Genomic DNA, 57671 nt, shown 5'->3' with positions numbered 1-57671 from the left:
GCTGGGGTTCGCGGTCATCGATCTGGGATGGATTTTTTACGCGCGCCTCACCATGCAGCACGCGGTAAGGGAGGGGGCGCGGCTCGCCGTTACCGGCTGCAGCGATGGGTCGCCATCGCGCAGGGCGGCTCTCAACGCGAAGGTAAGGGAACAGTCCATGGGGCTCTACGACCGCAACCTCCATAACCCGAAGGAGCCGAAGGTGAGCGTGCTTCCCCTTGATGTCCCCGCCTTTGCCAACTACACCGGTGCCCCGGTCGAAGACGGGGGAGACCCCGGCGAGCCGAACCGGCTCATCATGGTAAGCCTCACCTATACCTGTCCGCTGCTGACGCCGGTCCTAAGGCCGGTCTTCGGCCCTACCTACACCTTCACCGCCAGATCAACCATGAGAAACGAGGACTTCCCCGCCAAGGAGGGGAAATGATGAGGCCCTGTGCCGGCCGGAGTCGGGTGCGCGGGCAGGCGTGCGTCGAGTTCGCCCTGCTGCTGCTCGTTTTCGGGCTCGTGCTGCTGGCGATCTACGATTTCTCCTGCGCCATCCGCGCCAACACCGTGATATCGAACGTGAGCCGGGAGGGGGCGAACCTCGCTGCCCGTCCCGCTCCGGGGACGCAACCGGATCTGCAGGGGATCATGGATCTCCTGGCGGCCACCGCCCAGCCGCTGGACATGGCGCAAAGGGGGATGATGTACATCACCGAGGTCCAGGGGGACACCATAAAGGCGCAGGAGGCGTGGAAGAAAGGGGCCTTGAGGGTCGACAGCAGGGTGGGAACCTACACGCCGGGTGGGGCGCACCCAAAGGCGTTGGACCTGGACGCGCTGAACCTGGGGAGCGGGGAGAGGGCTTTCGTGGTGGAGGTCTTCTACGAGTACCGGAGCCTCTTTTCCGGAAGCATGGTGACGCTTGGCAAGCAGTTCTACTCGAGGACCGTCTTCTGACGGTACGGAGGGGGACATGAAAGAGCCTGCAGGCAGGGAGAAGGGGCAGGTGCTCGTCGCGTTCGTCCTCACCGCGACGTTTCTCCTGGCGATGATCGGGCTGGCCATAGACGTCGGCATGGCCTACCTGGTGAAGACCAAGCTGAGCGCGGCGGTCGACGCCGCAGCGCTCGCAGCGGGGAAGGTGGCCCCCCAGGGGGAGGTGACTGCGGGTGCGGAAGCCGCCAGGTTCTTTGCCGCCAACTACCCTGACGGCCTCTTGGGTGCACGGGTTGCCGCTCCGACCACGGTCGTCACGGAAGAGGACCAGTCCTGGAACGTAACGGTGAGCGCCACGGCGCAGCTCCCCTCATACTTTGCCAAGGCGGTGGGGACGAGGCAATTCACCGTCAGCGCGAGTGCTACTGCGACGCTTTCCCCGGTGGATCTCGTGCTCGTGCTGGCAACCCCGGAAAGACCGGGCGATCAGGCGCTGGAGGCGGCAAACGCCGCGGCAGGGAGGTTTCTGGGAAACTTCAACCCGGAGTCGGACCGCATCGGCTTGATCCGTTTTGCAAGCGGCGTCGAGGCGCCGGACGAGTTCAGGATCAGGGAGAAACGAGGATTCGACCTGGGCAGGATGCAGGATTATCTCGCCGCCCCGGAAGCGCGGGAGCCGGGGTACGCCGCGGCGGAGGAGGCGCTCCGGGTTGCCAAGGAGCAACTGGACTCCCTGCCGAAGCCGAGGCAATCGAAGCGGCGCATCATCGTCCTCTTTGCCGCCGGAGCGCCCAACGGCATGGCCGCCCGCTTCGGAACCGGCACAGGGGAGACGGTCGGAGCCCTCTCCTCGCAGGACGCAGGCCTCTACCCGCTGTACCGAAGGGACGAGGTGAGCTCGCCGCTTAGGCGTTCGGCCCTGTCCCTTAACACGCTGCCTGAGACGGACTGGAGCGGGACCGTGCCCGTCAGAAGCTTCAACGCGGCGCGGGAGCTTCTCCCCGTGGCGAACAGCTTCGATGAGCAAAGGTGCAACGTCGACCGCGCGGCGCGCAACATGGCCGAGAACGTGGCCGACGCGGCGCGGGGAGAATCGGGTTCGCAGGGGTACCCGATCATCATCCACGTCATCGGGCGCGGCTCCAAACTAAGCGAGATCGAGGCGGCCTGCTCGTACGGCAACAACGAAAAAGGGGAGAACATCATGAGGCGGCTGGCGAACGTGAACGGGGTCGATACCTACAACGCGAACCAGCCAAGCGGCACATACGTCTCGGCGGAGCCGGAAGAGTTCGACGCGGCCTTTCGCAAGGTCGCCACTTCGGTGCTGCGCCTGTCGCGGTGAGGTCATCACCCATCTGGGGGTGCACGTTGAAGAAATCGGGAACGGAAGGAGAATTGGCCGGCCACGCGAGACTGCTCAGGTCGATCGCGCTCTTCTCGCACCTGGACGAGGAGGCGTTCGCCGAGGTGCAGCGCAGGATCCTCGAGAAGAAGTTCCATAAGAACCAGATCGTCCTTCTCGAGGAGGACACCGCCAACTTCATGTATGTCGTCTTCAGCGGCAAGGTCCGCGTGGTCCACCTCGGGGGAGAGGGGACGGAGCGCATCCTCGCCGTACACAAGCGCGGCGACGTCTTCGGCGAGATGGCGCTGCTCGACGCGAAGACCGCCCCCGCCACGGTGATCGCCATGGAGGACACCGAGATAGGGCTCATCTCCAAGGAAACCTTCGACACCTTCTTCCTCGGCAACGACAAGGTCCTGCTCCAGTTGGTGGCGATGCTCTGCCAGCGCCTGCGCGAGGCGCAACTGGTGCTGAAGGCGATCACCCTGCCGGATGCGGAGCAGAGGCTGCGCTCCATACTGAACCACCTGAGCCTGCTGCACGGCGTGCCGGACGCCCGCGGCGTGGTGATCGCCCTTCGGCTCACCCACAAGGAACTCGCGGGTTACACGTCGGTATCCCGGGAGACCGTGACGAGGCTTTTGCAGCGGCTGACGCAGGAGGGGGACCTGGAGATGTTGCAGAACCGGACCATCCTGCTGAAGCCCGGGTTCAAGCGCAAGATGCAGTTCCTGTAGCCCGCCGCCGGGCGCCTTGACATGGTGAAGCGCCTAACTATACTTGCACGGTTGGAAAAAATTAATGATTTTGCCGGCCGCTGTCATTGAAACGGCACCGGCAGTATCTGGTCCTTTTCGGAGCTGAACATGGACGGTCAATGGGCTAAGAGAACTTACTGGTGGTACATGCTGTGCGGGTGCCGTGCTCGTGGTGCAGAGCGCTTCGGTCACGGGTTTCATCCCCTTGAGAGCTTCCGCCAGAAACTCATCCAGGAAAGAAAACGCGCTGAGAGAGCGGGTAAGCCGCTGCTTGTCATGGTGGTGACCGCGGGAGGCGGCTATGACGAAGACCCCGCCGCTTTCCTTGGCCGGTTGGCCAAGGGGCTTCCCGGCTGCCTGAGGGAGACCGACATCTGCGGGGCACTGGACGGGAGGGCGGTCGGCGCGATCCTGGTCGAGGTGACGGCGGACAAGGTGAAAGAGGCGGAGCGCTGCGTCGGCAACAAGGTGACCGGGATGCTGCGGAGCTGCTTCGGCGAGGAGGCGGCGAGCCGCATGGTGGTCACCTTCAGGCTCTACCCCGAAACGGGGGGAGACGGCGCCGCCTTCGACCTCCTCTTTTTCCCGGAGGTCACCGCCACCACCTTGGTCAAGACGCCGGGGGTGCTCTTAAAGCGGGCCCTCGACCTGGTCGGAAGCCTCACTGCGTTACTGCTGCTAAGCCCTATCTTTCTCCTGGTCCCCATCGCCATAAGGCTTGGCTCGGAGGGACCCGTCTTCTTCGTCCAGGAGCGCTATGGGCTGAACGGCGCCCGCTTCAAGCTGTTGAAGTTCAGAAGCATGCACGTGAACCGGGACGACGCCATCCACCGGGAGTTCGTGAAGGAACTGATCGAGGGGAAGATCGATGCCGGCGAGGACACCGTGTACAAGATCACCAGCGATCCACGGGTAACCGGCGTCGGCAGGTTTCTGAGGGCGTACAGCCTGGACGAACTGCCGCAGCTTTTCAACGTGCTGAAGGGGGAGATGTCTCTCGTAGGGCCGCGGCCGCCGATCCACTACGAGGTCGAGAACTACCGCGGCTGGCAGCGCAACCGCCTGATCGGGAAAAAACCGGGCATCACCGGCGCCTGGCAGGTAAGCGGCAGGAGCTCGACCAATTTCGACGAGATGGTGCGGCTCGACCTTCGGTATCTAAGGAACTGGAGCGTGCTGCTGGACTTGAAGATCCTCCTCATGACCCCCATGGCCGTACTGAGGTGCAGGGGGGCTTACTAGCGCTTCAACATTCAGGGTGGGAGCTATGATCAACGTCGGCATAGTAGGATTCGGCTATTGGGGGCCCAACGTCGCAAGGAACTTCAGCTCGACCCCGGGCGCCAGGGTCGTCGCCATAAGCGATGCGGACGAGAAGTCCCTGCAGCGGGCCGCCGCGAGCTATCCCGGGGTCCGGACCGAGCGCGAATGCGACAGGCTTCTTGGCGCCAAGGATATCGACGTCGTGGCGATCGTCACGCCGGTTTCGTCGCACTTCGAGATCGCCCGCAAGGCGCTCGCGAACGGAAAGCACATCTTCATCGAAAAACCGTTCACGGCCTCGGTGGCCGAGGCGGAAAAGCTCATCGAGCTCGCCGAGCGCAAAAACCTGAAGATCATGGTGGACCACACCTTTCTCTTCACCGGCGCGGTGAAGAAGATCAAGGAGTTGATCGACGACGGCATCCTCGGGGACCTCTACTACTTCGATTCGATCAGGGTGAACCTCGGGCTCTTCCAGAAGGACGTGAACGTGGTGTGGGACCTCGCCCCGCATGACCTTTCCATCATGGACCATCTCCTGCGCATGGACCCCGTCGCGGTGACCGCCACCGGTATCGCCCACTTCAGAAACGAACTCGAGGACGTGGCCTACATCACCATCTACTTCCCAGGAAACGTCATCGCGCACCTGAACGTGAACTGGCTGTCGCCGGTAAAGATCAGGACCACCTTGATCGGCGGGCAGAAGAAGATGCTGGTCTGGAACGACCTGGTGAGCGACGAGAAGATACGCGTCTACGACAAGGGGGTGGACGGCCTCGACAGCCTGAACATGGAGTCCAAGGAGAAGGCCTACGGACTGCGGCTCAGCTACCGCAGCGGCGACATGTGGGCCCCGCGCGTTACCCAGGTCGAGGCCCTGCAGGGCGAGACATCCTATTTCATCGATTGCATAAACAACAACGTCACCCCGAAAAACGACGGACACGCCGGGTTGCGGGTGGTCCGCATCCTCGAGGCGATCAAGAAGTCGTTGGCTGGCGGCGGCGTGCTCGTGCGGCTGAACTGACGGGAGGGGAGTCGTCGACCGCACCCCGGGAAAGGAGAACGCTATGGTGGAAAATTTCGCGGCAGTGGCACCAGATGTAAAGCTCGGGCAGAACGTAAAACTTGGGAAGTTCATCAACCTCTACGGCTGCACCATCGGTGACAACTCGAAGATCGGCGCCTTCGTGGAGATCCAGAAGAACGCCGAGATCGGCAAGAACTGCAAGATATCGAGCCACAGCTTCATCTGTGAAGGGGTTGAGATCGAGGAGAACGTCTTCATCGGTCACAACGTGACCTTCATCAACGACCTCTACCCGAAGGCGACAACCGTCTCGGGGGAACTGCAGATGGAATCGGACTGGAGCGTGGTCAGGACCGTGATCAGGAAAAACGCCTCCATCGGTTCCAGCTCCACGATCCTTTGCGGCGTGACGGTGGGCGAAAATGCCATCGTCGGTGCCGGCAGCGTCGTCACGAAAAACGTGGAGCCTTACAGCATAGTCGCCGGAAATCCGGCCCGGGTGTTGCGGTACATCCCGAAGGAGAAATCAGATGAAAGTGCCCTTTCTCAATCTCAAAGCCCAGTATGACGCCATAGCGGACGAGGTGCAGCAGTCGATAGGCGAGGTCATGGCCAACTGCGCCTTTTCCGGAGGTCCCTACGTCGAGAAGTTCGAGGAGGAATTCGCCGCCTTCTGCGGGAGCAGGTACGCGGCGGGGGTAGGAAGCGGCACCGAGGCTCTTTGGCTCGCGCTGCTCGGCCTCGGCATCGGAGCGGGGGACGAAGTCATCACGGTACCGAACAGCTTCATCGCGACGGCGGAAGCGATCACCCTGTGCGGAGCGACCCCCGTTTTCGTCGACATCGACCCGAAAAGCTACACCATGGATCCGGCCCTTCTGGAAAATGCGATCACACAAAGGACCAGGGCGGTAATCCCTGTGCACCTCTACGGTCAGACCGCGGACATGGACCCGATCCTCGCCATCGCCGACCGGCACGGCCTCGCGGTAATCGAGGATGCCTGCCAGGCCCACGGCGCCGAATACAAGGGGCGGCGCGCGGGCTCCCTGGGACATGCCGCCTGCTTCAGCTTCTACCCCGGCAAGAACCTCGGCGCCTACGGCGAGGCAGGCGGGGTGGTCACCGCCGACGAGCAGCTCGCGCGCCGGATCAGGATGCTGCGCGATCACGGCCAGTCGCGCAAGTACTACCACAACGTGATCGGGATGAACGGCCGCATGGACGGTATTCAGGGGGCGGTGCTGAGCGTCAAGCTGAAGTACCTGGAAGCGTGGAACGCCAGGCGGCGCGACCACGCCCAGTGGTACCGCAAGGACCTTTTCGGGATTACGGCGGTAAAGACGCCGCAGGAGATGGATTACGCCCGTCACGTCTATCACGTCTTTGCGGTGCGGATCCCGAACCGGGAACAGATGAAAGAAGCGCTGCACGCAAGCGGCATTGAGTGCGGCGTGCACTACCCCGTTCCCATCCACCTGCAGGAGGCGTACAGCGCAAGCGGCAAGGCTACGGGGAGCTTCCCGGTTTCCGAGCGCTGTGCCGCCGAGCTGCTTTCGCTCCCCATGTTCCCGGAGCTCACGGAACACCAGATTCAATACATCTGCCAGGAAGTAAGGCGGATCACTGATGCCCCTTAACGATCTCCACGTTATCGATCCCCGCAGTGATGACGCATATGACACCTGGGTCGGCAGCCGTCGGACGAGCACCGTGTTCCACTGTTCCGCGTGGGCGCGGCTGCTCGCCGATTCCTACCGCTTTCGTCCGGCCTACCTGCTTTTGAACCATGAATTCGAGGTCGCTGCGTGTCTTCCCTTGATGGAGGTGGACAGCCTCATCACGGGAAGACGCGGCGTCTCCCTCTGTTTCTCGGATTCCTGCGGGGCGGTGGCCGACGGGGAGGAAGAGTTCCACGCGCTGCTGCAGGCGGCATTGGCCCACGGCAGAAAACGGAAGTGGCGCTATCTCGAGTTCAGGGGGGAGCGCTTTCTTGAAGCTGAGGTGGCAAGCCGCTGCTTCGTGAATCATACCCTTGCCCTTTGCCGGGATCCCGACGAGATGTTCGCGAGGGTGAGAAAGAGCACGGCGAGGGGGATCCGGAAGGCGCTAAAGGAAGGGGTGCGCGTCCGGTTCCATCGGGACCTCGAAGGCGTTCTCACCTACTACAAACTGCACTGCCTGACCAGGAAACGCCAGGGGGTCCCCCCACAGCCCAGGAGCTACTTCGTCAACCTGCATCGGCATCTGATCGGCAGGGGGCTCGGCTTCGCCGTCCTCGCCTATCATGCCGGGACCGCCGTCGCCGGGGCGATCTGCCTGCACTACGGCAGTAACGCCATCTACAAGTACGGCGCCTCGGACGAGAGGTACCAGAGTCTGCGCGCCAACAACCTGCTTTTCTGGGAGATGATCACCAGATGTGCGCAAAGCGGCTTGGAGAACCTGAGCCTTGGCCGGACCGATCCCGACAACCGCGGCCTTATCCAGTTCAAGGACGGCTGGGGCGGGGTCAGGAGCGAACTTAAGTACCACCGCTACGATTTCCGCGAGGGGGGCTTTTGCGGGCCGGGCGCCGAGGAGTGGAAGTACAGCGCACTCCTGAAGAAGCTGCCGGGGGGGATGCTGAGGGCCCTGGGAGAGCTGGGTTACCGGCACATGGGATGATGCTCGACGCGGCGGCCTTGAAACGCTCCCCTTGGCCTGGTAAGAGATCGGTGCAGGGCAAACGGGAAAAGTGAAGGGGCAGTGGTCGTGACCGCTGCCCCTTCCACGTTGCGCCGCATTTCCCCTGCTTCACGCACGAGGCTGCGCCGTCAGGATTCCACCGGCGTCCCGCCCGAGATTCCGTGCCAAAAAACGCATTGCTTCAATAAACTTCATTGGTATAGTTTCATGGTTTTGCGCCGTCCGGAGGAAAATGGGCGGCTCGGGAGGAATCAAGTGTGCGGGATTGCTGGCATCGTTAACCTGAAAGAAGCCGAAGCCCCATCCCTTGAGCAGGTCGTGGCGATGATCTCGCCGCTGCGCCACCGGGGACCGGACGAGTCCGGGGTGTACCTCGACACCCGCGCCGGGCTCGGGCACCTGCGCCTGAGCATCATCGGCATCGACGGCGGAACGCAGCCGATCGGCAACGAGACCGGCACGCTCTGGATCGTCTACAACGGCGAGGCCTACAACTACCTCGAGCTGAAGGAGGACCTCCTAGCCCGGGGGCACCGCTTCACGACCCGCACCGACACCGAGGTGCTTTTGCACCTTTACGAAGAGTACGGCCCCGCCTGCCTCGACAGGATCAACGGCCAGTTCGCCTTCGCCATCTGGGATGCCGCAAAGGGGGAACTCTTCCTCGCCCGGGACCGCGTCGGCGTGCGTCCCCTCTACTACACCTTCACCCCGGACGGCCGGCTCCTGTTCGCCTCCGAGATCAAGGCGATCCTCGCCGTAGCCGGCAGGCACGGGCTCGACGCGCAGGCGCTCAGCCAGCTCTTCGTCTTCTGGAGCACGCTCCCGGGGCGGACCTTCTTCCAGGGGATCGAGGCGCTCCCGCCGGGGCACTACCTGCGCGTCGACGGCAGGCGCTCCGACCCCGTCCCATACTGGCGCATCCCGCACTTTTCGTGGCGCGAGATCCCCCCGGGGGAGTTTGCCGAGGCCGCCGACTCCTTCGCCGCGCTCCTTGACGACGCGGTCCGTCTGAGGCTGCGGGCCGACGTGCCGGTGGGGGCCTACCTCTCCGGCGGGCTCGACTCCTCCATCATCGCCGCCCTCATCGCACGCCACTGCAAGAGCCGTCTTAAGACCTTCTCGCTTGGTTTCGCCGACCCCGCCTTCGATGAGAGCCCCGCCCAGGACGAGATGGTGACCCGTCTGGGGACGGACCACCGGCGCGTCCTCGTCGAAGACGCGCAGATCAGAACGCTCCTGCCTGAGACGGTCTGGCACTGCGAACAGCCGACCCTGCGCACCTCTCCGGTCCCCATGTACCTCCTTTCCCGACTGGTCCGCGAGGAGGGGTACAAGGTGGTCCTCTCCGGAGAGGGGGCGGACGAGATGCTCGGGGGGTACAACATCTTCAAGGAGGCGAAGATCAGGCAGTGGTGGGGGCGCCTTCCCGGCTCCTCGCTGCGCCCGCGCCTTCTCGAGCGGCTCTACCCTTACGTGTTCCGCGACCCTTCCCGCGGGCGCCACTTCCTGCGGGAGTTCTTCGCCGTCGACCCGAGGCAGCTGGACGATCCCTTCTTCTCTCACGCGGTGCGCTGGGGGGGAGGGGCGAGAAACCTCACCTTCCTGTCGAAGGGGGTTCGCGAGCAACTCGCGGGGTACGATCCGCGCGAGGAGCTTGTACGCCTGCTCCCGGAGGGATTCGCCGGGCGCGACTTTTTCTGCCGCGCGCAGGTCCTGGAGATCGAGCTCTTCCTGGCGGGCTTTCTCCTCTCCGCGCAGGGAGACCGCGTCGCCATGGCCCACTCGGTTGAGATGCGCCACCCCTTCCTCGACTACCGGGTGATCGAGTCCGCCTTCCGGCTCCCCCCGCACTGGAAGATGCGAGGGCTCGCCGAGAAGTACTTCCTGAAAAAGGCCTGCCGCGATCTTTTGCCCGAGAGCATCCTGAAAAGGGCGAAGCAGCCCTACCGTGCGCCGGTCCGCTCCCTTTTCACCCTGGTCGCCGCGGATTACGTGGAAGAACTCCTGAGCGCGTCGAGCCTTAAGGCTAGCGGCTACTTCGATCCGGAGCGGGTGGGGCGCCTTTTCCGCAAGGTGCTCTCCGCCCCGGCCGGTGAATTCGACAACATGGCCCTCATGGGGATCGTCACCACGGAAATCCTGCACCGCCAGTTCGTCGCCGCCGCCTCCTGGAAGGGGGTCCCCGTCGTGCGTCCGGACCTGGTATGCGCCCCCCCGGGGCGGAAGAGGGGGGGCGGTCCCGTGGGGAGCCCCGGGCTTTAAAGGAGAAACCATGAACGGTTGCGTGCACCACTTCCTGGAAAACAGCGCCTCGCGCCGCCCGGACAAGGTGGCCCTCGTTCACGACGGCGAGCGGGTCACCTACCGCCGCCTCGATCGTACCGCGTCCCGCATAGCCGCTTTCCTGATCGAGCGCGGCGTGCAGCCTGAAGACCGCATCGTCCTGCTTCTGGGCAACGGCGTCCAGTACGTGGCGAGCTACTACGGCATCCTGAAGGCGGGGGCGGTTGCGGTACCGCTTAACCTTCAGACCGGGCCCGAGGCGCTCACCCGCCTTTGCGAAGAACTGCAGCCCGCAGGGATCATCATGGAGCGGGAGGGGGCCCTGCTGCGCACCCCGCTCCAGTTTCTCCCCTCGGTCCGTTTCGTTCTCTTCGCCGACGCGGCGGCCCCGGCGGGGGAGGGGGGCGCCTGGGGGTGGGATCAGGCCCTGAAGGGGGAGGAACTCCCGCCGGAAGGCCGTCCCGTCGCCGACACCTCCCTGGCCAGCATCATTTACACCTCCGGCTCCACGGGAGCCCCGAAGGGGGTCATGCTCTCGCACGCGAACATCGTGAGCAACACCCGCTCCATCGTCGAATACCTGCACCTGACCGAGGACGACGTCCAGATGGTGGTGCTCCCCTTTTTCTACGTCATGGGGAAATCGCTCCTCAACACGCACGTGGCCGTCGGGGGGACGGTGGTGATCAACAACAACTTCGCCTACAGCGCCTCGGTGCTGCGGCAGATGGCCGAGGAAGGGGTGACCGGCTTTTCCGGCGTCCCCTCCACCTACGCCTATCTGCTGCACCGCTCGCCGCTCGCCTCCTTTAGGGACCGCCTCCCGGCCCTGCGCTACTGCACCCAGGCGGGAGGGCACATGGCGCGCGAGATCAAGGAGCGGCTCATGCAGGTCCTGCCGGCGCACACGAAGCTCTTCGTCATGTACGGGGCGACCGAGGCGGCGGCGCGCCTCACCTACGTCGAGCCGGAGCGGCTCGCCGAGAAGATCGGCTCCATCGGCAAAGCGATCCCCGGGGTGACGGTCCGCGTGCTCGGCCCGGCCGGCGAGGAGCTCGCCGAGGGAGAAAGCGGCGAGCTGGTCGCATCGGGCCCCAACATCATGCTGGGGTACTGGGGGGACCTGGAAGCAACGGCGCGCGTCCTCGACCGAAACGGCTACCACACGGGCGACATGGGTTACCGCGACGGAGACGGCTACCTCTACGTGACCGGCAGGAAGGACCACCTGCTCAAGGTGGGTGGGCACCGCGTCGACCCGCAGGAGATCGAGGATGTGCTCATGTCGAGCGGACTTTTGCTCGAGACTGCGGTGCTCGGTGTGGACGACGCCCTCTTGGGGACCAGGCTCGTGGCCCTCGCCGCGCCGCTTGAAGGGGCCGCCGACCACCTGGCGCTTTTAGCCCATTGCCGCGCGAAACTGCCGAGACACAAGATCCCGGCGGAGATAAGGCTCGTCTCCCTGCTCCCCAAACACCCAAGCGGCAAGGTGGACCGGGCCTCCTGCCTGGTCATCTGCGGTGCGGCTCCAACGACCACCAGCTAGGTCCCTGACGGGACCGGAGAGGAAGGTGCCTATGACGACAGCGACGTTTTCACCCGAGGTGCTCCGCCTCGACCCGCAACGGGAGGCGGAACGGATCTGTGCGAGGATCAGGGAACTGATGCGGAGGGAGGTCAAGCGGGGAGGGGTGGTGGTGGCCCTTTCCGGCGGGATCGACAGCAGCGTGACCGCGGCCCTCGCGGTCCGGGCGATAGGCGCCGCGCGCGTGGTGGGGCTCGAGATGCCCGAGCGCCACTCCGCCCCGGAGACCCTCGCCCTGAGCGGGAAACTCGCGCGGACCTTCGGGATGACGACCTGCGTGGAGGACATCTCGGGGATCCTCCATGCCGTCGGCTGCTATGAGAAGTACGACCAGGCGGTGCGCCAGGTGGTGCCGGAGTACGGGGCGGGGTGGAGCTCCAAGATCGTCATCTCCGCGGTCACCGACAAGCCGCGCTTCACCACCTTCTTCCTCGTCACGCAGGACGACAAGGGAGAGCAGCGCACGGTGCGCCTCCCCCTTGCCCCCTACCTGCAGATCGTCGCCGCCACCAACTTCAAGCAGCGCGTGAGGAAGATGCTCGAGTACTACCACGCCGACCGGCTGAACTTCGCCGTCGCCGGCACCCCGAACCGGCTCGAGTACGACCAGGGGTTCTTCGTGAAACTGGGCGACGGCGCCGCCGACCTGAAACCGATCGCGCACCTTTACAAGTCCCAGGTGTACCAGCTGGCCGAGTACCTGGGCGTCCCCGAGGAGATCCGCCGCAGGGCGCCGACCACGGACACCTATTCGCTGGCCCAGGGGCAGGACGAGTTCTACTTCTCGCTCCCCTACCGACAGATGGACCTCTGCCTCTGGGGAAAAAACCACGGCGTCCCGGCCGAAACCGTCGCACCCGTACTCGGGCTCACCCCGGCAGAGGTGCGCATGGTGTACGAGGATATCGAAACCAAGAGAAGGACCACCCGTTACCTGCACCTGCCGCCGCTTCTGATGGAAGAGGTGGGGTTGCCGTGACCCGAAGGGGTAAAGGAGGCGCAACATGAGCGTTACCGAAGAGATCAGGAACTTCGTCGTGGAGAACTTTTTGTTCGGGGACGAGGCGGGACTTACCGACGACAGCTCCTTCATCAAGGAAGGGATCGTCGATTCCACCGGCATCCTGCAACTGGTCAGCTACCTCCAGGAGCGCTACCGGATCGCGGTGGACGACGAGGAACTCACCCCGGAGAACCTCGACTCGGTGCGCCGGGTGGCGGCCTTCGTGGAGGTGAAACGCGGCCGTGTCGCCGCAGGGGCGTAGGGGGAGGCCATGGGGATGGGGATCCTGCAGAGGGTGCTGGGAAAGCTCGCGATGGTGGCACCGGGGGGATACACGCTGCGCCCGTGGCTGCAGCGCCGGCGCGGGGTGCGCCTGGGGAAAAACGTCTGGCTCAGCCAATTCGTCTACCTGGACGACCAGCACCCCGAACAGATCGTCATCGGCGACAACGTGACCATAGGCCTTCGCTGCACCGTGTTCGCCCACTTTTACCTTGGCGACCGCGCCACCGAGGAGGCGAAGGGAGGGGTGGTCATCGAGGAGGGCGCCTTCATCGGACCCAACTGCACCATCCTGCACGGGGTCACCATCGGCGCGGGGGCGGTGGTCGTGGCGGGGAGCGTCGTCACGCGCAACGTCCCCGCCGGCACCCTCTACGGCCCCCCCGCCGCGCAACCCATAGCGCGCATCACCCACCCGCTGACCGCCGGCGGTGAGGTCCAGTACCGCAAATTCCTCTTCGGGCTGAAAAAGCTCTAGTCGTAGGTCTTCTTCATGGCATGGAACAGGAACGCGAGCAGGAGGGCTGCGGCCACCGCGATCCCACCCACCACGCGCCGGCGCGCATGCTCGTCATCGATCACCTTGAGCGCCTGGTCCAGCTTGTCGAGCTCCTTGTTGATCGCCGCCGACTCGCTCTTCACCCGGTTCACGTCCACGTCGTGGAACAGGGTGTGGAAGCGGTTTCTCACCGCGAAGAGCGCCTTGCCCATCTTCTCGGTATCCACCCCGCTCACCTGGAACTTTTCGATCCTCCCCGAGATCCCCACGATGCGCGCCTCGGTCCCGCTCATGGCGTCACGGATCGCGCGCGCCCTCTCGAAGCTGTGGCAGCGGGTGCAGCTCTTCTCGTTTATGAGGGCGAGCGACGCCTTCATCACCTGGTGGTTTTGGTGACAGGTGACGCAGGTCGGTCCCCCCGCGCCGAGAGCCCGGCCGTGGGCGCTCGCCAGGTAATCCTTGTAGACGCCGGGGTGACAGCGACCGCAAAAGGCGGGGATGTCCTTCTCCTTCGGCGCCCCCAAAAAGCCGCGCTGCGGGCTCATCGCGTTCGCCGCGTCCTTCGGGTCGCCGCCGTGGCAGCCGTTGCAGGAGATGCCGTTTTCCGCGTGCACGCTGCCGCGCCAGAGGTTCACCGGCGCACCTAACCGGTCCGGCATGGAGCCGTGACACTGGATGCAGACCGTTTCCGGCTGTTCCGCGGCTACGGCTGCGGCCGGTTGCAGGAAGAGAAGCGGGGCCAAGAGCAGGATGGCCAGGATGTTTTTCGCAATCATGACAGGTGCCCCCATACGCTCAGTGCGATCCAGAGCAGGATGCCGGCGATCACCAGGGTGAGAAAGAGCGGGCGCTTTAAGGGGTGGCGCTCGGGAGAGCGGTCGATGAAAGGGAGCAGCGCCAAAAAGGTCATCGCCGCCGCCTGCACCGAAAGCCCCAAGAGCTCGCTCGGGAAGATCTTCAGGGTCTGGTAGTTGGCCAGGAAGTACCACTCGGGCTTTATGTGCGCCGGGGTCTTGAAGGGGTCGGCCGGGACGAAGGCGTCCGGCGTGAACGGCATGTTGGGCCAGAAGAAGACCACCGCGAGGAACACCGCGAAGTAGATGGAGATCGAGCTCAAGTCCTGCAGCGCGTAGTTCGGAAAGAAGGGGATCCCACCCGGGTGCCCCTGGTAGTGGTACTCGCGCGCCTCGAACGGGTTCGCCGTCTCGTCCCTGCCGAAAGGGGGCGCCGAGACGCCGGTCCGTTTCAGGAAGAAGAGGTGGGCCCCGATCAGCGCCGCGATCACCACGGGGAGGACCGCCGCGTGCAGGGCGAAGAAGCGCCCGAGCGTCGCCGGCCCCACGAGCTTTCCGCCGCGCAGGAACTCGACCAGGGTGGGGCCTAGCACCGGGATGGCGCTGACGCTGTTCGTGGCGACCGTCGTGGCCCAGAAGGAGAGCTGGCTCCAGGGGGCCAGGTAGCCGGTGAGCGAGATCCCCTGCACCAGGGCAAAAAGCGTGAAGCCGGTCACCCAGTTCAACTCGCGCGGCGCCTTGTAGCTCCCCATCATGAGCGTGGAGAGCATGTGCAAAAGGAGCACCGCCACCATCATGTTCGACCCCACCGCGTGACACAGGCGGATGAACCAGCCGAAGGGGACCTCGTTCATGATGAAGGAGACGCTCTTGAACGCCTTGTCCGCGTCGGGCACGTAGTAGATCATGAGGAGCATGCCGGTTGCGACCTGTATGGCGAAGATCACCAAAAGGACGCTCCCCAGGGAATACCATTCGTTGATGTTGCGCGGCAGAAGGTAGCCGGTGAGCTCCTTTTCCGCGATCTCGCCGATCCCGTAGCGCAGATCGAGCCAGCGGTACAGCCGGTTTAACATGGATGCCTCCGTAAGCGGAAAGGGTTAACCGATGGTGATGTTACCTTCGGTGACGGTGAACGGGATCTTGGCGAGCGGGCGCGGGGGAGGGCCCCCCAGCACGGTGCCGTCGGTGGAGAACTGGCCGCCGTGGCAGGGGCAGAGAAACTGCTGCTTCTCCTTCACCCACTGCACGATGCAGCCGAGATGGGTGCAGACCGCGGAGAGTGCTACCAGTTGGCCGCTGCTGGTCTTGATGAGGACGGCGGAAGAGCCGGCGAACTCGAAGAACTTGGCGTCCCCCTCCTTGAGCTCCCCGGCCGGTATCACCAGTTTGGCCGCCCCTCCCTGTCCGGACCTGGGCGCCAGGTAGCGCAGCACCGGGTAGCCGGCGGCAGCCGCGGCCGCGACCGTGCAGCCGGCCACACAGACCCCGAGAAACTTCCTTCTCCCTTCGTTCTCCATGCCTTCCCCCCGCTAGTGTCGGTTGATTCGGCACAAGTATAATGACCACTTGGACCATTTCAAGCGACTTTTTTCATGAATATCGGGTGCCCCCGCCGTTCATCACCCGGTGTGGGCGGGACTTCAGGGCTTTAACAAGGACGCACGTTCATGAGGGACACCCTCTTTCCCTTTACCCGCGGCGCCGTTTCCGATATGCTTCCCCGGCCGTACCCGCCGTAACGAGAAAAGGAGAACGCATGGAAACCTACTACGACCCGAAGGACCTGGGGAGCTTCGCCGAGATCGGCAAGGACGCACCGGAGCTTGCCGGGAAGTTCTTCGACTACTACAACGAGGTCTTCGCCGAAGGTGAGCTCTCCGAAAGGGAAAAGGCGCTCATCGCCCTGGCCGTCGCCCATACCGTGCAGTGCCCCTACTGCATCGACGCCTACACGAGGGCCTGCCTCGAGAAGGGATCGCACTTAGGCGAGATGACCGAGGCCCTGCACGTGGTGACCGCGATCCGCGGCGGCGCCTCCCTGGTGCACGGGGTGCAGATGCGCAAGATCGCGGAAAAGCTTTCGCTATAGGAGTCGCGATGTCCGCAACGATGGAAAACGCCGCGCCGGAGAGCTTCCGGCAACGGCTAGCGCGTCACGAGCTTTCCCTCGAGCGGGACGAGACCCGCGCGCTGCAGGTGAACGTGGGGCTTGTCTGCAACCTCTCCTGCGGGCACTGTCACCTCGAGGCGGGGCCCGCCCGCAGCGAGATGATGGAGCGCCCGGTTATGGACCAGGTGATCGCCGCCGCCGCGCGCCTCCCCTTCGCCGTCATCGACGTGACCGGCGGCGCCCCGGAACTGGTGCCGGAGCTCCCCTACCTTTTGCGCGGCCTGGCACCTCACACCCAAAGACTGATCGTGCGCACGAACCTGGTCGTCCTGGAGGGGGAGCGGGGCAAGCCCCTCATGGAGCTTTACCGCGACCTGGGCTGCGTGCTCGTCGCCTCGCTTCCCGCCAGCAACCAGGCACAAACCGACGCCCAGCGCGGCGCCGGGGTCTGGGAGCGGAGCATGGCCGCCCTGAAGCAGCTGAACGCGCTCGGCTACGGCATGCCGGAAAGCCCGCTCGAACTCGACCTCGTCAGCAACCCCTCGGGCGCCTTCCTCCCGGCGCCGCAGCTCGAGGCCCGGGAGAAGTTCCGGCGCGATCTCGCACGCAGGCACGGCGTCAGCTTCCACAACCTCTACACCTTCGCCAACGCGCCGCTCGGCCGCTTCCGCCACTTCCTGGAGCGCTCGGGGAACCTCGAAGCCTACCTCGAGCGGCTCGCCTCCGGCTTCAACCCGTGCACCGTCTCCGGCGTCATGTGCCGCAGCCAGCTCTCCGTCGACTGGACCGGGCGCCTCTACGACTGCGACTTTCACCTCTCCCGCGGCATCGATATGGGGGGGGAGGAGCGCTTCCTGCGGGAGCTTACCGAGCTTCCCGCGCCGGGCACCCCCATCCCCGCCGCCGACCACTGTTACGCCTGCACCGTGGGCGCCGGCTTCACCTGAGGGGGGAGCATCGTGGCCTAGTTGGGCCGCCCTGCCGCAAATTTTCATTGGGAAGTCGTCTCTTCTGCGCTATAGTGGCCTCCGGCCTGCGGGCGCGGAGCGCCTTGGAGGCGATGCCGGAAAGGAGGGACACGTGGCGAGAAAACCGCTGGTAAAAAAGGACGAATGCATCAGTTGCGGCATCTGCATCGGGAACCTTCCCGCCGTGTTCCGCTTCGACGATCACGGCAAGTCCGAGTGTTACGACCCGGAAGGGGCCGACGAGGCGGAGATCCAGGCCCGCGCCATCGACCTCTGCCCGGTTTCCTGCATCATGTGGGAGGAGTAGCACTCCCCATGAGACGAACCGACCTCTTAAGGGGCACCGCCCTTTTCACCTGCGTCGTCGCCATAAGCCTTCTGCACTACCTAACGCCGCTCAGGCTCGGGATGTTGCACGACATCTTCCAGCGCCTGTACTACATCCCCATCATCTTGTCCGCCTTCTGGTTCGGTTTCCGCGGCGGCGTCGGCTGCGCCATCCTGGTCACCATCGCCTACGCCCCCCACATCCTCTTCCAGTGGGGCGGCCATATCGCCATGGAGATGGAGAAATACCTCGAGGTCATCCTCTACAACGTGGTAGGCGGCATCACCGGCTTCCTGTCGCAGCAGGACCGTTTCCGCCGCGAGGAGCTGGAGCGTAGCGCAAAGGGGCTCGAGGACTCCTACCGCCAGTTGAAAGAGCAGTCCGAGCTCATCATCAGGATCGAGGAGCAGCTAAGGCGCGCCGAGCGCCTCTCCGCCCTGGGCGAGCTCTCCGCCATCCTGGCCCACGAGATCCGCAACCCCCTGGCCTCGATCCGGGGCACCGCCGAGATCCTCATGGAGGACGGCGGCGCCGCCAACCGCCGCGAATTCCTCGAGATCCTCGTCAAGGAGTCCGACCGCCTGAACCGCGTCGTCGAGGACTTCCTGCGCATGGCCCGCCCGGAGCCCGCCGACAAGAGGGAATGCGACTTGAACGAAGAACTCGCCAACATCGTGACCCTCCTTTCCGCCCAGGCACGCACCGGCGGCGTCACCCTCGAGCTGGCACGCAGTGCGCTCCCGCCGGTGGTCGCCGACCCGGGAAAGCTGCACCAGGCCTTCATGAACATCCTTTTGAACGCGATCCAGGCCTCGTCGCAGGGGGGAAAGGTGCGCGTCGCCACCGCCTTGGGGCGCGACGGACGCATCGAGATCCGCTTCACCGACGAAGGGAGCGGCATCTCCGCCGAGGCGCTCGCCAAGATCTTCGAACCCTTCTTCACCACCAAGGGAAGCGGCACCGGCTTGGGACTCTCCATCACCAAGAAGATCATCGAAGGGCATGGCGGCACCCTGGAGGTGCAGAGCGAGCCGGGGCGCGGGACCACCTTCCTGGTCGCCCTCCCGCGCTCCGCGTAGTGTGGAAAATCCTACGCCGGCTGCCGGATATTCCACAGAAGTGGGACGCGTGCCGCCCGGTGCTCGCCCCGGCAGCGAGTGATCCCGGCGGGTTACCCCTTTCCCGCGGCGTGGCACGCTCCTTGAAAAACGGTTTCCCGACCGAGCCTGCAGGACGCATCCCGCGTCAGCCGCGCCGGTCCGGGAGAGCTTATGAAAAACAGGATATGGAACAGCGTCCTCTTGCTCGTCGTGGTCACGGTGCTTGGTGTCTTCGCCTTTTACGTGAGGGTGGGGGCTACCGCCGACAAGGTCGTCGTGCTGCGCACCTCCGGGATGACCTGCGGCGCCTGCGTCAAGAAGATCAACGAGGCGCTGCAGACCCAAAAAGGGGTGGCGGCGACCGAGGTGGATCTTGAAAGCGGGCTCGTCATCGCCGGTTACGACTCGAAGCAGGTGGCCCCTGAACGGCTGGTCGCCGCGGTAGAGAAGTGCGGCTTCGCCTCGAAGGTCGCCGGCGTTCTCACCCCGGAGCAGTTCCGCACCATGGCCGGGCGCGACCTGGGCGGCAAGGCCGCCGCCGGCGGCTGCTGCGGCAAAGGCGGCTGCGGCGGGAAGAACTAAAACGCGTTCAACGTTCTACGTTCTACGTTAAAAACAAGGCTTTCGCGAGCCGAGAAAAAAGGAGCAACACATGGTTCAGCAGAAAAAAGGATTGCAGACCCTCGTCATCGCCCTCTTCGCCATCGCCGCCATGGCCACCGTCGCCGTCGCCTTCTCCCTCCCCGGCATGGGCAAGTACGAGAAGGTGAAGCCGGTGAACGGCGCCGTCACCATCCCGGTCGCCAAGGTGAACGACGGCAAGGCGCACTACTACAAACTCGCCGACGGCGGCAAGGAGATCAACTTCTTCATCGTGAAGGGAAGCGACGGCCAGCTCCACACCGCCTTCGACGCCTGCGACGTCTGCTACCGCGAGAAAAAGGGATACGAGCAGCAGGGCGATAAGATGAACTGCAACAACTGCAACCAGAAGTTCGCCATCAACAAGATCGGCGCCGCCTCCGGTGGCGGGTGCAACCCGTCGCACCTCTCCGCCAAGGTCGACGCGAGCAACGTCACCATCTCGGTCACCGACCTGAAGGCGGGCGCCCGCTTCTTCTAGAAACCGTTCTAGGTTCTACGTTCTACGTTCTACGTTGAAAACCTTACCGGGCGTACCCGCCCCCGGAGGGGGAGGGACAGGGAGGGGGCATTGACCGACATTTCCCCCCTCCCGACCTCCCCCCTCCAGGGGGAGGAGATCCCCCTCTCTCCTTGCCCCCCCTGGGCGCTTCAAGGTTGACACCCGTCAGCCCCCCGGTGTATTACAGAAAGTGCAGTCAGCATCAGGGGGTATTACGTGAGCAAAGACAAAGACGAGCGCAGCAAGAGGTCGCACCTCAGGCTCGTGGTGAACAACGCGGAGATGCGCAGCGCCAGACCTTCGGCACCGGAGCAGGAGTTCGTCCCGCTCGAGGAGCTGATCGCCAACCGCGACGCGTTCCGTTCCGCCTTCTACCGCGGCATGGGAAGGCTGCAGACCAAGGGATACCAGTCCCTGGAACGCTTCCTGGCCGGCCGCGGCGCCCCTTACGGCATCGACCCCGTGCACGGCAAGGTGATGGTCCTCCCCGCAGGACACCTCTCCCCCGAATCGCTCGAATACGGCTCGCCGCAGGACGAGGTGCTCCTCAGCATCTCCGAGGACGCCGGCGGCACAGGCCTTTGCTTCTCCCTGGAGATGATCCTCCCGTACTTCAGCGAGGACGACCAGGTCATGGAGGAGGCGCTTCTCTTCGCCCCGGTCCTGCAGTACGGCGCCCTGTTCCTCGAGGAGAACCCACACGACGGCATGCTCGATCTCATCTACCGGCTCGCCGTGCCGCTCTATCCCCCCGTGCTTACCGCACGGCTCGCCGAGCGGATGTTCTCCATCTTCTCCTTCGAGCTGAAGGAAACCTTCCTCACCCTCTCCGACTACCCCGAATAAAAGGCAAAGAGGGGGTGCTCCCGCCGCACCCCCGATGTATTGCTTGAAAAAAAAGTGCAAATCTGTTAGACAGACTGGGGATTTTCCCGAAGCCTGCCCGGCTTCCCTGCAGCCGCTTCCCGGGCCGCGTCCTGCCGCTTATGGGGAATACCATTGTTATGGGAGGAACCTCCGCCTCCCCTGGAATTTGCATTGATTGTGTTGGCTGGCCCCATGTCCACCATTCCAATCTTACTTGCTAGGGTGTCATCATGAAGATGCTTGCCTTTGTCCCTTTCGCGCTGGCCGCGCTGCTTCTCACCTCTGCCGGCAACGCCCGTGGCGACTCCTGCGTCACCTCGGCCTGCCACGTCGAAATTTCCAAGATCGCCGTTCCGCACGCCCCCGTCAAGGACGGTGACTGCGCGAGCTGCCACAACGCCGTCTCCAAGGAGCACCCGATCAAGGGGGGGAAGAGCTTCCAGCTTGCCGCCAAGGGGGGAGCGCTCTGTACCGGCTGCCACGACGGCCTCGCCTCCAAGAAACTGGTGCACGCGCCGGTCAAGGGGGGAGAGTGCGTCGCCTGCCACAAGCCGCACGGCAGCTCCGGCCGTTTCCTCCTCGATAAGGGTGACGACCAGAACCCGCTCTGCACCGGCTGCCACGACCAGGCGACCTTCCAGCAGCGCTTCATGCACGGCCCCGCCGCGGTCGGCTCCTGCACCGAGTGCCATGATCCGCACCAGTCCCAGGAGAAGGCGCTTTTAAAGCAGAACGTGCGCGACACCTGCCTCAGGTGCCATTCCGACTTCGCCAACCAGTTGAAGGCCGCCGCCTTCCAGCACCCGCCGGTGAAGAAGGACCCCTGCACCATCTGTCACGATCCCCACGGCTCCGGCGTTCCCATGTTCCTCGTCAAGAAGATGCCCGATCTCTGCATCTCCTGTCACGCCCCCATCGGCAAGAAGATCGCCGAGGCGAAGGTGCTGCACAAGCCGATCAAGTCCGAGGCCGGCTGCAGCAGCTGCCACTCGAGCCACTTCTCGAAGGCGAAGGGGCTTTTGGCCTTCACCGAGATGGAGACCTGCCTCTCCTGCCACGGCACGGACAAGCCTCCCCTGAAGAACATCAAGAAGGAGATCGCCAACAAGAAGTACCTGCACGGCCCGCTCAAAAACGGCGAGTGCAAGGGGTGCCACGACCCGCACGGTTCCAACTATTTCCGCATGCTGGGCGGCAGCTATCCCGAGACCCTCTACGCCCCCTACAAGGACGGGCTGTACGACGCGTGTCTTAAGTGCCATGAGAAGAACCTGTTGCGCTTCGCCGACACCACCATCTACACGAAGTTCAGAAACGGCAACCGCAACCTGCACTACGTCCACGTGGTGAACAGCCGCAAGGGGCGCACCTGCCGCGTCTGCCACGCACCGCACGCAAGCAGCGGCGAGAAGCTCATCAACGTGGAAGGGGTGCAGTTCGGCGAGTGGAAGGTGCCCCTCAACTTCAAGACGACCGCAACCGGCGGTTCCTGCGCCCCCGGATGCCACCGCCCCCTCGCCTACAACCGCGACAAGGCCGAGGATTACAGCATCAAGTAACGGAGAACCCGTGCCCGGCACGGCAAGCAACACCCATAGGTCAAGGAGAAAAAGGAGATGTCAGCAATGCTTCGTGGTAGCAGGTCGTTTCATGCGGGGAGAGGTATCATGGTGCTGGCGCTCGCGCTGGTTGCCTTCGGGCTCACCGGCTGCGGCGCGAGAAAGCTCGGCTCCGGCGAGCCGGTGTTCTGGCCGCCCGACCCCAACCCCCCCAGGGTCCAGTTCCTGAAAGGGATCTCCGCCTCAAAGGACGTCACCGGAGACAAGGCCAGCGTGAAGATCCTCTCCCTCTCGAACGAGGAGGAGGACACCAACAAGATCATCGCCAAGCCGTACGGCATCGCCTCGAACAAGGGGCGCATCTACGTCGTCGACACCATCCAGAACAACGTCGCCATCTTCGACCTGGTCAAGCAGACCTACGAGATCCTCCCCGGGAGCAAGGGGCAGGGCAAGCTCAAAAAGCCGATCAACATCGCCGTCGCCTCCGACGGCAACGTCTTCGTCGCCGACACCTTCCGCAAGGAGGTGATGATGTACGACGAAATGGGCAACTTCGTCAGGGCCTACGGCAAGGACATCCAGATGAAACCGGTCGACGTCGCCGTCGACGACAAGAACATCTACGCCCTGGACATCTCGAACAACGAGATCAAGGTCATCGACCGCCAAAGCGGCGACCTTGCCGGCTCCATCGGCAAGGGGAGCGAGACCCAGCAGGGGCTGTCGCTTCCCACGAACCTCACCATGGACAAGGACGGTTACCTCTACGTCACCAACGCTGGCACCGGCAAAGTGGTGAAGCTCGACCGCGACGGGCACATCGTGCACACCTTCGGCGGGCTCGGTGACTCCTTCGGCGAGTTCGGCCGTCCCCGCGGCATCTCCGTCGACGACAAGGGACGCATCTACGTCGCCGACGCCTCGCACCAGAACGTGCAGATCTTCAACGAGACCGGGCGCATCCTGATGTTCTTCGGAGACCCGGGCTACGTCTACGAATCGCTGAACCTCCCCGCCGGGGTGATGGTGATCAGGGACAACCTCGACTACTTCCAGAAGCTCGCCGCGCCGAACTTCATCCTCGAGGAGGTCATCGTGGTGACCAACCAGTTCGGGCCCGTGAAGGTCTCCTTCTACGGCCTCGGGCAGATGAAGGACTTCAAGGGGTACGACAATATCCCGAAGCCGGCGCCCAAAGGGAAGGGCGACGCGGAAGGGAAGAAGTAACAAAGTTCACTGAAATGCCTGGGGAGAGGTCGCGCCTGCCGTAGCGGCGGGCGCGACAACCCTTGCACGGGATTCCCACGGCGACCCAAGGGGCACATGGCACGACTCACGCTACATATCGCGGCTTTCCTGATGGTTTTCGCCATCCTCGCCGGGTGCGATCCCATCACCAGGCACAAGGTCCTCTCCACGGTGTTCGACGGGGTGCCGACGCTCCCGCCGCCCGAGGAGATCTGTACCCAGTACGCGGATGCGAAGCTCACCGAGTACAAGGAGGAACTGGCCGGGGCCAAGAAGGCCGCCGAGGCCGGGGACGTTTCCAACGGTTCGGTGCACCAGCCCTACGACGAGAAGAAGTGCGACAACTGCCACGACAAGTCCAAGGACGACGGTCTGGTGCGCCCCGCGAAGCAGCTCTGTCTCATGTGCCACAAGGACTTCTTCAAGGACAAGGGGCATTACCAGCACGGCCCCGCCGCGGTCGGCGACTGCCTTGCCTGCCATGTACCCCACAACTCCGCCTACACTTCGCTTCTGAAGGTGGACAGAAAGAACATCTGCGATCTCTGTCACAAGGAACAGCGCGCCGCGCTCGGGCTGCACAACAAGGTCGCCGAGCGTAAGATGGTCTGCGCCGACTGCCATAACCCCCATTACGGGACCACTTCGTTTTTCTTGAAATGACCGGGATGGGATGATGCGGCGCAAACTTCTTTTCATACCGCTTGGCCTGCTCCTCGTACCGGAGTGGGCGGCGGCGCAGGTGACCAACATCCTTGCGCTGAGAAACCTCAGGCAGAGCGTGGAGACCACGTACCACCTGAAGGCGGCGCAGGCGGATCTCGTCTCCACGACGCAGCAGTCGCTGCAGGAGGACTATCACCTGGGGCTCGACTACGCCGTTTACCGCGCGCGTCTGCTGCACGGCGAGATCGGGCTCGATTTGCGGGCGGACCAGAACCTCTACATGGGGAGCGAGCGCTCGACCAACGACACCTACGGTTTCGGCCTCTTGTACAACATATCGGGTATCTTCCTGGACCGCTTCCCTTATCCGCTTTCCTTCAGCTTCACCTCGGACATCGCGGACGTGCCGCGTGAGTTCGCCTCGAGTTATCAGCAAAAGAGCAACTCCCTTGCGCTCCACCTCCCGATCTCGTCGACGTTCCTGCCGATCACCTTCGGCTACAACAGGACCTCCAACCAGACGAGCGGACTCGAGCTCGACAGCCGCTCCCAAAGCAACTCCTACACCTTCGGAGCGAGTCACAATTACAAGAACAGCGAGACCTACTTCACCCTCGTCGGGAGCACCCTGAGCCTCACCACCGACAACGACGAAGCAAGCCAGCAGAGCAGCAACATCGACGCGAACCTCCGCAACAGTCTCAACTTCTCCACCCCGTACCTGAACAGGATTTTGAACACCCGCGCGCACGTTGTGACCCAGCGCGGCGTGAACGAATCGCGCACCACCGATCTCGGCGCGTCTTTGAGCTGGGACCTGGGGCGCGCGCTCGAGAGCGGCACCGACTACAGCTTCACCATGCGTGAAGAGCCGACCCAGATCCAGCGCACCCACAACGCCCGCGCCTGGCTGCAGCACAGGCTCTTCAAAAGCCTCACCACGAGGATCGAAGCGGAAGGCAACGACCGCAGCCTCTCGGCGGGTAGCGAGCAAAGCGGCGGCGGCGGCCTCGTGCTTGACTACCACAAGCTGCTCCCCAACGACAGCAGGATGCAACTGACCGCCGGCAGGCACTACCTGGTCACCGCCAACAAGCTGAGCGACAGCGGCATCGACGTCTTCGCCGAGGCGCACGCCGTGGACCAGCTTCTCGTGATCCCCCTGAGCCAGCAGAACGTGGTGGAAGGGTCGGTCAAGGTCTGGAACCAGGCGAGGACCCGCGAGTACGACCCCAACCTCGACTACGAGGTGCGCCAAAACGGCCTGACCACCGAGGTGGTCATCAGGACGGGCACCTCGCGCATCGTCGTGGGGGACCTTCTCTCGATCGACTACAAGGTGCTGGTCAACTCGGACATCACCTACTCCACCACCAACGATGCGCTCGGTGCGGACTTCACCTTCCTGGAGAACAAGTACCGCGTCTTCGCCAACTGGAACCGTACCAGCCAGGCTCTCATCTCCGGCAGCGCCGACCAGATCAACCTCGCCGGTTCCACCTCCTATCGCCTCGGGGGGGACACGAGGTTCGACGACGACGCCGGGACCCTCTCCGTCGAGTACACCCGACTCGTTTCGAGCGCGGAGAAGAGCCAGACCTACAAAGGGGCCTTCATGCGCAGCGGCTCCTGGATGCAGGGGCGCTACACCATGAACCTGACCGACCGCTACCTGATCCGCGAGAGCGACCTCGTGAGCAAGGGGAACACGGGGGGGAACTCCTCCAACGTGTTCTCCGCGAGCGGCAGCTATTCGAAGATGCTGGAGAACACGGCCCTCGTAACAGCCACCGGCAACGTGCTCAACAACACGGGGTACATCGACAACACGAACCTCTCCCTTTCTCTCGACGTGCGCTGGAACGTGCGCAAGCTCACCTTCAACGTGAACTCCCAGGCGAACTTCCGTTACTCCGGCTCCGGATGGACCAGCGACCAAACCCTCATGCTGCGCATGGCGCGGCAATTCTGACGGCAAAGGATGAAAACATGAGCATAAAGAATTCGATCATCTTTTTCCCGTTGCTCGTTTTGCTGCTTCTCTCCGGCTGCGCCGGGAGCGCCCCGCAGCGCCGGGGAGGCGACTACCGCGAGCTGCAGTGGCCGGCACTCCCCACCCCTCCCCGCATCACCTGGGTGAAGGAGATCCGCGACTTCGAGGACGCCGGGATCTCCAAAGGGTTCTGGCAGCGCGCCATCGAACTGCTCACCGGCGAGCCGGACCAGCGCATCGGCAAGCCTTACGGGGTCTACGTCGACCAGAAGGAGAGGATCTTCGTCGCCGACGTGGGCCTCGCCGTGGTCCACATCATGGACACCGACAAGAAGAGCTACACCGTCATCGGCGGTGGGAACCCGGCCCTCCGTACGCCGATTGCGGTGACCGGTGACGATCAGGACAACATATACGTGTCCGACGCGGGGACCGGTATCGTCTACCGCTACGCGCTCTCCGGCGGGAAACTGCAGCGCTTCAACCTGACCGCGCTCGACCGCCCCACCGGCCTTGCCTTCAACGCCAACAACCGCTTCATCTACGTCTCCGATACCGCGAGCCACCAGATCGTGGTCTACGACCTCTCCGGAGCCGAGCGCTACAGGATCGGCGGGCGCGGCACCGGGGCGGGTCAGTTCAACTACCCCACCGACCTCTTCGTCGACGCCTCTGGGCGCCTGTACGTGACCGACGCGCTCAACTCCCGCATCCAGATCTTCACCGCCAACGGCCATTTCCTGAAGCAGTTCGGCCGGGCCGGCGACACCTCGGGGAGCTTCGCCCGCCCGAAGGGGGTTGCGGTCGACAGCGACGGTCACGTCTACGTCTGCGACGCGCTTTTCGACGCAGTGCAGATCTTCAACGACAACGGACGCGTGCTGCTCGACTTCGGCTCGCACGGGAGCAACCCGGGGCAGTTCTGGATGCCGGCCGGTATCTTCATCGGCAAGGGCGATCTCATCTATGTCGCGGATTCCTACAACAGGAGACTGCAGGTCTTCAGGTACCTGAGGGTTGACGACCCGCAGGCGGGCGCCCCGCTGCCGGTGCCGGGTGAATCCAAATGAGAGGGATCACGATCAAGGCAATCCACGCGCTCTGCGCGGCGGCCCTGCTCCTTCCCGGTGCGGCGACCGCCTCATCCCAGGGCGCCCGCATCGTCAACACGCCGCACAACCTCTCCGTCAGCGGGGGGGGCGGTGCGCACAACGTAAAGGCGACCGAAGAGGTGCGCATCTGCGTCTTCTGTCACACGCCGCATCACGCCGCGAGCGAAGGGCCGCTTTGGAGCCGCAAGTCCAACTTGAGCATCTACGTCCCGTACGCGTCGACCACCATCAAGGCGAATCCGCAACAGCCCAAGGGGCCCTCGCGCCTCTGCCTTTCCTGCCATGACGGCGCGGTCGCCATAGGGGTGCTAAACGGCGACTTCACCGTCTCCAGCCTCGGCAAGATACCTGGCGACACGAACCCGGCGCTCAACGCGAACCTCGGGACCGACCTCTCCACGAGCCACCCGGTCTCCATGACCTACGGTCTCTCCGGCGAGCTGAACGACAAGGGGACGCTCGCCAACAAGGGGATCAGCCTCTCCGAGGACACCTACGTCGAGTGCACCTCGTGCCACGACCCGCACAACAACCAGTACGGCAACTTCCTCGTGCGCGACAACTCAACGGAACACGACCTCTTGTGCCGTGACTGCCACAACAAGACCGACTGGGCCAACGCCGACAACACGCACCGCACCGGCGGGGCGCGCTACAGCAGCACGGTATCCGCCCAGGTCGGTGCCGACGGTTGCCGCAACTGCCATCGTCCCCACTCCGCCGAGCGGGGTGTGCACCTTCTCAAGCAGCCGACCTCGCTTTCCGGCGAGGAGAGCAACTGCCTCGGGAGCTGCCACTCCGGTGCGTCCTACAACACGACGACCGGCATAGACATCGCCACCCAGATCTCGCGCACATACAGCCACAAGATCCAGATCTACTCCGGTATCCACAAGGAAGACGAGACGCTGCCGGTGACGTCCGACAAAAAACACGTGCAGTGCGTCGACTGCCACAACCCGCACCGCTCAGGCTACCAGGGCTCCCCCTTGGGCGACCCGAACCCCGCGGTCACCCCCGCCTCCACCGCGCCGTACGTGAACGGTCCCCTGCGCGGGGTACGCGGCGTCGACGTGAACGGCAACGCCCTCGGCGGGGACGGTTCCGCCCGTTACGAGTACGAAGTCTGCTTCCGCTGCCATCAGGGCACCTCCGCCTCCTCCTTCAAGACTGCGAGTCTTAGCCGTCCCGTGCGCGCCTTCTCCACCTACGACGAGGGACAACGCTTCGCCACCGGGAACCCCTCCTACCATCCGGTCGCCTATGACACGGTGGGGAGGACCGGCAGGAGCCTTCTCTCCTCCTTGCAGAACAGCCAGTTCCGGATCTATTGTTCCGACTGCCATGCCCCGCACGGCTCCGAGGAGCGTTACATCCTGCAGGCGCAGAACGTCGATACCTTCCCCTCGGCGGCGACGTCCTACCCGCTCTGCTTCAAGTGCCACGACCAGCTGTACCTGCTCGACCCGATGAACGTGCCGCACTCCAATTCCGCGGCCATGCACCAGTCGCACGTGCGTGACCATAGCGCACCCTGCTCGGCGTGTCACGATCCGCACGGCGTGCCGAGCTCGCTAAGTGCCAACACCACGAACGGAGCCCACCTCGTCAACTTCGACACGAGGTACACGGGAGACGCCCCGGTCTACAACGCCCCGGCCCGAAGCTGCACCCTGGCCGGCACCTGTCACACAAGCGGTGGCACCAGGACCTACTAGAGAAACAACCGTATAGCAGACAACATTTCGCCCGCTCCGGCTTTTGCCGGGGCGGGCGTTTTGCTTTGCGAAGTCCCCTTTGCGAATTCCCCAGCGAAAGCGCCCCTTAGAGAGAGTGGCCATTACGTAACCCCTTCGCCCAGGGGGGGCAGTGAAAGGACGGCCCCCCTTCCGTGTTATCCCGTGAAAACCCCGCGCACCCTCCGCGACAAGACGGCATGCTCCTCCCGAAAACGCCCTTCGCCCATTTTTTTGCTTCACTCCCAATTAAAAAAAATCATAGCAAATCGCCTCCTTGCATCGTCTTGTCTTTCTCCCTCCGAAAAAAAATCGGTCCCCAAATCCTCGTGGCACCGCAGTTGCACAATAGGTAATCGTAGTGCTTTTCGTGGCCATTTTCGGGCAAATGACGGATGGCCCAGCCAGCCGACCAGGCCCAGACAAAGAAAACGAACATGAAAGGAGGAGGTGTCCAAGTCCAAAGTTCATTCCAGTGTAACCGTGTAGCACCAGGCAGTAGATGGAATATCATTCAATCGAAAAAAGGAGAGTACAAATGAACAAGAAGATCGTATTATCTGCACTCGGCATCGTTGCTCTGTCCACGAGCATGGCATTCGGCCTCACGGCGCCCAAAGGTGGGGTTGTCGGCTCCATCCACGACATGAACATCTACACCGGCACCACCCCGGACAGCCAGGGCCGCGTATGTGCGTTCTGCCACACCCCGCACCACGCTGCAACCGAAGGCAACGACTACCTCCCGCTGTGGTCGCACGCCCTGCCGAACACCTCCTACGTTCCTTACTACAGCGCAACCATCGACTCCACCGTCGACCCCTCCACCATGATGGAAGGCCCGAGCAAGCTCTGCATGAGCTGCCACGACGGCGCTATCGCGGTTGACACCCACTACGCAACCACCGGCACCAAGAAGCTCGACTCCGACACCTTCGGCACCGCAGCTATCGCTCAGACCGCTTCGCTTTCCAACGACCACCCGATCGGGTTCGTATTCGACCAGGCTGACGGCGGCGTGGCCAACGGCCCGGTAACCGGCAACCCGGCTGACAACACCCCGAACGCAGTAGGCAAAGACAACTGGATCCGTCAGAAAGGCGCTACCTACATCGACAACACCAGCCTGAAAATCCAGGATCGTCTCTATGCCGGCAGCCAGGGCCCGATCATGACCTGCGCTACCTGCCACGACGTTCACAACAAGAAAAACGTCGACGACCCGACTAAGACCAACTATCTGCTGCTTTCTCCGAACACCGATTCGAAACTCTGCCTGACCTGCCATATCAAGTAACTTGAACGGTGGTCGAGGCAGACCGCAGGAAGCATTGAACCAGAAATAAGGGCCGGGCCCTGTGGCACTTCGACCCACAGTTACTTATGAACACTAAATCGAAAAGGAGAACATATATGTTGAGAAAAGTTGGGATAGTCTCCGCCCTTCTGCTCGCACTCCCGGCATTCGCCAATGCGTGGACCGTCACGGCGAAGATCGGCAGCGGCAAGGGCACCGTCTCCGATGGCGTGAAGACCATCGCACTTGGCCAGACCGGCGTTCCCTCCATCGGGTACTACAAGCAGGACAACGTGACCGGTCTTACCAGCCAGGTATTCACCGTTGACCCGGATGCAGGTTACTCGATCTCCTCCGTCATCATGAACGGCGCAGACGTGACCGGCACCGTGGCTCAGGACGCAAACGGGACCTACACCGTCAACGCCGGTTCCCCGATCAGGAACAGCCAGTCCCTGGTGGTTTACTTCAAGCAGAACCTTCTGACCGTGACGGCTACCCAGCCGTTAGCAGGCGGCAGGATCGTCCTGCAGCGCTGCAACGCTTCCGGCGTTGTCTTCGGCTCCAGCAGCATGTACAGCCTCGCCAACCTGAAGCCGGGCGCATACGTGAAAGTCGTTGCCCTGCCGAACGCAGACTACGCTGTTGCCAGCGTGGCCGGCGACACAACCGTGACCGGCGCAGCCGGCGACGTGGTTTCCAAGGTTGTGCAGGTGAACGCAGCCGGCTCCCTCACCGCTACCTTCGGCCAGGTTCCGGTGGTTAAGCCGAACTTCTCCGTCAGCACCAACATCGCAAGCCCGGGCGACAGCGTTACCGTCACTGCTTCTTCCGTGTCCAACATGACCGGCGTGACCTATGCTGCCACCACCACCGCGGCTGACGCAACCGTGACCGGCACCAACCCGTTCACCGTTAAGTTCCCGACCTCCGGTACCTACGCCGTGACCGTGACCGCCACCGTCGGCGGCCAGAGCTTCCCGATCACCAAGACCGGCATCATCACCGTTCAGCCGAACAACGCCTGCACCACCTGCCACAGCAACCGCAACGCGGTCATCACCACCGCATGGCAGACCGGCGCACACGGCAACGCTTCCGGCCACACCACCGGTACCTGCCAGCGCTGCCACGCAACCGAAGGCGCTATCGCAGGCTTCGCAGCCGGCTACACCGGCGGCTACGCCGACGTGCTTAACAACGCCGACGCCAAACTGGCTTGGGGCTCCGTCCAGCCGCTGGCTTCCAGCAACGGCATCAGCTGCACCGTTTGCCACGCTCAGGATCCGCACAACGGTGGCAACAACCTCCGCGCAGTAAACACCTACGACACCGCAGCCAAAGCTGCTGTGACCTGGGACCCGAACGGGAACGGCAAGCTTGACCAGTACGACGTCTGCACCGGCTGCCACACCCTGACCAACAACGCAGGTACCGTGGTCGGCAACTACCACGACGGCAGCTCCCCGAGCGTTGAGCGCACCATCACCGACTCCCACTACGACAACCCGGCAACCACCTCCGTCGTGGAAGGCTACAACCTGCGCAAAACCGGCGATACCCCCTGCGCCGACTGCCACAACCTGCACAAAGCTGACGTAGCAATCCAGGAAGAGTGGGCTGAGTCCGGCCACGCTGGTAAGATCCTTGCCAACAAGACCGCCGCTCTCGAGAGCAACTCCATCCTGTACTACGGCGCAGCTGCCGGTACCGATCCGTACTCCCTCCGTCCGGGCAGCACCAGGACCTACATCGAAGACTACAAGCGCACCATCGTTGACGCTACCAACGGCACCCTGAGCGCAAACGCTCTCCTCAAGACCGTAGGTGCAACCGAGACCACCGGTGCTGCCTGGGTTCACTACAACTGGGATCAGACCCAGGGTACCAACAACCGCGCAACCTGCGAGAAGTGCCACACCGCAACCGGCGCTGCCAATTACATGAGCGCTCCGGCTACCTACAACGCAGCTAACAACAACTTCTCGCACCTCCCGGGCTGGACTGCAACCACCGGCTCCGGCTCCAACGAACTGCTCTACTGCTGGGGCTGCCACTCTGACTCCGCAACCGGCGCGCTTCGCAACCCGGGTGCAGTCAAGGCTGACTACAACTACAAGGGCGCCGTTGCAACCTACCCGGATGTACAGGCTTCCAACACCTGCCTCTCCTGCCACATCGGCCAGGCTTCCGGCGACAGCATCACCGCTCTTACTGCAGCAGGCAACACCTTCACCAACGTAAGCTTCGTAAACTCCCACTACATGGCAGCAGGTTCGCTCATGTACGTGAAAGGTGGTTACACCAACTTCGTCCCGGCTAACACCGCAGCAGGCACCGTTTCCTACGGCCAGTCCCTCACCTCCGACGCTGACATGACCGTTGATGTCACCGGCGCAGCAGTAGCAGGTGCCCTGACCTCTACCCACCGCAAACTGGGTACCGCTGCAATCCACGGCGACTCCCACAACCCGAGCTTCTTCGTAGCCGGCAACCTTGACAGCGACGGTCCTTGCGTCACTTGCCACTACGCCAAGGGTGATGTAACCAAGGGCGACAACGGCGTTGCCGACCACACCCTTGAGTTCGGCACCAAGACCGTCAACGGTGTCTGCGTCAAGTGCCACAGCAGCGAAGCTTTCGATGCTCCGAGCCTCGAGACCTTCGTAGAAGAGCAGTCCGAGCCGTTCCAGGCGACCCTGACCCTGGCACTCAACCTGCTTTCCACCAAGTACAACATCACCTACAACCAGTCGGCTTACCCCTACTTCTACGACCAGAGCGCAAGCGCTGGCGCAGTGAAGAACTGGACCCGTTCCAACTTCCTCGCCACCCCGCTTTCCGCTGCTGACGCCGAGAAGCTCATGGGCGCATGCTTCAACATCAACCTGCTGAAGCGCGATCCGGCTGCATACGCACACGCTCGTACCTACGCACGCAGGCTGCTGTTTGACACCATCGACTTCCTTGACGATGGCGTCATGAACCAGTCCGCAGCAGCTACCGCAGCTGCTTCCGGCCAGAAAGATGCACTGGGCAACGACGTGTTCGTGAAAGGCGCGACCGCAACTGATACGCTCACCACCGAAGGTTACAAGTACCTCGCTGGTTACAACCGTACCTCCGGTGCCTGGAACGCTTGGGTCCGTCCGTAGTAAGATCTGAATCTTGATTTGATGCAGTCTCTGCCCCGCCTCGAAAGAGGCGGGGCTTTTTTCCAAACGGGTGAGGGGGACAAGGTCATGAAGAAAACAATCCTAGCATTGACTATCGCAGCAGTTATTCCTTTCTCCGCTCATGCCGCAGAATTCAAGATCCACGAAACCGAAACCGAAATCATCGTCGAGTACAACGGCGATGCTCAAGGCAAGTCATCTTCCGATAAGGTGGTGGTAACGCCAGTCGAAGTAAAGCCCGCGCCGGTGCAGGTTGCCAAAGCCCCGTCCAAAGCGAATAAAGAAGATGATGAAGAAGAAACCAAATCAGTTGGGAAGTTGGCGAGAAAACAGCAAGAATTGGCCAGGGCCAAAGCGCGTGTCGCTCGCGCCGCCTTGAATGCCAAGAAAAATCGCGATCTCTCCACCACCGACCCCAACGACTATTATCAGCCCCAAAGTACTCCCGAATAGCGCCTGTCGTTTGCGTAGTCGCCGATTCTGTCCGCTTCCACCGTAGTCATGCCGTGTAACGCCGACCCTCTCCCTGCTCCTTCATTTGCACCGCCATCTTAACATTCCACTTATTGAAACAGATGTGATCACCAGGATGTCACCGGCCGTATAGCCGTCTTTTTGACGGTATCGAATTACTACGCCTTATGCCTGACGTCGTGGCCTGGACAACGCGAGAAGGCTTACTTGCGACTTGGCTATTAGAGGGACGCTCGATTGGTAAGAAGAGGGGGGGGGATGGCTGGATAAAAATCCAAATTAAAAAAAGACAAGTTTTTAGGGCATTGCAAGCGGGGTGCCGTGAGGCACCGGTGAAACCTAAGTAGATATAACCCTTGTGGTATACGCATTGCAGAGAAAACTTATGTGCCGTTTTTAACTGTATTCACTGCGGCAAATCGCGTAGCGGCATTGCCGTCTCCTGGCAGAACACGGGGGAGTGATTTTGAAGGACGGGCCGAACCTTATCGTTCCTCAACGCAGTAGCTGCAGACTAAATCCACAAGGAGTATACATGTTGAGAAAAATCGGGTTCCTCTGTTTCCTCGTGCTTGCGCTTCCGGCGTTCGCCAATGCGTGGACCGTCACAGCAAAGATCGGCAGCGGCAAGGGCACCGTCTCCGATGGGACCAAGACAATTGCGCTGGGCCGGGTTGGTGTACCCTCCATCGGGTATTACAAACAGGATAACTTAACCGGCCTTTCCAGCCAGACCTTTACTGTAGATCCTGAGACAGGCTACTCAGTTTCCTCTGTCATCCTGAATGGGGTAGACGTGACCGGCACAGTGGCTAAGGACGCAAACGGCACCTACACCGTTCAAGCGGTCCCAGCTGGTTATGTGTCTATCAGGAACAGCCAGTCCCTGGTGGCTTACTTCAAGCAGAACCTTTTCACTGTGACGGCCACCCAACCCGCGGCAGGCGGCAGAGTCGTCTTGCAACGCTGCGACGCCTCTGGTGCCGTCTACGGTTCCAGCAGCATGTCCAGCCTCAATTTGAAACCGGGCGCATACGTGAAAGTCACCGCGCTGCCGAACGCTGATTATCTAGTCACCAGTGTAGCTGATATTGTCGTGAACGGACAATTAGGCGATGTTATTTCCAAAGTGGTGCAGGTCAATGCAAGCGACGCCTTCACCGCGGATTTTCGCCAAAGAGTGGCTGTCAAGCCGGACTGCCGCATTAGTTCTTACCTGCTTAGTCCAGGAGATACACTTACAGTAACTTGTACGGACATACCTGGTACTACTTATGCTGTTTCCACTAGTGCTACAGATGGAATTGTGACAGGGACGAACCCTTTTTTCATAAAGTTCCAGACCTCCGGTACTTTTAGTCTGACCTTCACTGCCACCCTCTTAGGCCAAAGCTTCCCGGTCACCAAGGCCGGCATCATCACCATTCAGCCGCACAACGCCTGCACCACCTGCCACAGCTACAGGAACGCGGTCATCACCACCGCATGGCAGACCGGCGCACACGGCAACGCTTCCGGCCACACCACCGGTACCTGCCAGCGCTGCCACGCAACCGAAGGTGCCATCGTAGGGTTCGCAGCCGGTTACACCGGCGGCTACGCCGACGTGCTTAACAACGCCGACGCTAAAGCTGCCTGGACCACCGCTTCCACCGGGCTCACCTCCAGCAACGGTATCAGCTGCGCCGCCTGCCACGCTCAGGATCCGCACAACGGCGGCAACATCCTCCGAGCAGTAAACACCTACGACACCGTTGCCAAAGCGCCGGTAGTCTGGGACCCGAACGGGAACGGCCAGCTTGACCAGTACGACGTGTGCACCGGCTGCCACACCCTGATAAACAACTCCGGAGCCCTGGTCGGCAACTACCACGACGGCAGCTCCGCCAGCGTCGAACGCACCATCTCCGACTCGCACTACGACAACGCTGCAACCACCGCCGTCATCGAAGGCTACAACCTGCGTAAAGCAGGTGCGACCCCCTGCGCTGACTGCCACAACCTGCACAAGGCTGATGTAGCAATCCAGGAAGAGTGGGCCGAGTCCGGCCACGCTGGTAAGATCCTTGCCAACAAAGAAGCAGCCCTCGTGACCAACGCGGCCCTTTACTACAACGTGCCCAGTGGTTTGGTTCCATTTTTCCGTCCGGGCAGCACCAGGACCTACCTTGAAGACTACAAGCGCACGACCACAGACGCTGCCAACGGCACCCCGAGCGCAAACGCATTACTCAAGACCGTCGGTGCAACCGAGACCACCGGAGCAGCATGGGTTCACTACAACTGGGATCAGACCCAGGGTACCGGCAACCGCGCTTCCTGCGAGAAGTGCCACACCGCAACTGGCGCTGCCAACTACATGGGCGCTCCGGCTACCTACAACGCAGCTAACAACAATTTCTCGCACCTCCCGGGCTGGACGGCAACCACCGGCTCCGGCTCCAACGAACTGCTCTACTGCTGGGGCTGCCACACTGACTCCGCAACCGGCGCACTGCGTAACCCGGGTGCAGTCAAGGCTGACTACAACTTCAATGGCTCCCCTGCAATTTACCCGGATGTGCAGGCTTCCAACACCTGCCTTGTCTGCCACATCGGACAAGCTTCCGGCGAGAACGTCACGGCACTCACCGCGACAGGCAACGATTTCACAAACGTAGGTTTTGTGAACTCCCACTACATGGCAGCCGGTGCTCTGATGTACGTGAAAGGCGGCTACGTCAACTTCGTGGCACCGCAGACCCAAGTTGCCGGCACCACCGGCACCGGGATCGTGTCCTACGGTCAGACCATGACCTCCGACGCCGACCAGACCGTTGACGTAACCGGCTCAGCAGTGGCTGGTAAGCTGACCTCTACCCATCGTAAACTCGGTATGACTAGCATTGACCATAATCCACGCCCGATTGAGTTCATGTCGGGCTTTCCCGACACCGGTGGCCCGTGCGTGACCTGCCATTATGCCAAAGGCGATGTCGCCATGGGTGACAACGGTATTGCTGAGCACACCCTTGAGGTCGGCACCAAGGCCCTCAACGGAATTTGTATCAACTGCCACGCCTCTGAGGTGTCTGACACTGTTGCTCTCAAGACCTTCATTGAGGAGCAGTCCGAACCGTTCCAGGCAACCCTTACCCTGGCTCTCAAGGTCCTCGAGGACAACTACAACATCACCTACAACCAAGCCGCATATCCCTACTTCTACGACAAGAACGCCACCAACGGCGCTGTCAAGGACTGGACCCGCGGTGGTGCACTTAACGCTGCACAGGCTGAGAAACTGATGGGCGCGTGTTTCAACATCAACCTGCTGAAGCGCGATCCGGCTGCCTACGTCCACGCCCGTACCTACGCTCGCAGGTTGCTGTACGACACCATCGACTTCCTTGACAACAAGGCGATCGACCAGTCGGTCGGTGCTACCGCACTTGCTTCCGGCATGGTTGACGCGAACAACCAGCCGCTGTTCGTTAAGGACACCGCAGCATATAACACCGCAGTAGGGGCTGACGGTAAGACCTCCATCACCACTCCGTATGGCACCACCACCAGTGGGATGCTTTACATCCTCGCCTGGAGCCGCACCACTGGTGCATGGGCTGCTTACGAGCGTCCATAAAGCTGGGATCCAATTTTCAACTCAATACGTATGTGCCCCGCCTCGAAAGAGGCGGGTTTTTTTGCGCTATGGTCAGGGGGAAGCAAATTGGCCATTAAACGTTATAAGTCTACTCGCGTTCCCACTTTGCGAGGTTGGTCCTGAAATTCCGGGACATCAAGTTGGTCGCCTCCACAAAGCGAAGCAGTAGGCATAACGTCCCCCACCCCACACACTTTGCGAAGGGGGACGGGGCGGATTTGCCTTGGTCTCCGCCGCGGCACAAAAAAAGAGGGGACGATTGCTCGTCCCCTCTTTCATGCAACGGTGTTGCCTGTAACTATTTGCCGATCGGCGGGTGCCCCGGGGGCATGGTCTGGCCGCCCGCAGGCTGGCCGCCCTTGATGCCGGAGGCGAAATAGATGACGTCGAAGGTGCGGTTCAGGCTCTTGCTGCTGAAGGAGTTCATCGGCATCGCGTTCTCGATCTCGATCTCCTGCCCGACCTTCAACTGCATGATCGGCAGCGCAACCCAGACGCTCTTGCCGTCCTTCTCGAGGCGCGCGTAGCTGTACCCGCCGGCATCCATGGTTTCGGCCACCTTGCCGCCGATCGCCTGCATGGAGATCGGAGGAGCCTGGTCATGCGCCACGAGCCCATCCGAGAAGATGATCTCGTCGAACTTGCGGTTCAGCGACTTGCTGGTGAAGTTCTTCAGCACCATCCCCTTCTTGACTTCAACTTCCTTGCCCACCTCCACCTTCGGATCACCGCTTACCGCGGCCCAGGTGGCCTTGCCGTCCTTCTCCACCTTGAGGTAGGTGTACCCGGCCACGTACATGCTCTCCGCGACCTTGCCGGAGAGCGCGCGCACTTCGTAATCGGCGGGCTGCGGCGCATTTTGGGCCGCGGCGGGGTCTGCCGCCGGTTTAGCCGCAGGCTTGGATACCGTGGTGCATCCCGCCTGGAAAAGTGCCATGACGCCAACTGACATGCTCGCTGCTGCTACCATCCGTTTTTTCATACCTTGTCTCCTTACTCATTTCATATTGCCGGTGTTACATGGGCGGCTGTCCATACAGCCGCTCCGAAACTGTCAGCGGTTCCGGGTCATCGCCTGTTTTCGCTCCAGCATGGAGCGTGCCCCGTCCAGGGCCCTGCGGTAATCCGGGCGCCCCGGGGCGATGCTCGCCGCGCACTGAAAGAAGATGACCGCCTTGTCCAGGTCGTTTATCCCCGCTTGGACCACGCCGATCTTGTAGTAGATGTCCGGATTCGCCGGGTCCAGCCTGAGAGCGATCTGGTACTGCTCCAGGGCCTGGTCGGTCAGTCCGGACATCCGGTACATGTCCCCCAGGTTGATGTGAGGGGCGACGACCTGCGGCGCGAGCCTGATCGCCTCGGTCAGGGCCGCCGCCGCCTGCTCGACCCTGCCGGTTCTTCCCATGATGCTCCCGATGAGGTTGTAAGCGTATGGCTCGCCTGGAGCCAGCCGTGCCGCCTCGATGGCGTGTACGAGCGCCTCGTCGGTGCGGTTCATCTTGTCGAAGGCGAGGGCCAGGTTGTACTGCGGGCGCCCCTTGCCGGGGGCCTTGCTGACCGCATCGGACCAGAAAGACAGCTCGCTCCCCCAGACCGCGTTGCGTGCGTAGGTGGTGGCGGCAAGGGCGAGCACCACCATGCCGAGCACGGCACATGTCGCCTTCGCCGGGAGCCGTCGCGACAGAAGCGAGAAAAGCGCTGCGAGTGCGATGAAGGCGCCGACCGAGGGGAGGTAGACGCGGTGCTCGAAAATCACGTCGGCGATAGGGATGATGCTCGACTCGACCGAGAGGGTGATGAAGAACCAGAGGATCCCGAAGGATATAAGCCTAAGCAGGGGCTCGCCGTGCGAGCTGCGCCGCAAAAGGTAAAGGGAGAGGAGCAGCAGCGCCAGAAGGAGCAGGAGGGAGAGCGCGACCGGGACGTTGCCGAGGGAGTGGTAGACCGGAAAGTCGTAGTCGATGCTCTGGCGCACCGGGACAAAGAGAAGCCTCAGGTACGTGGTGATCACGGCGAACTGGGTATAGAGGTAGTCCAGCCGGGAGATGTTGCTTTCGACCCTGGTGAGGGTGTTCACGTCGGCGATGAGGGTCCCGATGGGGCGCCCGGAGCCGATGAGGCTTATCGGAACCACCAGCACCATCAAGGTCATCGGGGCTATGAAGAGGAGCCTCTTCACGGCGCTCATCCTGAAGAAGAGGAACTCGTAGAGCACGACGACGAAGGGGAGGGTGAAGGCGATCTCCTTCGTCTTCATGGCACACCCGGCGGCGGCCAGGGCGCAAAGCTGAAGCAGCACCGGCTTCCAGCGCAGGGTTCCCCCCCCCGCCTGCTGCAGCAGGCGCGCCTTCGCGTAGCAAAAAAGGGAGAGGACGAAGAAGAGGGTGGCAAGTGAAGCGAGCCTCTGGATGATGTAGGTCACCGCCTGCGTCTGCAGCGGATGTGCTACGAAGAGCAGGGCGGCGAAAAGCGGCAGGAGGGACCGGGGTGAAACAGTCTTCTCCGCATCGGGATCACGCTCGGCGAAGAAGGGGGTGCGCAGCGTCAGGGCGGTGAGCCCGTAGACCAGGCAGGCCGTCACGAGGTGAACCGCCAGGTTGAAGATGTGGTAGCCGGTGACGTCCAGCCCTCCCAACCGGTAGTTAAGCGCCACGCTCAGGTAGCCTATGAACCGGCGGGGATTGTAGGCGTATCCCTCGCCGCCCAGGAAGCGGTGCAGATCCTTGATGACGCCGTTACTGATAATGGACGTCTCGTCATCCAGAAAGAAGGGGACGTGGAAGGTGTTGGAGTAGGCGAATACTCCGACCAGCACGATGATGAGGAGTTGGAGCACCGGTCTGGATGACGGTTTGGTGATCATGGCGGACCTTCCGAGAGATTTCCGCGTAATCTAGCATAAATGGCGGTGGGAGAACAGTTTAAACAGCGTATACCAAAGAAGTTTCGGGCCTCGAAGACCCGTCACGCGCACCCTTTTCGCGAGTCGGGCGGCTATGGGCGGGGCTAAAAAAAAATCCGGCCATTTGGCGGCGTGTCCGGACGGCGGGCGGCCGGTCTTTTAGTTGATGCGGTGGCGGCTCCATCGGGCTTTTCTGCCGCCGCCGCGCCCAGAGGGGGGCGCGTAAGGAGAGGGCGTTCGTTCAGTCAAAACACCGGGGCGCGCGTGTAACGTGCTGTTTTATCACGAAAAAAATTCAAATCTTACTAAATGTTTTCCATTAGCCTCCGATTAGTAACCAAAACACGGGAAGGCGACCACGGTCCGGGCCTTTGCAGGCTTTGGTTTCGTCCCTGAACGAAAAGGAGGAAGAGCAGGCTGTAGGCGTGTGATGGTGGCAGTAGTAGCAACCGCATCAAATGTTCATCATTCCAATGAAAAAGGAGAGCAAACCATGAACAAGAAGATGATGTTGTCCGCACTGGGTATCGTTGCAGTTTCCTCGAGCATAGCAATCGCCGGCACCACGCCCGGGTCAGGGGTGCTGGGCTCCATCCACGACATGAATAAATACGCAGGGGTCACCGTTGATACGCAGGGGCGGGTATGCGCGTTCTGTCATACGCCGCACCATGCCCTCACCTCGACAACGGCCGGCGATTACTTGCCGCTCTGGTCTCACACCCTTGCGACTACCACCTATCAGCCTTACGCCTCCGCCACCATCGACTCCACCATTTCGGCTGCAACCATGATGGAAGGGCCCAGCAAGCTTTGTATGAGTTGCCATGACGGTTCCGTGGCCGTCGATACCCACTATGCCACAACCGGCGCGGTGACCCTGAACGCGAAAGACGGTTGGGGACAGGCAGGCATCGCCCAGACCTCCTCCCTCAGCAACGACCATCCGATCGGCTTCGTCTTCGATGCGAGTGAAGGCGGCGTCGCCGCGGGCCCCGTGACAGGCGACCCGTCGACCGTTGCCCCATCGGATGCGGGCCAGGACAAGTGGATTCGAAACAAAGAGGCGACATACCTCAGCAATACCGCCCTCAAGATCAAGGATCGTCTTTACACCGGCAGCCTGGGCAAGCAGATCATGACTTGTGCCACCTGCCATGACGTGCACAACAAGAAAAACGTCGATGCGGCAAACGCGACGAACTACCTGCTGCTCTCGCCGAACCTCGACTCGCAGATCTGCCTGACCTGCCACATCAAGTAGCCGGACGAAAGTAAAGGCCCCCGCTTCCCGACGGGGGCCTTTACCATGTCTTAAGGAATTTACCCGTTCCAGCTTGTGGTTGTGTCTTTCTTCGCGCCTCGGCGTCTTTGCGTGAGAGCCTTTTCGGTTTTGCCTTTGAACGGTTTTAAGCCCTTATCCCTTTTATCCCCTTCATCCCTGTTAATCGCCTTTAGCTCTGCCTTTCTTTGCCCCTTCGCGTCGTGGCGCGAGCGCATGCCTTCGATTGGGCCTTAAATTTTTTTCATTTTTCCATTGACACGCCTGTCCATTCTGCTAGTATTCACGCAGATAGATTGGTTGTCATTAATTTGGAGGTGATCATGGTCAATGCGTTGAAGCTGGACTTTTTGCGGGCGCCGATACCCGCGCGGATCGTGAAGGGGAGGGTCATCATCGCCGCGATGACGAACAACCCCTTCTTTCCCGAGCCTTGGTCTGAGCACACCAGCACGCTTACTCGTTTAAACGAGGTGACCCACAACCTGGAGGTCAGTCATCTCGAAAGCCTGGGAGGGGAGAAAGCGAAGATCGCACGGCGCCAGATATGCGAGAAGGAGTATGCGGAGGAATTCAGGTCGCTGGCGACTTACGTCATGCTTGTCGCAAAGGGTGACGTGCAGAAACTGGCCTCCTCCGGTTTCGATGTCGCGAAAGCCATCCCGGCCCAGAACAAGAAGCACGCCCATGAAACCGTGCCTGTCTTTGATATGAAGCAGGGGGCGCAAAGAGGCACCGTCCTTTTAAGGGCGAAGCGCGTTGCGGGAGCGGCGAGTTTCGAAGTTCACTTCGCGGTGGGGGACCCGTCCGTTGAGAGCAACTGGAGGCACGGTGCGGTGTTCGCAACCTGCACCGGGATGGAGCTTGGAGGGCTGGCCGCCGGGGTGGACCACTTCTTCAGGATGAGGGTGATCACAAAAGCGGGGCCGGGGCCCTGGTCACATCCCTTCCCCTTCATGCCCACCTGAGAAAGAGCAAAAAGGGCCCGTGCCGAAGCGCGGGCCCTTTCATTTTCCCCACCATCAGTTTCTCACGCCCGTTCACTGCGCTCTATCTCCTTCATCCCCTTCATCCCCGATCGCTTTTTTCCATGTCTCTCCTTTGTGTCTCCGCGAGAACAAGCTTGCAAGAGCGCTCTCAAGTTTGATTTTGGCAAAATCAAGCATGATGGAGCGATTTCTTGCATGATTTTGACAAGATCAAGCATGAAATCGGGAACACCGAGAGAAAATCGGACTCTTTCTCTGTTTTATCGCTCTCTCAAGCGTGATTTCGAGGGAGTTGGCACGATTCTGGTCTGAAAAGCCGGGAAATTGCCGGAAAACGGGCTGGTCGGAGCGTTTTCGAGCTTGCAGGCGCGATTTCAAGCTTGATTTTGTCAAAAACAAGCGTGAAGTCGCGTCATCAAGCTCGATTTCGGGAAGAACAAGCTCGGGATGGTAAGAAAACGTCAAAAGCACGGACCATTTAACAGGGATGAAGGGGATGCAGGGGATGCACCTTAAAACAAATGCAGGTGTCAACGCAAAGACGCAAAGGAGGCTCTTAAAACCAGAAGGCTTTTGGGGTTAAACCCAAATCTTTTGTTGTTTAGCCTTTCTTTGCGTCTTGGCGTCTTTGCGTGAGAAGCGCCTTTATCCCTTTCATCCTCTTCATCCCTGTTAATAGCCTTTGCGCCTTCGCGTCTCGGCGTGAACAGATCTCTCCTTGTTGCGCACCAAATTTAGGCCTATAATTGGTACCAAATTGTATGGAAGGAGAGAAAATGCAGCGCATCCACGCCCGCACATCAGTCAGTATCAGCGACCTGAAGAAGAACCCGAGCGGCATCATCAGCCAATCGCAAGGGGAGCCGGTCGTCATCCTTAACCACAATCGCCCGACGGCCTATCTTGTCCCGGCCGCTGCTTTCGAGGCGCTCATGGAACAGCTCGATGATCTGGACCTCGTTCGGCTCGTGAAGGAGCGGGAGAGCGAACCGTCAGTGAAGGTCAAGCTTGATGAGCTATGATCTAGAGTTCAAGGCATCTGCCTTGAAGGAGTGGCGCAAGCTGGACAGTACAGTCCGTGAGCAGTTCAAAAAGCGCCTGGCCGAGCGGCTGGAGTCTCCGCATGTCGTGTCAGCGCAACTTGTGTGCATGGAAAGCTGTTATAAGGTCAAACTGCGCGGCCTGGGGTATCGGTTGGTGTATCAGGTATTGGAGGGCAAGATTGTGGTTATGGTCGTAGCTGTAGGCAAGCGCGAGCACGATCTGGTGTACCGATCGGCCCGCGAGAGATTGTAGCCGCGAAGGGGCAAAGAAAGCCAAGAACGATTAACAGGGATGAAGGGGATGACCTCAACCCGAAAAAGCTTAGTGCCTTTCTTTGCGCCTTCGCGTCTTGGCGTGAGAAGAGTCTTCCAGGATTTACCCCTTTCTATAGGTTTAAGGCTTTTATCCCTTTCATCCCCCTGTTAATCGCCTTTGAATATGCCTTTCATCGCGTGATCCGATTCTTCATATCGCGTCCCCCAAGTTCCAAACCTGCTGCAGCGCGAGGTTGAGAGCCTGGCGTCAAGACATATTTGTTGCTAATTAGCCAGCGTTTTGATACTAACATTCAGATGTAATTTCATTGGTAGGACCGTGCTGGGTGCTTGAAATGCAAAACGAAGACAAGGTATACGGCAACATAGCTTATGCATGCACCACCCTTCAGTGTGAGAGGGGCCTGGGAAACAAAACTGCTATGCGCTGGATCGACGCGCACGGTGGGAAGACAGATTTCACTTTCAATGATCTCGACCGTGAGAGCAACCGTTTTGCCAATGCCCTCGATTCTCTTGGTGTAACCAAAGGGGATATCTTCTTCACATTCCTGCCCAAGACGCCGGAACAGTTCTTCGCCTTTCTCGGGATTCTCAAAGCACAAGTCATTTGCGGAACCCTATTTTCCAATTTCGGTGAGGAGGCCCTGCTCGATCGTTTGGGAGACTCAGGCGCAGCCGGGATTGTAACCCGCAAAGGCCTTTTTAAAAAGATCATGCGGATCAGGGGCAAGCTGCCCAAGCTGAAGTACATCATACTTATAGACGGCGATGGCGAACCTGAGCGGGGAGTTTTCGGTTACAAGGATCTTACGGCGGCGGCTCGTGATGAGTACGAGGTGCAACCGACTACTGCCGATACTCCGTCCGTTTTACAGTACACGTCAGGGTCAACCGGCAAGCCGAAGGGAGTATTGCACTGTCACGGGAGCTTACAAGGTCAAATGGGTACAGCTCGGGATGTCCTTGGCCTTCGGCATGATGACATCTATTGGTGCACTGCCGACCAGGGATGGATTACGGGGACGTCATACGGCATCATAGGTCCCTGGAGTCTTGGAATTACACAAATTCATTACGGTGGTGGATTTGACGCACAGGCCTGGGTGGACCTCTTAGCGCGGGAGCACGTCACCGTTTGGTATTCAGCTCCCACGGCGTTACGCATGCTTATGCGAAGCGATGAAACGATATTTACTTCGGCCGATCTCTCAGAGCTTCGATCGATTCACAGTGTCGGTGAACCTCTTAATCCGGAAGTCATCGCATGGTCTCGACGCGTTATGAACCGGGACATTTACGATACCTGGTTTCAGACGGAAACTGGCGCGATCATGATATGCAACCGGCCCGGGATGGAGATATTCCCGGGTTCAATGGGGAAGCCCGCCACGGGGATAGAGCCTGCGATTGTAGCCGACGACGGCACCATCCTGAAAGATGGAGAACAGGGAAATCTTTGTATCAAGATTGGATGGCCCTCGATGTTCAGCACCTACCTGAACAACGAGTCGGCCTATGCTTCAAAATTCAAGAACGGGTACTATTACACAGGTGACACTGCGCGCCGCGACGCCAATGGGTACTATTGGTTCATGGGGCGAAGCGATGATGTAATCAACACGGCAGGACACCTCATAAGCCCATTCGAGATTGAAAGCGCTCTGTTGGAGATAGATGAAATCGCCGAATCTGGCGTCATCGGCGCTCCCGACGAACTGCTATACGAAAAGGTTGTCGCTTTCGTTCATCTTCATGAAGGGGTCGTACCCACTAAGGACCTAGAACTGAAAATACGTCTTCATGTTTCGAACAAGGCTTCAAGCATAGCAACTCCGCAGGAGATTATATTCTGCGACGGGATTCCGAAAAACAAGAGCGGTAAGATAATGCGCCGGGTCCTCAGAGCACGCTATTCTGGTGCTGATATTGGCGACACCTCAACCTTGGAGATTTGAACATGTCAACGATGGAAACTTTGAATCAGGTGTTTTGCGTGGTGTTCGACGATGATGACATCCAGATAACCCCGGAGACCACGGCCAATGATATAGACGGATGGGATTCGCTCTCGCACATCAATCTTATTGTGGCAGTGGAAGGTAAATTCGGGATCAGGTTTCAACACGGTGAAATTCTGACGTTTCGAAACGTAGGTGATTTGATTCGATCTATAGAGGCAAAGCTGTAATCCATGGACTTTACCGGCCCGGTATTTCTTTTCCTCTTCCTGCCTGCTCTCCTGTGTGTTTACTGGATGTGTCATCCCGCAGTACGGACGACAGTTCTGCTCGGAGCCAGTCTTTTCTTTTATGCATGGAATGAGGGGCGGTATGTCTTGCTGCTGTGTCTTGCCATCGCTCTAAATTATTTGCTCATTTTGTCGATGGACCGTTGTCAGATGGCATCTCGCCGTCTAGCCGCTTTATTTGCCACGATCACGGCGAATCTTCTTTTTCTCTTTTCCTTCAAGTATCCGGTCCTGCTTCAGTGGTTCACATCGAATCTGGGGATAAATCCGTCAGTTCTCGCCCCGGTACATCTTCCATTAGGCATTTCGTTTTTTATCTTCCAAGCGATTGCATACGCTGTTGATGTCTATAGACGAAAGCACGCCGCATTAGCGAACCCACTCAAATTTTCTCTGTTCCTTTCTCTTTTTCCCAAAATAAGCGCGGGGCCCATCATCCGGTACGAAGAGGTGGAGAGCTCCCTAGCGTGTCCTAAAATTGACATGGATGAGTGTGCTTACGGCGCCAAACGTTTCATCATAGGCATGGGGAAAAAGCTGTTAATAGCCGACACATTGGCTAAAACATCCGACCAAATCTTCGCTATTAATGCTGGGGAACTGACCGCACCGCTCGCGTGGCTTGGGATCATCTGCTACACGCTGCAACTCTATTTCGATTTCGCCGGTTACAGCGATATGGCTATCGGGCTTGGAAGGATGCTTGGATTCAGCTTCCGGGAGAATTTTGATTATCCTTATACAGCTAAATCCATCACCGAGTTCTGGCGCCGCTGGCACTTGTCTCTTTCTACGTGGTTTCGTGACTACCTCTACACGCCATTGCTTTACTCGCTCATGACGGAAAAGGTGAGGCAGAAAATCGCGCTCGGTCGATATCGCACCAATTACCGTAGCATGTTCTGCATCATCGTGGTCTTCACCCTTTGCGGGTGGTGGCATGGGGCAACTTGGAACTACGTTGTCTGGGGGCTCTTGCATGGGATCATACTCGCCCTGGAAAGTTGGAAGCTGAACAAAGTTCTTAAAAAAGCCCCGTTTTTTCTGTCACATGCCTATGCGCTTTGCCTGATCATGTTTTGCTGGGTGTTTTTCCGCTGCCAGTCCCTGAGTGATGCCTTGAGTTTCATCAAAGCGATGTCTGGTTTCGCTTCTGGACATGGTCAAGTTTACAGCGTCCCGCTCTACCTCAATAGTGAACTGTTGCTGGTGTTAGGGATTGCAATACTTTCTGCCGTACCGAGCACGCGGTTACTGCGTGAGCGGTTCTTGCGATTGCTGCCAGCGCTATCGCGTGGATGGTCTGTTGCGGCTTTTGAGGCCGGTGCGTTGACTGTGGTCTTCCTGCTTTGTTTACTCTCTGTGGCCTCTTCCACTTACAAGCCGTTCATATATTTCAGGTTTTAGGTGCCATGACGAAAACCCCTCGCATCATTCTGGTCATATTCTACTTGCTGCTGCTTGCACCGCTCATTGGGCAAGTGGTAAGGCTTGATCCATTCAATGATTCGGAAAACCGGAAACTGTCGAAGCGTCCAAGCTTGGAATGGTCATTTCCTGTGCTTCAAAAATTTCCTCGAATGTATCAGGCCTATTACAATGATAATTTCGGATTTCGTAACGCATTGGTGCGAGGCAATCACCTTTTACGTTACGGCTTGCTGGGAGTTTCCCCTTCTGACCAAGTTATCATCGGCAAAAAGGGGTGGCTTTACTACACTGGCGGGGGAGAGGTCGACGATTTCCGCGGCATTACACGTTACAACGAGGATCAACTTCGGAGGTGGACCCGCGCTCTTGCGTTGAAGAGGGATTGGCTGAAGAGTCAAGGGATTCGCTATCTGCTCGTGATTGCACCAAACAAAAGTACCATCTATCCGGAGTACCTCCCGGAGGAGTATCATCGGTTGAGGGAACAGTCCGGCCTGGATGACTTCATGGCTTATGTCAGAAAACATAGTGACGTTGAAGTGGTCGACCTGCGCCAGCGACTGCTCGCAGAAAAGGTAAAGCACGTGCTTTATCTCCGCACGGACACTCACTGGAACAACTATGGAGCCTTTGTCGCTTATAGCGAAATGATTCGCCCTATAATGGGGTGGTTTCCGGCAGTGAAACCTTTAGCTTTTACCGATTTTGACATTAGTTTGAAGAAAACCGGGGGCGGCGACTTGGCCGGTATGATAGGAGGTAGAGAGTTTCTATCGGATGAGGACTATAAGTTTCTTTCTAAACATCCATTGTCAGCATTAAGGGTAGGTGAAACAACAGGTCCGCGTGATCCTTTCACAATGAAAAAGGGTGAGGACACTCTGCCTCGTGCACTTATATTCCGTGACTCCTTCTTTACTGCCATGGTGCCATTTGTGGCAGAAAGCTTCAGCGCCAGTCATTTTATTTGGGAACGCTGGAACAGTGGCACACCTATGGAAGAACTCATCGCACAGCATAAGCCAGGTATCGTCATAGAAGAAGCAGTCGAGCGTCTGACAAAACATGATGCGGAAGTTTTCAGCGCAGGAATTCCGGCATACCTCATCTCAAGTTCTGTCCGTAAGTCTGTCACTTTAGGGAAAGGGCGAGAGCTCAATCTGTCAGATATAAAACCACTATATCAGGTTGTTTTACACCATAGCGGGAAAGTGGTGACACTCGAGGCAACAGGCCCAGACCCTCAACTTCTTTTACCTGAAATAATCAAAGATCACAGCTTCAGTGGTGGGATGGTTCTGCGCGTAAGTATCTCAAGCCCGGTGGACAGCTTCTTACAATTGTTCTATAAAACCAGCCAAGACAGGACTTACACGGAAGCTAAGTCAGTTAGCGTACCTGTCCGCAAAGGATCGAATCAAGTGGACATATCGTTGATAGGGGTGGATGTCGCGGGGCAGTTGCGTCTTGATCCGGCAGGAGCGCCCGGGATTTATAATATCGAAAAAATTATTGCAATACCCTGTGGTGGCTAGCCTCTATTCGAAATATTTTCGCAAGCCTTTGAAATGATATCGGCTGCGGCACGCCATGTGTAGCGTTCAGCGACTAGTTGTTGTGCGTTAACAGCAAGTTGTTCTGATAAAATTGGATCATTTAAAATCTTCACCACCGATGCAGCAAAATTCGCAGGTGCAACTGCCTCCAGCACCTCAAAGCCATCTCTCGCTGCTATCCCCTCATACCCTTTTGGCGTGGCCACAACTGGAAGACCAGCAGCCATCGCCTCTAATACCTTGATTCTGGTTCCAGCCCCAATGCGCAGCGGAACGGCCAGCACCTTCGCCTCATAGAACCAGGGAAGCACGTCTGGTACGCTTTCATGGCATTCAACACCCGGCAGAGTGGAGAGCGTGCCGAGCCTGTGCAGCTCCCTGCCCACAAGCAGCACTTTTACATCCGGTTCTCTTTCTTGGATGAGAGGCAAGATCTCACCCAGAAAATAACGCGCCGCATCCAAGTTAGGGGCGTAGTCCATGCCACCGAGGAAAAGGATTTTCTTGTCCTCCCTGTGGGGCTGGAAAGAGAACCGGTCCAGATCCACTCCATTTGCGGCCGTTATCACCTTATCATTCCCGCCAAGGAACGCAGATATCTCTCCCTGCTCCTTGTTTGAGACGGTAAAGCACAGGCTACACTCGCGCCAAGCACGCTCCTCAATAGCCCGTAGTCGCTTCTTTTCAATGTGATACATCGCCTTCCAAAACAAGCCAGAAGTGGACATGCCAATCTGCTCCACGTTTTTGTATTCGATGTTGTGGGCATCAAGTACGACAGGGCATGAGGTGAAGATATCGGCATACTGCCACATCAAACTGAACTCAACCAGGACTACGTCATAGCGTCGCTGCCGGTGGAGCTCTTTTAAGGCCTTCCGCATTTCTTCGCAGCGAAAGCGGATAACGTTGTAGGGAGAGGACTGAGTGAAAAAAGCAAAGCGATCCGGCCAAAGTTTAGCGGGCCTTTCGAATAGGAGAACTTCGTCACAAAGTTCCCGGAGTGGTCCTGCCTCAGCAGCAACAGCTTTGTCATCTAAAGTCGCTGCAAGGGTTACGGAGTGACTTTGGGCAAGATGCTGCAAGATGTTGAAGATGCGGATCTTCCCTCCCTGGTCAAGCGGAAAGGGGAGGAAGGGGGCTAGGACCAGTATCTTCATGCCAGTTCCTCTCTGCAAACTTCGAGATACGCCGTACCGAACTGCTGGTCCGGCTCTAAAAAGTTTCCCTCCGCCCACTCGTTCCATGACTTCAAGAAAACTATCCTCTTGTCCGGCTCCCGCCCAGCAACCTGCTCCACTGCGCGGTGCAATTGGGTGCGGAAAAGCTGCGGGGTCGAGTTGGTGAGCACCTTGCCATTGACGCCGGCGCGGGGTGAATTGTCCCAGTTGGGCAAAACGGTGGGGAACAGGTCGTAGCCATCCGGGTTCGAAACATGACAGGTGTCGACATATTCGCGGTAATCGAAGACGTATGGGCGGGGCACGAGCTTGCGCAGGGCAAGGGAAAGCATCCGTCTTGCCGTGGGTTTTTGGGCCAAACGGATCAGTCCGACCCCAGGAGCGTTTGGAGCCATGGCATCGAAACCCGATTCACGCGGGTCCCATGGATCATCGTCCAAGTAAACGTCTTCGCCTATGAAGTAGATTCCTTTGAGCCCTGCCTTGAGCGCCAGGGTCTGCCAGTGTTCCACGAAGCGCTTCGGTTCGGGAAGTTGGCGCGGCTTGTAGACGTAGAAGATCGGTTTCCCTTCCACGGTTAGGTAACGGTGGTCAAAAAAGGCTTCGACAAGGGTGTTGAAATGCCTCTCTTCGTCGTCCACACCCGGATACGTCTGCTCCTGGAGAATCCGCCCCGGTGCGCCATGCCAGACACCGGTCCAGGATTCGTTTGCCCATCCCAGGCAGAACGGAAAGTTCGGTTTTCCGGATTTTAAGACCTCCTGAAATGGGCGCTCTAGCAGGCGCTTACCAGCGAACCAGTAGTGCCAATAGCAAAAGCCGGCCAAGCCGTGGGCGCGGGCAAGTTCCGCCTGTGCCGCGCGAGTCCCCTCGTCGAGCAGACTGTAGTATCCCAACTCCCCGGGGACGCGTGGCTGCAGATGTCCGGGGAATAGGGCGCGGGCCTTTCGTACGTTGGTCCATTCGGTGAACCCCTCGCCCCACCAAGCATCGTTTTCAGGGATGCGGTGGAACTGTGGGAGGTAAAAGGCGATGCCGCGTGCTTTCATAGAGGGTCCGGGCGTGTTCGGGATGGTGCGTATGGTCATTTAGCTACGGAAAACAGAAGGGCATAATAGCATGTCCTCCCATGTTAGTCCCACCTTTGCGTTTTTGTCAGAATAGGCCCGCGGGTTTGGGAGCGGTAGTCGCCACTGTTCCAGGAGGCAGGTCTTACTTGCCGGTTATAGAAACTGGAGTGATACTTTTTCTTCCCGGACGATGACTATCCCCAATTTGGGGGCCTCCTCTGCGACCTCGCAATCGAGGAAAAAACCGCTGTTGTCGCAATCGACAGTGCCGCCGAAATGGCTCGTAACATCGAGGCGTTTTACGCTCTTCATGGGGATTAACCGCCGCTTCTCGCGCCCCTGCACCAGCAAAAAGCTGGACGCGCCTTTTGATCCTTTACCATCATCGATGATTCCCCACCCGCTTATGCGTACTCGCTTGCCGTTGAACTCCCTTACATCGAAGTTCATTTTGAGATCACCGGTTGGGGAGATATTGCGCATGTCAGCCGAGTTCAGGATTCCTCTGATACCTTTTTGGTGGACCAGCGAAACAAGGGCATGTTCTATATTGTTGGTGCCGAAGTCATGGTGCCAGTTTTGCTCTACGTACTGGCGTGCGTTGATCCCCATCTTTTTTGTGACTGCTGGGTCGTCAATTATCTTGGTTATTAGCGCGGCGAGTGAGTCCGTATCCCCGTCAAGTGCTAGATAGCCGTTTACTCCGTCTTTCACTGTCTCCTTCACGCCCCCCTCAGCGATCCCAATTACCGGGGTACAGCAGGCGTTGGCTTCGAGGGGTGCCAGACCGAACGGTTCGAGCCGTGAGGTGTAAATCATGGCACGGGCCCTGCTTAGTAAGCTGACTACCTCCTCATCGGGTATGTGGAGTTTCGTGAAGAACTTTACGCGAAGTTGTCTCGCGAGTTCATGGTAACTCTCAAGATCCGTCTCAGATGCGCCGTTTCCAACCCAAACAAGCGTCGGACGCTTGTCGGCTTCCACTGCACCGACGGCACGAATGGCACGGTCCACTCCCTTGCCGCGATAGAGTGTCCCGAGTCCGATCAGAAAGTCCTCCTTCTCTTCGCCTGTCGGCCGGTAGTCTTCCGTGTTCACGCCCAAATAGCAGACCTTGGAATCGATGTCGTAGGCTCGCAGAATACTTTCCCTGCTGTAGATGGAATTACAAAGCACCACATCGAAGGCCTTGGCATTGTCTACCTCGGCACGAGCCTGTAATCTGATAGTCCTTAGGACCAGCCAACTGCGCACTTGCTCCTTAAAAGATTCGAGGGTGAACCCGGTCTCTAAATGTGGCTCTATCCACGGCAATTCCGGAGATGCCTCGTAAAACCAGCGGTACGGTTCCCCTAGGTAGAGGGCGCTTGGAAGTCCCACGTACTTGGCGATGGCCGTGGTTCTGAAATAGAGGCAGGCATTCGCATACAGAACATCAAAATTTCCGTTGTTGATCTGTGAGGCGCACTCCCGGCAGTGCTCTTCGAAGGACTCGATCAACAGCCGAGTGGCCTTCTGGGAACGGGTAGGGGAACTGAAGCTTTCATCCCGATAGGGTAGCGGTACCACATGTTCTTTGATTAGTTCGCTTAACGGCAAGAATTTCTGATCTGCCGTGTCAGGGCACCATGATTCCAGGTAGTGGCCGCGCTCAAGCAGACCTTTAACGTGGTTGTACAGTTGTCTCTTCCCGCCACCGCTAGGCAGGTTGTGCCATATCGCTATGCGTAATCTATCCATTTGCGTTGCTCTTCCTGTCAGTAGATGCTAGTGCCACTTCCAGAAGTGGCTGCAGCTTTTGCCTTAATTCGGCATACACATTATCAGGGTGGAAGCTGCTCTTGGCGTAATCCAATGCTGCGTCCTGGAGGCGGATACGCTCAGCGGGAGTAAGTAGGAGCCGACTCACGGAATCGGCGAAACTGGTCCAATCAGGGCAGACTACATAGGGGGGCTTGTCGGCGTAGTCAATTCCTTCCACGCTGTTGACCGTCGCGACTAATGCCTTTCCTTGGCACAGTGCTTCCACGCTTTTTATCTTCAGTCCAGTGCCCGCCACCGTCGGGTTGATTACCACCGCTGCCCTGCGATACTCCTGGTTCAGGTCCTCTACCCATCCGGCCAACTCAACACGTGGGTCGTCCGTCTTAAGGTGCCTGGCGAGCTTTCCTACCACCCGAAGAGTTGCTTCCGGCACGCGTTCCCGGATCTGCGGCCACGCGTGCTCGTAGAACTGCCGCAGACCGTGCTGGTTGAGTGGGTTGTCGGACCCCACAGCCAGTATCGTCCCGGGGGTAATGGCGCCGTTGTCCACCTTCTGGACGACATCGAAGTCGATGCCAACTGTGATGACATCCCGCTCCATCACCAGCTCGCGGAAAAGCCGCGCTTCGTTACTCTGTATGGCAAGGACAAGATCTGCCTTCAAAAGGTAGGCGCGCTCTTCACGGCGGGAGCAGGGGAGGGGGTCGTCGATTCCGTAGGCGATTACCTGCTCCTTTTTGCGGGAGAACATGTCGTGCGTGTCGATGATCTTCAAGACCCCATAGGGGACAACGTCAAGGCACGGGGCAGTGAAGATGTATTCCCCTAGCACCGCACATGGCTTGTACTTCTCGCACATAAAGCGGGTTATCTGTATCAGCCGGTCCGCGGCAAGGTACTTCTTGACTCCGTCAGACTTGATCTTCTGTGCCCGGTTCTGCCCGAAAAGGCGCTCATGAAGGCTCGAATTCCCGAGAACGCGCGATATGACAGAGCTCATGGCGCTGCCGACGCCGGCATGGGGAGGAGGGGCGAGTTCGCCGTATTCGTCCCCAATGAAGTGAACCTTGTGGAACATTCGCTCCAGTTCTCTACGCTGGCTGTCCGGCACTTGGGAATGGTTCAAAAGAAGTACAATGCTGAAGCCTGCCGCCTTGAGCCAGTTGAGCATCTTTAGGATGCGTATTTCGTTCCCCGCAGACGGTGGGTGGGGCAGCACATGGCTGATGACGAGGATGTTGCGGGGCTGGTGCACCTGTGCCATTTGTGCTTACTCCAAAACCGCGTTGCGGCAGGCCTCAAGGTAGGCCTTGCCGTACTTCATGTCGGGCTCGAGGTAGTTTCCTTCGGCCCACTCATTCCACGATTTCACGAATATCAAACGCTTGTCGGGCGTGCGGTGGGACACCTGTTGGATGGCCTCCTCCAAGTGTTCCCGGAAGAGTTCCGGGGTCGAGTTGAGGAATACCTGCCCCCGCATTCCACAGCGGGCGGTGTTGTCCCAGTTGGGCAGCACGCATGGGAACTCGTCGAAGTCCTTTCTGAGCTCGGGGAGGGCGATCTTGATGTAGTCCTCGTAGAGGATGATGTCCGGCCCGGGGAAGTATTTGATATAGGGACTTGTGAAGGTTTTTTCTGGAAACCTGATGTCCCACATCTGCCGTTTCAACCCTTCATGTGGAATAAAGACATGGTAGGTAGTGAAGCCAGGGTTGTGCGGCGTCATGGCATCAAAGCCGTCGGCTTCATAACGCCAGTCGCTGTTGCGGGCATTGCCTACGAAATAGATCCCGTCAAGCCCCTCTTTCACTGCCAGGTTACGCCAGTGGTCAAGGAAGCGCTTTGGCTCTTTCAGCATGTAGGGCTTGTAGATGAGAAACAGAGGCTTGTTGTCGACTCTCACGTATCTTTTATCGTTGAAAGCTTCAAGGAGCGCATAGAAGTGTGCCTCCTCGTCGCGCGGCCCCGGGTAGGTCTGCTCGATCAGGAGACGATCTTCGCAGCCGTGCCAGATCCCGGTCCAACTGTCGTTGGCCCAGCCAAGACAGAAGGGGAAATCCGGCTCACCCGATTTCAGCACTTCGTTGAAGGGACGCTCGAGGATTCTTTTGCCGTCGAACCAGTAATGCCAGTAACAGAAAGCCTCTATGCCGTGTTCCCTCGCCAATTCCGCCTGGGCCTGCCGCACCTCCGGTACGCGCAGGTCGTAAAAGCCCAAATCGGCGGGAAGTATCGGCTGCTGATGCCCCTCAAAAAGCGGCTTCGCCTTCGTCACGTTGGTCCACTCGGTGAAACCTTTACCCCACCATTCATCGTTTTCCGGGATCGGGTGAAACTGGGGTAGATAGTGTGCAATCAGTCGGGCGCGGCATTTGGTTGGTTGAGCCTTTTGCGCATGTTCTTCCGAGAGATCCGGCGCGGTTTTTGCCTTTGATTTGAAAAGGTTGAACATTTTGTGACTAAACCTCCGGATCTAGTTTCGATTCTTCTGTCGTTTCGCCGCAAGCGGTGCGGAGATCGTGCGTAGCGGCGCTGTAAGTTTCCAACTAAGTGAGTTTTTAAGTGCGGAAACCATCCCTTCCATTTGTGTTGACACTTCGACAGCTCTGGAAAGCTTACAGTTGCTCTGCGCCAACTGCTCGCGCAGCCACGCGATTTCCCCCAGCAGTGCGATTGCCGTAGGAATTGCATCTGAAGATGTCTCGGGTGCTGCTTGAGGGCCACCTGTTGCTGTCGCAAGGAATGAGTTGATTTCCTGAGCCGACACCAATGCAATAAGTCTGGCCAGTACCGAGGCTAGATTCTTTGCCGGCTCTTTCTTCAACGAGGCAGTTTCCTCTATTACGGCCGTAACACCATTCACGTAGCTTCCAGGTGAGAAAAATTGCTTACCGCGTTCCCTGCCGCGCATACCCATATCCCGCGCCAACTGGGGATCCTGGATTAGTTTGGCTATGGCATCGGCCATGCGTTCCGGGGCGCCCAATGGCACCAAGATGCCTGTCACCATGTCCTCAATGATCTCTGGAGAGGCTCCAGCGTTCGTGGCAATTACCGGTTTGCCGGCGGCCATTGCCTCAATCGTGGTCCTCCCAAAAGGTTCGCCCAAGGATGCCACTACTAGCAGATCGAGGGCGTGGTGTACCTGTGGCATGTCGTCCCTGAAATCTAGAAAGTGCACCCTCTGAGAGATATTCAAGGAATCTATAATCGTTTCCAGGTAATCCGAATATTCCTTGTCCTTGATTCCGATCACCAGCAAATGTCCAGGCACGTTGTGCTCTTGCATTATCCCCAACGCGCGAATCAGTTCCTCGTGGTTCTTGTGGCGGTGCACCGTCCCGATGATGCCTATCAGAGGCATCTCTGCTGGGAGGGACAGTTCACGTTTCAATCGGTTCTCTTCTGGCGGCACAGTCTCAAAGCATGAGGTGTCGACGGCGTTGTATACGGTTGTGATCTTGTCTGGGGAGCAGATCCCTTGGAACTGTCGGGCTACGTACCGAGAGTTCGTGATGATGTGATCGGACAGAGCAGCTATAAGAGTGAAAGTGGTGCGGTCGCTAAACGGCGACTTGAGCGGGTGGTCTTTTAGCACCTCTCGTACGTGATAGACGTGTGGGACACCTGCTACTTCCGCGGCAATAGCTCCGGCTATTTTGGTGATGGTATTGGTGTAGACGACATCGATTTGCTCTTCAGTGATAAGCCTCAGATATTGGCCTATGACAGACAGTTCTGTAAAGAGTAGAGGTGGCAAAACTTCCGGGGCCACAAAGTCAAGCCATAAGCGTGAGTCAACGATGTAAATTTTGATTCCTAGTTTTGAGATCCGTTGGAACAGGGTGTCACTGAAACCTGAAGGGCAAGGAGGAAGCACGACGACCGGTTCGATTTTGGTCCGGTCGATGTTTTCCAGCAAAAAGCAGAGGCTCTGTTCGGCTCCGTAGAAATGTGGTGAATGGGAGATGAAGAGCACTCGGGTCTTATTGCTGCACGCACAGGCGTTGCTGGACATATCTAGCTCCTCCTAAACTGA

Annotated in this window: 51 protein-coding genes (2 of these 51 running past the window's edge); 39 read left to right on the top strand and 12 right to left on the bottom strand. The window is 59.9% G+C overall.

Annotated features, from left to right (window positions below; all coding sequences use genetic code 11):
* From D6Z24_RS18115 to D6Z24_RS18050, 14 genes are all read left to right on the top strand, one after another.
* Positions 1 to 427, top strand: the 3' portion of a protein-coding gene (locus D6Z24_RS18115; RefSeq protein WP_129128021.1) for a TadE/TadG family type IV pilus assembly protein. The gene continues 65 nt to the left of window position 1, outside the view; the window shows 427 of its 492 coding nt (coding positions 66–492); its start codon lies off the left edge, out of view; it ends in the stop codon at positions 425 to 427.
* Positions 424 to 945, top strand: a complete 522-nt coding sequence (locus tag D6Z24_RS18110; protein ID WP_129128020.1) for a TadE/TadG family type IV pilus assembly protein — start codon at positions 424 to 426, stop codon at positions 943 to 945. The genes D6Z24_RS18115 and D6Z24_RS18110 overlap by 4 nt, the downstream gene beginning before the upstream one ends.
* A gap of 16 nt (positions 946 to 961) precedes the next feature.
* Positions 962 to 2269, top strand: coding sequence for a pilus assembly protein TadG-related protein (locus D6Z24_RS18105; RefSeq protein ID WP_129128019.1), 1308 nt, complete (start codon positions 962 to 964; stop codon positions 2267 to 2269).
* A 26-nt stretch (positions 2270 to 2295) separates the two neighbouring features.
* Positions 2296 to 3009: a Crp/Fnr family transcriptional regulator gene (locus D6Z24_RS18100; RefSeq protein ID WP_129128018.1), complete on the top strand. Its 714-nt coding sequence runs from the start codon at positions 2296 to 2298 to the stop codon at positions 3007 to 3009.
* A gap of 129 nt (positions 3010 to 3138) precedes the next feature.
* Positions 3139 to 4272: a sugar transferase gene (locus D6Z24_RS18095; protein WP_129128017.1), complete on the top strand. Its 1134-nt coding sequence runs from the start codon at positions 3139 to 3141 to the stop codon at positions 4270 to 4272.
* A gap of 25 nt (positions 4273 to 4297) precedes the next feature.
* Positions 4298 to 5323 (top strand): Gfo/Idh/MocA family protein, encoded by a 1026-nt coding sequence (locus tag D6Z24_RS18090; RefSeq protein WP_129128016.1) that lies wholly within the window; start codon positions 4298 to 4300, stop codon positions 5321 to 5323.
* A 43-nt stretch (positions 5324 to 5366) separates the two neighbouring features.
* The gene (locus D6Z24_RS18085) at positions 5367 to 5894 is read left to right on the top strand and encodes an acyltransferase (protein ID WP_129128015.1); all 528 of its coding nucleotides are present in this window, start codon (positions 5367 to 5369) and stop codon (positions 5892 to 5894) included.
* Entirely contained in the window at positions 5857 to 6966 is a 1110-nt protein-coding gene (locus D6Z24_RS18080; protein WP_129128014.1) for a DegT/DnrJ/EryC1/StrS family aminotransferase, read from the top strand. The genes D6Z24_RS18085 and D6Z24_RS18080 overlap by 38 nt, the downstream gene beginning before the upstream one ends.
* On the top strand, positions 6956 to 7993 hold the full coding sequence (locus D6Z24_RS18075; RefSeq protein WP_129128013.1) for a lipid II:glycine glycyltransferase FemX: 1038 nt from the start codon (positions 6956 to 6958) through the stop codon (positions 7991 to 7993). Before D6Z24_RS18080 ends, D6Z24_RS18075 begins: the two co-directional genes overlap by 11 nt.
* Before the next feature lie 276 nt (positions 7994 to 8269).
* On the top strand, positions 8270 to 10279 hold the full coding sequence (asnB, locus tag D6Z24_RS18070) for an asparagine synthase (glutamine-hydrolyzing) (RefSeq protein WP_129128012.1): 2010 nt from the start codon (positions 8270 to 8272) through the stop codon (positions 10277 to 10279).
* A gap of 10 nt (positions 10280 to 10289) precedes the next feature.
* On the top strand, positions 10290 to 11846 hold the full coding sequence (locus D6Z24_RS18065) for a class I adenylate-forming enzyme family protein (protein WP_129128011.1): 1557 nt from the start codon (positions 10290 to 10292) through the stop codon (positions 11844 to 11846).
* A 31-nt stretch (positions 11847 to 11877) separates the two neighbouring features.
* The gene (nadE, locus tag D6Z24_RS18060) at positions 11878 to 12864 is read left to right on the top strand and encodes an NAD(+) synthase (protein WP_129128010.1); all 987 of its coding nucleotides are present in this window, start codon (positions 11878 to 11880) and stop codon (positions 12862 to 12864) included.
* 25 nt (positions 12865 to 12889) lie between these two features.
* Positions 12890 to 13150, top strand: coding sequence for an acyl carrier protein (locus D6Z24_RS18055; protein ID WP_129128009.1), 261 nt, complete (start codon positions 12890 to 12892; stop codon positions 13148 to 13150).
* Between the two features lie 9 nt (positions 13151 to 13159).
* Positions 13160 to 13648 (top strand): acyltransferase, encoded by a 489-nt coding sequence (locus D6Z24_RS18050; protein ID WP_129128008.1) that lies wholly within the window; start codon positions 13160 to 13162, stop codon positions 13646 to 13648.
* Here the strand turns inward: D6Z24_RS18050 and D6Z24_RS18045 are convergent.
* Genes D6Z24_RS18045 through D6Z24_RS18035 form a run of 3 tightly spaced genes read right to left on the bottom strand, consistent with a single transcriptional unit; the run spans position 13645 to position 15983 of the window.
* The gene (locus tag D6Z24_RS18045) at positions 13645 to 14445 is read right to left on the bottom strand and encodes a cytochrome c3 family protein (RefSeq protein WP_129128007.1); all 801 of its coding nucleotides are present in this window, start codon (positions 14443 to 14445) and stop codon (positions 13645 to 13647) included. The two genes, D6Z24_RS18050 and D6Z24_RS18045, sit on opposite strands and share 4 nt — an antisense overlap.
* Complete coding sequence (locus D6Z24_RS18040; protein ID WP_129128006.1) at positions 14442 to 15539, bottom strand: cytochrome b; 1098 nt, start codon at positions 15537 to 15539, stop codon at positions 14442 to 14444. Before D6Z24_RS18040 ends, D6Z24_RS18045 begins: the two co-directional genes overlap by 4 nt.
* Before the next feature lie 24 nt (positions 15540 to 15563).
* Positions 15564 to 15983 carry a QcrA and Rieske domain-containing protein gene (locus D6Z24_RS18035; protein ID WP_129128005.1) on the bottom strand — a complete coding sequence of 140 codons (420 nt, stop codon included), beginning with the start codon at positions 15981 to 15983 and terminating at the stop codon, positions 15564 to 15566.
* Between the two features lie 239 nt (positions 15984 to 16222).
* Between D6Z24_RS18035 and D6Z24_RS18030 the strand changes: the two genes are divergently transcribed.
* The 17 genes from D6Z24_RS18030 (at position 16223) to D6Z24_RS17950 (ending at position 37866) form a co-directional block, all read left to right on the top strand.
* Entirely contained in the window at positions 16223 to 16555 is a 333-nt protein-coding gene (locus D6Z24_RS18030; protein WP_129128004.1) for an arsenosugar biosynthesis-associated peroxidase-like protein, read from the top strand.
* Positions 16556 to 16563: 8 nt separating this feature from the next.
* On the top strand, positions 16564 to 17523 hold the full coding sequence (arsS, locus tag D6Z24_RS18025) for an arsenosugar biosynthesis radical SAM (seleno)protein ArsS (RefSeq protein WP_129128003.1): 960 nt from the start codon (positions 16564 to 16566) through the stop codon (positions 17521 to 17523).
* A 133-nt stretch (positions 17524 to 17656) separates the two neighbouring features.
* Positions 17657 to 17851, top strand: a complete 195-nt coding sequence (locus D6Z24_RS18020; RefSeq protein WP_129128002.1) for a ferredoxin — start codon at positions 17657 to 17659, stop codon at positions 17849 to 17851.
* 8 nt (positions 17852 to 17859) lie between these two features.
* On the top strand, positions 17860 to 18951 hold the full coding sequence (locus D6Z24_RS18015; RefSeq protein WP_129128001.1) for a two-component system sensor histidine kinase NtrB: 1092 nt from the start codon (positions 17860 to 17862) through the stop codon (positions 18949 to 18951).
* A gap of 192 nt (positions 18952 to 19143) precedes the next feature.
* On the top strand, positions 19144 to 19554 hold the full coding sequence (locus D6Z24_RS18010) for a heavy-metal-associated domain-containing protein (protein ID WP_129128000.1): 411 nt from the start codon (positions 19144 to 19146) through the stop codon (positions 19552 to 19554).
* 70 nt (positions 19555 to 19624) lie between these two features.
* Positions 19625 to 20095: a DUF2318 domain-containing protein gene (locus D6Z24_RS18005; protein ID WP_129127999.1), complete on the top strand. Its 471-nt coding sequence runs from the start codon at positions 19625 to 19627 to the stop codon at positions 20093 to 20095.
* Between the two features lie 237 nt (positions 20096 to 20332).
* A complete protein-coding gene (locus tag D6Z24_RS18000; protein WP_129127998.1) occupies positions 20333 to 20962 on the top strand; it encodes a hypothetical protein in 630 nt (209 codons plus the stop codon).
* 251 nt (positions 20963 to 21213) lie between these two features.
* On the top strand, positions 21214 to 22542 hold the full coding sequence (locus D6Z24_RS17995; RefSeq protein WP_129127997.1) for a cytochrome c3 family protein: 1329 nt from the start codon (positions 21214 to 21216) through the stop codon (positions 22540 to 22542).
* A 108-nt stretch (positions 22543 to 22650) separates the two neighbouring features.
* Positions 22651 to 23772 (top strand): NHL repeat-containing protein, encoded by a 1122-nt coding sequence (locus D6Z24_RS17990; protein ID WP_162605181.1) that lies wholly within the window; start codon positions 22651 to 22653, stop codon positions 23770 to 23772.
* Positions 23773 to 23868: 96 nt separating this feature from the next.
* Complete coding sequence (locus tag D6Z24_RS17985; protein ID WP_129127995.1) at positions 23869 to 24456, top strand: cytochrome c3 family protein; 588 nt, start codon at positions 23869 to 23871, stop codon at positions 24454 to 24456.
* 13 nt (positions 24457 to 24469) lie between these two features.
* Complete coding sequence (locus D6Z24_RS17980; RefSeq protein ID WP_129127994.1) at positions 24470 to 26431, top strand: hypothetical protein; 1962 nt, start codon at positions 24470 to 24472, stop codon at positions 26429 to 26431.
* Between the two features lie 17 nt (positions 26432 to 26448).
* Positions 26449 to 27522 carry a 6-bladed beta-propeller gene (locus tag D6Z24_RS17975; protein WP_129127993.1) on the top strand — a complete coding sequence of 358 codons (1074 nt, stop codon included), beginning with the start codon at positions 26449 to 26451 and terminating at the stop codon, positions 27520 to 27522.
* A complete protein-coding gene (locus D6Z24_RS17970) occupies positions 27519 to 29282 on the top strand; it encodes a cytochrome c3 family protein (RefSeq protein ID WP_129127992.1) in 1764 nt (587 codons plus the stop codon). Before D6Z24_RS17975 ends, D6Z24_RS17970 begins: the two co-directional genes overlap by 4 nt.
* 556 nt (positions 29283 to 29838) lie before the next feature.
* Positions 29839 to 30597, top strand: coding sequence for a cytochrome C (locus tag D6Z24_RS17965; RefSeq protein WP_129127991.1), 759 nt, complete (start codon positions 29839 to 29841; stop codon positions 30595 to 30597).
* Between the two features lie 116 nt (positions 30598 to 30713).
* Positions 30714 to 33752 carry a hypothetical protein gene (locus D6Z24_RS17960; RefSeq protein WP_129127990.1) on the top strand — a complete coding sequence of 1013 codons (3039 nt, stop codon included), beginning with the start codon at positions 30714 to 30716 and terminating at the stop codon, positions 33750 to 33752.
* 87 nt (positions 33753 to 33839) lie between these two features.
* Positions 33840 to 34226 carry a hypothetical protein gene (locus D6Z24_RS17955; RefSeq protein WP_129127989.1) on the top strand — a complete coding sequence of 129 codons (387 nt, stop codon included), beginning with the start codon at positions 33840 to 33842 and terminating at the stop codon, positions 34224 to 34226.
* Between the two features lie 556 nt (positions 34227 to 34782).
* Positions 34783 to 37866 (top strand): hypothetical protein, encoded by a 3084-nt coding sequence (locus D6Z24_RS17950; protein WP_129127988.1) that lies wholly within the window; start codon positions 34783 to 34785, stop codon positions 37864 to 37866.
* 319 nt (positions 37867 to 38185) lie between these two features.
* Here D6Z24_RS17950 and D6Z24_RS17945 read toward each other — a convergent pair whose 3' ends face one another.
* The gene (locus tag D6Z24_RS17945; protein WP_129127987.1) at positions 38186 to 38869 is read right to left on the bottom strand and encodes a hypothetical protein; all 684 of its coding nucleotides are present in this window, start codon (positions 38867 to 38869) and stop codon (positions 38186 to 38188) included.
* A 72-nt stretch (positions 38870 to 38941) separates the two neighbouring features.
* On the bottom strand, positions 38942 to 40750 hold the full coding sequence (locus D6Z24_RS17940; protein ID WP_129127986.1) for a tetratricopeptide repeat protein: 1809 nt from the start codon (positions 40748 to 40750) through the stop codon (positions 38942 to 38944).
* Between the two features lie 550 nt (positions 40751 to 41300).
* Here D6Z24_RS17940 and D6Z24_RS17935 point away from each other — a divergent pair.
* From D6Z24_RS17935 to D6Z24_RS17900, 8 genes are all read left to right on the top strand, one after another.
* A complete protein-coding gene (locus tag D6Z24_RS17935) occupies positions 41301 to 42053 on the top strand; it encodes a hypothetical protein (protein WP_129127985.1) in 753 nt (250 codons plus the stop codon).
* 341 nt (positions 42054 to 42394) lie between these two features.
* A complete protein-coding gene (locus D6Z24_RS17930) occupies positions 42395 to 43039 on the top strand; it encodes a hypothetical protein (protein WP_129127984.1) in 645 nt (214 codons plus the stop codon).
* A 797-nt stretch (positions 43040 to 43836) separates the two neighbouring features.
* Positions 43837 to 44082, top strand: coding sequence for a type II toxin-antitoxin system Phd/YefM family antitoxin (locus tag D6Z24_RS17925; protein WP_129127983.1), 246 nt, complete (start codon positions 43837 to 43839; stop codon positions 44080 to 44082).
* Complete coding sequence (locus tag D6Z24_RS17920; RefSeq protein ID WP_129128063.1) at positions 44072 to 44356, top strand: type II toxin-antitoxin system RelE family toxin; 285 nt, start codon at positions 44072 to 44074, stop codon at positions 44354 to 44356. Before D6Z24_RS17925 ends, D6Z24_RS17920 begins: the two co-directional genes overlap by 11 nt.
* Positions 44357 to 44714: 358 nt before the next feature.
* Entirely contained in the window at positions 44715 to 46337 is a 1623-nt protein-coding gene (locus D6Z24_RS17915; RefSeq protein ID WP_129127982.1) for an AMP-binding protein, read from the top strand.
* Between the two features lie 2 nt (positions 46338 to 46339).
* A complete protein-coding gene (locus tag D6Z24_RS17910) occupies positions 46340 to 46570 on the top strand; it encodes an acyl carrier protein (protein ID WP_129127981.1) in 231 nt (76 codons plus the stop codon).
* A gap of 3 nt (positions 46571 to 46573) precedes the next feature.
* Complete coding sequence (locus D6Z24_RS17905) at positions 46574 to 48037, top strand: MBOAT family O-acyltransferase (protein WP_129127980.1); 1464 nt, start codon at positions 46574 to 46576, stop codon at positions 48035 to 48037.
* Positions 48038 to 48042: 5 nt separating this feature from the next.
* Complete coding sequence (locus tag D6Z24_RS17900) at positions 48043 to 49596, top strand: alginate O-acetyltransferase AlgX-related protein (protein ID WP_129127979.1); 1554 nt, start codon at positions 48043 to 48045, stop codon at positions 49594 to 49596.
* On the opposite strand, the gene D6Z24_RS17895 is transcribed toward D6Z24_RS17900, so the two are convergent.
* From D6Z24_RS17895 to D6Z24_RS17865, 7 genes are all read right to left on the bottom strand, one after another.
* Positions 49593 to 50777: a glycosyltransferase family 4 protein gene (locus tag D6Z24_RS17895; protein ID WP_162605180.1), complete on the bottom strand. Its 1185-nt coding sequence runs from the start codon at positions 50775 to 50777 to the stop codon at positions 49593 to 49595. The genes D6Z24_RS17900 and D6Z24_RS17895 overlap by 4 nt on opposite strands.
* Positions 50774 to 51847, bottom strand: a complete 1074-nt coding sequence (locus tag D6Z24_RS17890) for a glycosyltransferase WbsX family protein (protein ID WP_129127977.1) — start codon at positions 51845 to 51847, stop codon at positions 50774 to 50776. Before D6Z24_RS17890 ends, D6Z24_RS17895 begins: the two co-directional genes overlap by 4 nt.
* A 174-nt stretch (positions 51848 to 52021) precedes the next feature.
* Positions 52022 to 53608, bottom strand: coding sequence for a glycosyltransferase family 4 protein (locus D6Z24_RS17885; RefSeq protein WP_129127976.1), 1587 nt, complete (start codon positions 53606 to 53608; stop codon positions 52022 to 52024).
* Positions 53601 to 54896 (bottom strand): glycosyltransferase family 4 protein, encoded by a 1296-nt coding sequence (locus D6Z24_RS17880; RefSeq protein WP_129127975.1) that lies wholly within the window; start codon positions 54894 to 54896, stop codon positions 53601 to 53603. Before D6Z24_RS17880 ends, D6Z24_RS17885 begins: the two co-directional genes overlap by 8 nt.
* 6 nt (positions 54897 to 54902) lie before the next feature.
* Entirely contained in the window at positions 54903 to 56084 is a 1182-nt protein-coding gene (locus D6Z24_RS17875; protein ID WP_129127974.1) for a glycosyltransferase WbsX family protein, read from the bottom strand.
* Positions 56085 to 56105: 21 nt separating this feature from the next.
* Positions 56106 to 57650 (bottom strand): glycosyltransferase family 4 protein, encoded by a 1545-nt coding sequence (locus D6Z24_RS17870; RefSeq protein ID WP_129127973.1) that lies wholly within the window; start codon positions 57648 to 57650, stop codon positions 56106 to 56108.
* Positions 57651 to 57652: 2 nt separating this feature from the next.
* On the bottom strand, positions 57653 to 57671 hold the 3' portion of the coding sequence (locus D6Z24_RS17865) for a glycosyltransferase (RefSeq protein WP_129127972.1). It continues 1085 nt past the right edge of the window; only the last 19 of its 1104 coding nucleotides appear in the window; the start codon falls outside the window, past its right edge — the gene reads right to left on this strand; the stop codon is at positions 57653 to 57655.

Origin of the sequence: Geomonas oryzae (assembly GCF_004117875.1) — a bacterium.
Taxonomy (GTDB): Bacteria; Desulfobacterota; Desulfuromonadia; order Geobacterales; family Geobacteraceae; genus Geomonas; species Geomonas oryzae.
The sequence above is the reverse complement of the archived record's forward strand: the minus strand, read 5'-3'. Positions and strand labels throughout refer to the sequence as shown.

Coding starts and splice junctions, on each gene's coding strand:
- D6Z24_RS17940 (WP_129127986.1), bottom strand. CDS start 40,750: ATGATCACCAAACCGTCATCCAGACCGGTGCTCCAACTCCTCATCATC.
- D6Z24_RS18095 (WP_129128017.1), top strand. CDS start 3,139: ATGGACGGTCAATGGGCTAAGAGAACTTACTGGTGGTACATGCTGTGC.
- D6Z24_RS17885 (WP_129127976.1), bottom strand. CDS start 53,608: ATGGATAGATTACGCATAGCGATATGGCACAACCTGCCTAGCGGTGGC.
- D6Z24_RS18035 (WP_129128005.1), bottom strand. CDS start 15,983: ATGGAGAACGAAGGGAGAAGGAAGTTTCTCGGGGTCTGTGTGGCCGGC.
- D6Z24_RS18055 (WP_129128009.1), top strand. CDS start 12,890: ATGAGCGTTACCGAAGAGATCAGGAACTTCGTCGTGGAGAACTTTTTG.
- D6Z24_RS18015 (WP_129128001.1), top strand. CDS start 17,860: ATGAGACGAACCGACCTCTTAAGGGGCACCGCCCTTTTCACCTGCGTC.
- D6Z24_RS17915 (WP_129127982.1), top strand. CDS start 44,715: ATGCAAAACGAAGACAAGGTATACGGCAACATAGCTTATGCATGCACC.
- D6Z24_RS18080 (WP_129128014.1), top strand. CDS start 5,857: ATGAAAGTGCCCTTTCTCAATCTCAAAGCCCAGTATGACGCCATAGCG.
- D6Z24_RS17980 (WP_129127994.1), top strand. CDS start 24,470: ATGCGGCGCAAACTTCTTTTCATACCGCTTGGCCTGCTCCTCGTACCG.
- D6Z24_RS18065 (WP_129128011.1), top strand. CDS start 10,290: ATGAACGGTTGCGTGCACCACTTCCTGGAAAACAGCGCCTCGCGCCGC.
- D6Z24_RS17990 (WP_162605181.1), top strand. CDS start 22,651: ATGGTGCTGGCGCTCGCGCTGGTTGCCTTCGGGCTCACCGGCTGCGGC.
- D6Z24_RS17905 (WP_129127980.1), top strand. CDS start 46,574: ATGGACTTTACCGGCCCGGTATTTCTTTTCCTCTTCCTGCCTGCTCTC.
- D6Z24_RS18090 (WP_129128016.1), top strand. CDS start 4,298: ATGATCAACGTCGGCATAGTAGGATTCGGCTATTGGGGGCCCAACGTC.
- arsS (WP_129128003.1), top strand. CDS start 16,564: ATGTCCGCAACGATGGAAAACGCCGCGCCGGAGAGCTTCCGGCAACGG.
- D6Z24_RS18075 (WP_129128013.1), top strand. CDS start 6,956: ATGCCCCTTAACGATCTCCACGTTATCGATCCCCGCAGTGATGACGCA.
- D6Z24_RS17880 (WP_129127975.1), bottom strand. CDS start 54,896: ATGGCACAGGTGCACCAGCCCCGCAACATCCTCGTCATCAGCCATGTG.
- D6Z24_RS17925 (WP_129127983.1), top strand. CDS start 43,837: ATGCAGCGCATCCACGCCCGCACATCAGTCAGTATCAGCGACCTGAAG.
- D6Z24_RS17945 (WP_129127987.1), bottom strand. CDS start 38,869: ATGAAAAAACGGATGGTAGCAGCAGCGAGCATGTCAGTTGGCGTCATG.
- D6Z24_RS18040 (WP_129128006.1), bottom strand. CDS start 15,539: ATGTTAAACCGGCTGTACCGCTGGCTCGATCTGCGCTACGGGATCGGC.
- nadE (WP_129128010.1), top strand. CDS start 11,878: ATGACGACAGCGACGTTTTCACCCGAGGTGCTCCGCCTCGACCCGCAA.
- D6Z24_RS17895 (WP_162605180.1), bottom strand. CDS start 50,777: ATGAAGATACTGGTCCTAGCCCCCTTCCTCCCCTTTCCGCTTGACCAG.
- D6Z24_RS17975 (WP_129127993.1), top strand. CDS start 26,449: ATGAGCATAAAGAATTCGATCATCTTTTTCCCGTTGCTCGTTTTGCTG.
- D6Z24_RS17875 (WP_129127974.1), bottom strand. CDS start 56,084: ATGTTCAACCTTTTCAAATCAAAGGCAAAAACCGCGCCGGATCTCTCG.
- D6Z24_RS17910 (WP_129127981.1), top strand. CDS start 46,340: ATGTCAACGATGGAAACTTTGAATCAGGTGTTTTGCGTGGTGTTCGAC.
- D6Z24_RS17890 (WP_129127977.1), bottom strand. CDS start 51,847: ATGAAAGCACGCGGCATCGCCTTTTACCTCCCACAGTTCCACCGCATC.
- D6Z24_RS17965 (WP_129127991.1), top strand. CDS start 29,839: ATGAACAAGAAGATCGTATTATCTGCACTCGGCATCGTTGCTCTGTCC.
- D6Z24_RS17920 (WP_129128063.1), top strand. CDS start 44,072: ATGAGCTATGATCTAGAGTTCAAGGCATCTGCCTTGAAGGAGTGGCGC.
- D6Z24_RS18050 (WP_129128008.1), top strand. CDS start 13,160: ATGGGGATGGGGATCCTGCAGAGGGTGCTGGGAAAGCTCGCGATGGTG.
- D6Z24_RS17870 (WP_129127973.1), bottom strand. CDS start 57,650: ATGTCCAGCAACGCCTGTGCGTGCAGCAATAAGACCCGAGTGCTCTTC.
- D6Z24_RS18085 (WP_129128015.1), top strand. CDS start 5,367: ATGGTGGAAAATTTCGCGGCAGTGGCACCAGATGTAAAGCTCGGGCAG.
- D6Z24_RS17950 (WP_129127988.1), top strand. CDS start 34,783: ATGTTGAGAAAAATCGGGTTCCTCTGTTTCCTCGTGCTTGCGCTTCCG.
- D6Z24_RS18110 (WP_129128020.1), top strand. CDS start 424: ATGATGAGGCCCTGTGCCGGCCGGAGTCGGGTGCGCGGGCAGGCGTGC.
- D6Z24_RS18105 (WP_129128019.1), top strand. CDS start 962: ATGAAAGAGCCTGCAGGCAGGGAGAAGGGGCAGGTGCTCGTCGCGTTC.
- D6Z24_RS17930 (WP_129127984.1), top strand. CDS start 42,395: ATGGTCAATGCGTTGAAGCTGGACTTTTTGCGGGCGCCGATACCCGCG.
- D6Z24_RS18045 (WP_129128007.1), bottom strand. CDS start 14,445: ATGATTGCGAAAAACATCCTGGCCATCCTGCTCTTGGCCCCGCTTCTC.
- D6Z24_RS17900 (WP_129127979.1), top strand. CDS start 48,043: ATGACGAAAACCCCTCGCATCATTCTGGTCATATTCTACTTGCTGCTG.
- D6Z24_RS18030 (WP_129128004.1), top strand. CDS start 16,223: ATGGAAACCTACTACGACCCGAAGGACCTGGGGAGCTTCGCCGAGATC.
- D6Z24_RS18005 (WP_129127999.1), top strand. CDS start 19,625: ATGGTTCAGCAGAAAAAAGGATTGCAGACCCTCGTCATCGCCCTCTTC.
- D6Z24_RS17955 (WP_129127989.1), top strand. CDS start 33,840: ATGAAGAAAACAATCCTAGCATTGACTATCGCAGCAGTTATTCCTTTC.
- D6Z24_RS17995 (WP_129127997.1), top strand. CDS start 21,214: ATGAAGATGCTTGCCTTTGTCCCTTTCGCGCTGGCCGCGCTGCTTCTC.
- D6Z24_RS17985 (WP_129127995.1), top strand. CDS start 23,869: ATGGCACGACTCACGCTACATATCGCGGCTTTCCTGATGGTTTTCGCC.
- D6Z24_RS17960 (WP_129127990.1), top strand. CDS start 30,714: ATGTTGAGAAAAGTTGGGATAGTCTCCGCCCTTCTGCTCGCACTCCCG.
- D6Z24_RS18010 (WP_129128000.1), top strand. CDS start 19,144: ATGAAAAACAGGATATGGAACAGCGTCCTCTTGCTCGTCGTGGTCACG.
- D6Z24_RS17970 (WP_129127992.1), top strand. CDS start 27,519: ATGAGAGGGATCACGATCAAGGCAATCCACGCGCTCTGCGCGGCGGCC.